General features: G+C 69.9%; 58 protein-coding genes (2 of these 58 cut by a window edge). 20 read left to right on the top strand and 38 right to left on the bottom strand.

Annotated features, from left to right (window positions below; genetic code table 11):
• Nucleotides 1–900, bottom strand: partial view of an enolase C-terminal domain-like protein gene (locus tag F784_RS0102780; protein WP_019585172.1) — the 5' portion only. It extends 189 nt beyond the left edge of the window; the window shows 900 of its 1,089 coding nt (coding positions 1–900); it begins with the start codon at nt 898–900; its stop codon lies beyond the left edge, outside the window.
• Nucleotides 897–1,661, bottom strand: coding sequence for a nucleoside/nucleotide kinase family protein (locus F784_RS0102775; protein WP_019585171.1), 765 nt, complete (start codon nt 1,659–1,661; stop codon nt 897–899). The genes F784_RS0102780 and F784_RS0102775 overlap by 4 nt, the downstream gene beginning before the upstream one ends.
• Before the next feature lie 122 nt (nt 1,662–1,783).
• Here F784_RS0102775 and F784_RS27480 point away from each other — a divergent pair, with 122 nt between their 5' ends.
• Both F784_RS27480 and F784_RS0102765 read left to right on the top strand, forming a co-directional pair.
• Complete coding sequence (locus tag F784_RS27480) at nt 1,784–1,918, top strand: hypothetical protein (protein ID WP_019585170.1); 135 nt, start codon at nt 1,784–1,786, stop codon at nt 1,916–1,918.
• 52 nt (nt 1,919–1,970) lie between these two features.
• Nucleotides 1,971–3,704, top strand: a complete 1,734-nt coding sequence (locus F784_RS0102765; RefSeq protein ID WP_019585169.1) for a PRC-barrel domain-containing protein — start codon at nt 1,971–1,973, stop codon at nt 3,702–3,704.
• A gap of 592 nt (nt 3,705–4,296) precedes the next feature.
• On the opposite strand, the gene F784_RS0102760 is transcribed toward F784_RS0102765, so the two are convergent.
• Genes F784_RS0102760 through F784_RS0102745 form a run of 4 tightly spaced genes read right to left on the bottom strand, consistent with a single transcriptional unit; the run spans nt 4,297 to nt 6,951 of the window.
• The gene (locus F784_RS0102760) at nt 4,297–5,559 is read right to left on the bottom strand and encodes an ABC transporter permease (protein ID WP_019585168.1); all 1,263 of its coding nucleotides are present in this window, start codon (nt 5,557–5,559) and stop codon (nt 4,297–4,299) included.
• Entirely contained in the window at nt 5,549–6,286 is a 738-nt protein-coding gene (locus tag F784_RS0102755; protein ID WP_019585167.1) for an ABC transporter ATP-binding protein, read from the bottom strand. The genes F784_RS0102760 and F784_RS0102755 overlap by 11 nt, the downstream gene beginning before the upstream one ends.
• A 1-nt stretch (nt 6,287) precedes the next feature.
• Nucleotides 6,288–6,491, bottom strand: a complete 204-nt coding sequence (locus F784_RS0102750; RefSeq protein ID WP_019585166.1) for a helix-turn-helix transcriptional regulator — start codon at nt 6,489–6,491, stop codon at nt 6,288–6,290.
• A 58-nt stretch (nt 6,492–6,549) separates the two neighbouring features.
• The gene (locus F784_RS0102745; protein WP_019585165.1) at nt 6,550–6,951 is read right to left on the bottom strand and encodes a hypothetical protein; all 402 of its coding nucleotides are present in this window, start codon (nt 6,949–6,951) and stop codon (nt 6,550–6,552) included.
• 454 nt (nt 6,952–7,405) lie between these two features.
• On the opposite strand from F784_RS0102745, the gene F784_RS0102740 reads away from it, so the two are divergent.
• Together F784_RS0102740 and F784_RS0102735 are read left to right on the top strand one after the other, a co-directional pair.
• The gene (locus tag F784_RS0102740) at nt 7,406–7,909 is read left to right on the top strand and encodes a transcription initiation factor IIE subunit alpha family protein (protein WP_019585164.1); all 504 of its coding nucleotides are present in this window, start codon (nt 7,406–7,408) and stop codon (nt 7,907–7,909) included.
• Nucleotides 7,910–8,011: 102 nt separating this feature from the next.
• Nucleotides 8,012–8,341, top strand: a complete 330-nt coding sequence (locus tag F784_RS0102735) for a cyclic-di-AMP receptor (RefSeq protein WP_026332222.1) — start codon at nt 8,012–8,014, stop codon at nt 8,339–8,341.
• A gap of 31 nt (nt 8,342–8,372) precedes the next feature.
• Here F784_RS0102735 and F784_RS25865 read toward each other — a convergent pair whose 3' ends face one another.
• On the bottom strand, nt 8,373–8,597 hold the full coding sequence (locus F784_RS25865; RefSeq protein ID WP_157464947.1) for a hypothetical protein: 225 nt from the start codon (nt 8,595–8,597) through the stop codon (nt 8,373–8,375).
• Between F784_RS25865 and F784_RS0102730 the strand changes: the two genes are divergently transcribed.
• Nucleotides 8,581–9,333 carry a WD40 repeat domain-containing protein gene (locus F784_RS0102730; RefSeq protein ID WP_157464946.1) on the top strand — a complete coding sequence of 251 codons (753 nt, stop codon included), beginning with the start codon at nt 8,581–8,583 and terminating at the stop codon, nt 9,331–9,333. The two genes, F784_RS25865 and F784_RS0102730, sit on opposite strands and share 17 nt — an antisense overlap.
• Before the next feature lie 56 nt (nt 9,334–9,389).
• Here F784_RS0102730 and F784_RS0102725 read toward each other — a convergent pair whose 3' ends face one another.
• The 3 genes from F784_RS0102725 to glmM form a co-directional block, all read right to left on the bottom strand.
• Nucleotides 9,390–9,995 (bottom strand): HAD family hydrolase, encoded by a 606-nt coding sequence (locus tag F784_RS0102725; RefSeq protein WP_019585162.1) that lies wholly within the window; start codon nt 9,993–9,995, stop codon nt 9,390–9,392.
• Nucleotides 9,996–10,113: 118 nt separating this feature from the next.
• Nucleotides 10,114–12,852: a DNA polymerase I gene (gene polA, locus F784_RS0102720; protein WP_019585161.1), complete on the bottom strand. Its 2,739-nt coding sequence runs from the start codon at nt 12,850–12,852 to the stop codon at nt 10,114–10,116.
• A 316-nt stretch (nt 12,853–13,168) separates the two neighbouring features.
• The gene (gene glmM, locus F784_RS0102715) at nt 13,169–14,500 is read right to left on the bottom strand and encodes a phosphoglucosamine mutase (protein WP_019585160.1); all 1,332 of its coding nucleotides are present in this window, start codon (nt 14,498–14,500) and stop codon (nt 13,169–13,171) included.
• Between the two features lie 90 nt (nt 14,501–14,590).
• Here glmM and F784_RS22195 point away from each other — a divergent pair, with 90 nt between their 5' ends.
• Both F784_RS22195 and F784_RS0102710 read left to right on the top strand, forming a co-directional pair.
• Entirely contained in the window at nt 14,591–14,869 is a 279-nt protein-coding gene (locus tag F784_RS22195) for a hypothetical protein (RefSeq protein ID WP_019585159.1), read from the top strand.
• Entirely contained in the window at nt 14,866–15,855 is a 990-nt protein-coding gene (locus F784_RS0102710) for a phosphotransferase family protein (protein WP_245557746.1), read from the top strand. Before F784_RS22195 ends, F784_RS0102710 begins: the two co-directional genes overlap by 4 nt.
• On the opposite strand, the gene F784_RS0102705 is transcribed toward F784_RS0102710, so the two are convergent.
• From F784_RS0102705 to F784_RS0102675, 7 genes are all read right to left on the bottom strand, one after another.
• Nucleotides 15,846–16,961 carry a DNA glycosylase AlkZ-like family protein gene (locus F784_RS0102705; protein WP_019585157.1) on the bottom strand — a complete coding sequence of 372 codons (1,116 nt, stop codon included), beginning with the start codon at nt 16,959–16,961 and terminating at the stop codon, nt 15,846–15,848. The two genes, F784_RS0102710 and F784_RS0102705, sit on opposite strands and share 10 nt — an antisense overlap.
• 49 nt (nt 16,962–17,010) lie before the next feature.
• Nucleotides 17,011–17,631, bottom strand: coding sequence for a DNA-3-methyladenine glycosylase (locus F784_RS0102700; protein WP_019585156.1), 621 nt, complete (start codon nt 17,629–17,631; stop codon nt 17,011–17,013).
• A 16-nt stretch (nt 17,632–17,647) separates the two neighbouring features.
• Entirely contained in the window at nt 17,648–17,974 is a 327-nt protein-coding gene (locus tag F784_RS0102695; RefSeq protein ID WP_157464945.1) for a hypothetical protein, read from the bottom strand.
• 130 nt (nt 17,975–18,104) lie between these two features.
• Nucleotides 18,105–19,061, bottom strand: a complete 957-nt coding sequence (locus F784_RS0102690) for an ABC transporter ATP-binding protein (protein WP_019585154.1) — start codon at nt 19,059–19,061, stop codon at nt 18,105–18,107.
• A 59-nt stretch (nt 19,062–19,120) separates the two neighbouring features.
• Nucleotides 19,121–20,011 (bottom strand): ABC transporter permease, encoded by an 891-nt coding sequence (locus F784_RS0102685; RefSeq protein WP_019585153.1) that lies wholly within the window; start codon nt 20,009–20,011, stop codon nt 19,121–19,123.
• Nucleotides 20,004–20,834 (bottom strand): ABC transporter permease, encoded by an 831-nt coding sequence (locus F784_RS0102680; protein WP_019585152.1) that lies wholly within the window; start codon nt 20,832–20,834, stop codon nt 20,004–20,006. Before F784_RS0102680 ends, F784_RS0102685 begins: the two co-directional genes overlap by 8 nt.
• A 208-nt stretch (nt 20,835–21,042) precedes the next feature.
• Nucleotides 21,043–21,393, bottom strand: a complete 351-nt coding sequence (locus F784_RS0102675) for a hypothetical protein (RefSeq protein WP_019585151.1) — start codon at nt 21,391–21,393, stop codon at nt 21,043–21,045.
• A gap of 215 nt (nt 21,394–21,608) precedes the next feature.
• On the opposite strand from F784_RS0102675, the gene F784_RS0102670 reads away from it, so the two are divergent.
• On the top strand, nt 21,609–22,382 hold the full coding sequence (locus F784_RS0102670; protein ID WP_019585150.1) for a DUF937 domain-containing protein: 774 nt from the start codon (nt 21,609–21,611) through the stop codon (nt 22,380–22,382).
• A gap of 162 nt (nt 22,383–22,544) precedes the next feature.
• On the opposite strand, the gene cysK is transcribed toward F784_RS0102670, so the two are convergent.
• Complete coding sequence (gene cysK, locus F784_RS0102665; RefSeq protein WP_019585149.1) at nt 22,545–23,519, bottom strand: cysteine synthase A; 975 nt, start codon at nt 23,517–23,519, stop codon at nt 22,545–22,547.
• A gap of 133 nt (nt 23,520–23,652) precedes the next feature.
• Here cysK and F784_RS0102660 point away from each other — a divergent pair, with 133 nt between their 5' ends.
• On the top strand, nt 23,653–24,501 hold the full coding sequence (locus tag F784_RS0102660) for a metallophosphoesterase family protein (RefSeq protein WP_019585148.1): 849 nt from the start codon (nt 23,653–23,655) through the stop codon (nt 24,499–24,501).
• Between the two features lie 45 nt (nt 24,502–24,546).
• Here F784_RS0102660 and F784_RS0102655 read toward each other — a convergent pair whose 3' ends face one another.
• Nucleotides 24,547–26,580: a fasciclin domain-containing protein gene (locus F784_RS0102655; protein WP_020700645.1), complete on the bottom strand. Its 2,034-nt coding sequence runs from the start codon at nt 26,578–26,580 to the stop codon at nt 24,547–24,549.
• Between the two features lie 211 nt (nt 26,581–26,791).
• Nucleotides 26,792–29,857 (bottom strand): FtsK/SpoIIIE family DNA translocase, encoded by a 3,066-nt coding sequence (locus F784_RS0102650; RefSeq protein WP_026332218.1) that lies wholly within the window; start codon nt 29,855–29,857, stop codon nt 26,792–26,794.
• Nucleotides 29,858–29,945: 88 nt separating this feature from the next.
• Between F784_RS0102650 and F784_RS0102645 the strand changes: the two genes are divergently transcribed.
• From F784_RS0102645 to F784_RS27470, 3 genes are read left to right on the top strand one after another with little or no spacing between them, the layout of a single operon-like run.
• Nucleotides 29,946–30,365 carry a M67 family metallopeptidase gene (locus F784_RS0102645; RefSeq protein WP_019585143.1) on the top strand — a complete coding sequence of 140 codons (420 nt, stop codon included), beginning with the start codon at nt 29,946–29,948 and terminating at the stop codon, nt 30,363–30,365.
• Entirely contained in the window at nt 30,358–30,540 is a 183-nt protein-coding gene (locus F784_RS27475; protein ID WP_083939123.1) for a P-loop nucleotide/nucleoside kinase family protein, read from the top strand. Before F784_RS0102645 ends, F784_RS27475 begins: the two co-directional genes overlap by 8 nt.
• Nucleotides 30,537–30,824 carry a P-loop nucleotide/nucleoside kinase family protein gene (locus F784_RS27470; protein ID WP_157464943.1) on the top strand — a complete coding sequence of 96 codons (288 nt, stop codon included), beginning with the start codon at nt 30,537–30,539 and terminating at the stop codon, nt 30,822–30,824. Before F784_RS27475 ends, F784_RS27470 begins: the two co-directional genes overlap by 4 nt.
• Nucleotides 30,825–31,226: 402 nt before the next feature.
• Here the strand turns inward: F784_RS27470 and F784_RS0102635 are convergent, their stop codons facing one another.
• Nucleotides 31,227–32,186 carry a nucleoside hydrolase gene (locus F784_RS0102635; protein ID WP_019585141.1) on the bottom strand — a complete coding sequence of 320 codons (960 nt, stop codon included), beginning with the start codon at nt 32,184–32,186 and terminating at the stop codon, nt 31,227–31,229.
• A 77-nt stretch (nt 32,187–32,263) separates the two neighbouring features.
• Between F784_RS0102635 and F784_RS0102630 the strand changes: the two genes are divergently transcribed.
• Nucleotides 32,264–32,461, top strand: a complete 198-nt coding sequence (locus F784_RS0102630) for a hypothetical protein (RefSeq protein WP_019585140.1) — start codon at nt 32,264–32,266, stop codon at nt 32,459–32,461.
• 56 nt (nt 32,462–32,517) lie between these two features.
• On the opposite strand, the gene F784_RS0102625 is transcribed toward F784_RS0102630, so the two are convergent.
• Nucleotides 32,518–32,850, bottom strand: a complete 333-nt coding sequence (locus F784_RS0102625) for an FKBP-type peptidyl-prolyl cis-trans isomerase (RefSeq protein ID WP_019585139.1) — start codon at nt 32,848–32,850, stop codon at nt 32,518–32,520.
• Between the two features lie 89 nt (nt 32,851–32,939).
• On the opposite strand from F784_RS0102625, the gene lepB reads away from it, so the two are divergent.
• Entirely contained in the window at nt 32,940–33,548 is a 609-nt protein-coding gene (gene lepB / locus F784_RS0102620; RefSeq protein ID WP_019585138.1) for a signal peptidase I, read from the top strand.
• A 29-nt stretch (nt 33,549–33,577) separates the two neighbouring features.
• Here lepB and F784_RS0102615 read toward each other — a convergent pair whose 3' ends face one another.
• The 5 genes from F784_RS0102615 to F784_RS0102595 form a co-directional block, all read right to left on the bottom strand.
• A complete protein-coding gene (locus tag F784_RS0102615; RefSeq protein WP_019585137.1) occupies nt 33,578–34,135 on the bottom strand; it encodes a DUF1684 domain-containing protein in 558 nt (185 codons plus the stop codon).
• Nucleotides 34,132–34,353 carry an RNA-binding S4 domain-containing protein gene (locus F784_RS0102610; protein WP_019585136.1) on the bottom strand — a complete coding sequence of 74 codons (222 nt, stop codon included), beginning with the start codon at nt 34,351–34,353 and terminating at the stop codon, nt 34,132–34,134. The genes F784_RS0102615 and F784_RS0102610 overlap by 4 nt, the downstream gene beginning before the upstream one ends.
• Before the next feature lie 100 nt (nt 34,354–34,453).
• Nucleotides 34,454–34,972 carry a hypothetical protein gene (locus F784_RS0102605; protein WP_019585135.1) on the bottom strand — a complete coding sequence of 173 codons (519 nt, stop codon included), beginning with the start codon at nt 34,970–34,972 and terminating at the stop codon, nt 34,454–34,456.
• The gene (locus tag F784_RS0102600; protein ID WP_019585134.1) at nt 34,969–35,838 is read right to left on the bottom strand and encodes a hypothetical protein; all 870 of its coding nucleotides are present in this window, start codon (nt 35,836–35,838) and stop codon (nt 34,969–34,971) included. Before F784_RS0102600 ends, F784_RS0102605 begins: the two co-directional genes overlap by 4 nt.
• Nucleotides 35,835–36,734, bottom strand: a complete 900-nt coding sequence (locus F784_RS0102595; RefSeq protein ID WP_083939121.1) for an Ig domain-containing protein — start codon at nt 36,732–36,734, stop codon at nt 35,835–35,837. Before F784_RS0102595 ends, F784_RS0102600 begins: the two co-directional genes overlap by 4 nt.
• A gap of 187 nt (nt 36,735–36,921) precedes the next feature.
• On the opposite strand from F784_RS0102595, the gene F784_RS0102590 reads away from it, so the two are divergent.
• Both F784_RS0102590 and F784_RS0102585 read left to right on the top strand, forming a co-directional pair.
• Nucleotides 36,922–39,837: an insulinase family protein gene (locus F784_RS0102590; protein ID WP_019585132.1), complete on the top strand. Its 2,916-nt coding sequence runs from the start codon at nt 36,922–36,924 to the stop codon at nt 39,835–39,837.
• Between the two features lie 121 nt (nt 39,838–39,958).
• The gene (locus F784_RS0102585; protein ID WP_040382244.1) at nt 39,959–40,372 is read left to right on the top strand and encodes a hypothetical protein; all 414 of its coding nucleotides are present in this window, start codon (nt 39,959–39,961) and stop codon (nt 40,370–40,372) included.
• 73 nt (nt 40,373–40,445) lie between these two features.
• Here F784_RS0102585 and F784_RS0102580 read toward each other — a convergent pair whose 3' ends face one another.
• Nucleotides 40,446–40,886: a 23S rRNA (pseudouridine(1915)-N(3))-methyltransferase RlmH gene (locus F784_RS0102580; protein ID WP_019585130.1), complete on the bottom strand. Its 441-nt coding sequence runs from the start codon at nt 40,884–40,886 to the stop codon at nt 40,446–40,448.
• Nucleotides 40,887–40,990: 104 nt separating this feature from the next.
• On the opposite strand from F784_RS0102580, the gene F784_RS0102575 reads away from it, so the two are divergent.
• The 4 genes from F784_RS0102575 (at nt 40,991) to pfkA (ending at nt 43,646) form a co-directional block, all read left to right on the top strand.
• Nucleotides 40,991–41,419 carry a hypothetical protein gene (locus F784_RS0102575; protein ID WP_019585129.1) on the top strand — a complete coding sequence of 143 codons (429 nt, stop codon included), beginning with the start codon at nt 40,991–40,993 and terminating at the stop codon, nt 41,417–41,419.
• An 87-nt stretch (nt 41,420–41,506) separates the two neighbouring features.
• Nucleotides 41,507–41,734 (top strand): hypothetical protein, encoded by a 228-nt coding sequence (locus tag F784_RS0102570; protein ID WP_019585128.1) that lies wholly within the window; start codon nt 41,507–41,509, stop codon nt 41,732–41,734.
• A gap of 34 nt (nt 41,735–41,768) precedes the next feature.
• A complete protein-coding gene (rsmI, locus tag F784_RS0102565; protein ID WP_019585127.1) occupies nt 41,769–42,611 on the top strand; it encodes a 16S rRNA (cytidine(1402)-2'-O)-methyltransferase in 843 nt (280 codons plus the stop codon).
• Between the two features lie 24 nt (nt 42,612–42,635).
• The gene (pfkA, locus tag F784_RS0102560; protein ID WP_019585126.1) at nt 42,636–43,646 is read left to right on the top strand and encodes a 6-phosphofructokinase; all 1,011 of its coding nucleotides are present in this window, start codon (nt 42,636–42,638) and stop codon (nt 43,644–43,646) included.
• Nucleotides 43,647–43,662: 16 nt separating this feature from the next.
• Here pfkA and F784_RS22185 read toward each other — a convergent pair whose 3' ends face one another.
• The 10 genes from F784_RS22185 to F784_RS0102510 form a co-directional block, all read right to left on the bottom strand.
• Nucleotides 43,663–44,895: a VanW family protein gene (locus F784_RS22185; protein WP_245557745.1), complete on the bottom strand. Its 1,233-nt coding sequence runs from the start codon at nt 44,893–44,895 to the stop codon at nt 43,663–43,665.
• An 86-nt stretch (nt 44,896–44,981) separates the two neighbouring features.
• On the bottom strand, nt 44,982–45,461 hold the full coding sequence (locus tag F784_RS0102550) for a fasciclin domain-containing protein (protein ID WP_040382242.1): 480 nt from the start codon (nt 45,459–45,461) through the stop codon (nt 44,982–44,984).
• Nucleotides 45,462–45,750: 289 nt separating this feature from the next.
• Nucleotides 45,751–46,842, bottom strand: a complete 1,092-nt coding sequence (gene ftsZ, locus F784_RS0102545; protein ID WP_026332216.1) for a cell division protein FtsZ — start codon at nt 46,840–46,842, stop codon at nt 45,751–45,753.
• A gap of 148 nt (nt 46,843–46,990) precedes the next feature.
• A complete protein-coding gene (ftsA, locus tag F784_RS0102540; protein ID WP_019585123.1) occupies nt 46,991–48,334 on the bottom strand; it encodes a cell division protein FtsA in 1,344 nt (447 codons plus the stop codon).
• A complete protein-coding gene (locus tag F784_RS0102535; protein ID WP_026332215.1) occupies nt 48,331–49,065 on the bottom strand; it encodes a cell division protein FtsQ/DivIB in 735 nt (244 codons plus the stop codon). Before F784_RS0102535 ends, ftsA begins: the two co-directional genes overlap by 4 nt.
• A 37-nt stretch (nt 49,066–49,102) precedes the next feature.
• The gene (locus F784_RS0102530; RefSeq protein WP_026332214.1) at nt 49,103–49,963 is read right to left on the bottom strand and encodes a UDP-N-acetylmuramate dehydrogenase; all 861 of its coding nucleotides are present in this window, start codon (nt 49,961–49,963) and stop codon (nt 49,103–49,105) included.
• Nucleotides 49,964–49,980: 17 nt separating this feature from the next.
• Complete coding sequence (gene murC / locus F784_RS0102525; RefSeq protein WP_019585120.1) at nt 49,981–51,396, bottom strand: UDP-N-acetylmuramate--L-alanine ligase; 1,416 nt, start codon at nt 51,394–51,396, stop codon at nt 49,981–49,983.
• 27 nt (nt 51,397–51,423) lie between these two features.
• A complete protein-coding gene (gene murG, locus F784_RS0102520; RefSeq protein ID WP_026332213.1) occupies nt 51,424–52,509 on the bottom strand; it encodes an undecaprenyldiphospho-muramoylpentapeptide beta-N-acetylglucosaminyltransferase in 1,086 nt (361 codons plus the stop codon).
• 81 nt (nt 52,510–52,590) lie between these two features.
• Nucleotides 52,591–53,349 (bottom strand): AIM24 family protein, encoded by a 759-nt coding sequence (locus F784_RS0102515; RefSeq protein ID WP_019585118.1) that lies wholly within the window; start codon nt 53,347–53,349, stop codon nt 52,591–52,593.
• Nucleotides 53,350–53,393: 44 nt separating this feature from the next.
• Nucleotides 53,394–54,081, bottom strand: the 3' portion of a protein-coding gene (locus F784_RS0102510) for a pyridoxal phosphate-dependent aminotransferase (protein WP_026332212.1). It continues 491 nt past the right edge of the window; only the last 688 of its 1,179 coding nucleotides appear in the window; the start codon falls outside the window, past its right edge; it ends in the stop codon at nt 53,394–53,396.

The raw sequence follows: 54,081 nt of genomic DNA, 5'->3' as shown, positions 1-54,081 counted from the left end.
CAGGCCCGTGCTCGCCTGCGAGCCGACCATGCCACACTTGCCGTGTGCGGCGGCGGCACGGAGCATCGCCAGACCGTCCGTGAAGCCGTTGCGGGCAGTCTTCACGTTCAGGATGTCGAAGGTGCCAAAACTCAGTTCCCGTGCCAGGTCGGCGGGCGTGAAGCAGGAGTCGTCCGCGACGATAGGCAGGAGGCCCCGGGCGTGCAGGGCGGCCCTCGACTTCAACTCCCGGACGGGAAGGGGTTCCTCCACGTAGGTCAGCCCGGCTTCCCGCATGGCGGCGAGGGCCGCGGGGGCCAGGTCAGGCGTGAGCGTCTCGTTGCTGTCGGCGTAGAGCTGAACCTCGTCCCCAAAGGTGTTCCGCAGGTCGCGGATCACCGCGAGGTCGCGGGTGTGGTCGCGCCCCACCTTCACCTTCAGGCAGCGGACGCCCGCCTCCACGACCCGCTCAGCCTCGGCGAGCATTGCGGCCGGGGTGTCGATTCCCAGGATGAAACTGACGCGCACGCGCGTGTTCGGCCCCAGCAACGTGTCCCAGAGGGTGAGCCCCTGCGCCCGCGCCCGCGCGTCCCACAGGGCCATGTCGAGCGCCCCCCGCGCGGTGTGGTTGTTCGCCACGCTGTTCCGCACCCGGTTCAGCCCCGCCTCGTCGGTGATGGGCAGGCCGACGAGCGCGGGTTCGAGCCAGCGCAGAATGGCAACCACACTGTCCGGCGTCTCGCCGTAGATCGTGGGCCGGGGGGTGGCCTCCGCGACCCCGACGGTGCCGTCGTCCAATGTCACCCGCACGAGGACGTGTTCGGCGGCGCTAAGCGTGCTGTGGGCGCCCCAGGCCAGGGTGCCCCGCAGCGGCAGGCGGAAGGGAAGCGCCTCCACCCGGGCGACAGTAGGCGTGCTCACGCCCACTCCCGGATGGCGACGGCCACCCGCTCGGGACCCAGCGCCACCGTGTCGAGCACCAGGGCGCGCCCGAACGGCAGCGTCCGCAGAAGGGCGCTCGCCGCATCCGGGTCGTAGTGCTGGCGTTCGGTGACCACGATGGCCGTCTTTGCCAGCACGTCGGCCGGTGAGTACCCCTCCACTTCCAGGGCCGCCAGGGCATCCAGTTCGGCCGGAGTGAACACCTCCCCCACGCCGGGGAGGCGGCCCAGCTCCGCCCGCAGGTCTGAGCTGTCTCCTCCCTCTATCTGGTCGAAGGCATCCGCCCGGCCCAGCAGGCGGCGCACGCGCACCCCGTCGGGGGCGTTCAGGGCCACGAAGCGCCAGGCGGGGAAGGTGGTCGCGGCGTACTCCACCTCCTCCAGGCCGCGCAGCCCGTCGAAGATCGGGTGCTCGCCCCAGTGGTCGAGGTCGGCCGTCAACGTCCCCACCGCGTGGGCCATCCCGCCGGGGTGAAGCTGGCGGTAGCGGGCCGTCAGCGCGAAACGCTCGGCGCGGTCGGCAACGGGCTTTCCAGCCAGCGGCAGGATCATCACGTCGTCCGTGATCTGGCGGCGGTCAGGCAGCACCCGGGCGGCGGGGTCGGCCCCTTGCAGGGCGGCCAGCGCCGTGCTCTTGCCCACGCCGGTCACGCCAACGAGGACGGTGAGCGGCACCTCGCCCAGGGGGGCTTCCCGGGGGCCGCGTGGAGGGCCGGAATGCAGGTGGCGGGAGCGGGTCACGCCCGGAGTGTAGGGCGCGGGGCAGCCTTAAGGTCGCCGCAAGGTTCAGTCAACCCGGGGTGAGGGGGAAAACCTCACACTTGCCCGAAGGGTTCCTAGACTCAGAAATGGAGGACTGACTGATGGCTCGACTGCAAGGTGGTGGCGGGGGCGGCGCGAGAACCGTCCTGTGGATCATCGTGATTCTGGTGGTGCTGTTTTTGCTCGCCTATTTCCTGTACCTCAAACCGCAGGGAATCTTGAATCTCGGCTTCTGAGCCTTCGCGGACACAGGGCGGTTCGAGAACCCTTTCCAGAACGGAGTACCCCATGATCAAAGCCAAGGAATTGCTGGGCCGCCCCATCATCGCCATCGACAGCGGGGAGAAGATAGAGACGACGCGCGACGTGGTATTCGACCACCAGGCCAACGAGGTGATGGGCCTGCTCGTGGACGAGGGGGGCTGGTTCCGCGCGGCCAAGGTCGTGCCCTTCGGGGCGATCCGGTCCATCGGTGAGGACGCCATCATGGTGGACAGCGCCGAGTCCGTAACCTCCACCCGTGAGGACGGGCGGCTGGCCGAGGTGCTGGAATCGAACGTCAGCCTGAGCGGGATGACCCTGCTCACGACCGACGGTCAGAACCTGGGCAAGATTGCCGACGTGTTCTTCGACGAGCACACTGGCCGCGTGGAGGGCTACGAGGCGACCGGCGGGATTTTCAGCGACCTCTCCAGCGGCCGGACCTTCGTGCCCGCGCCCGAGCACGTGCAGATCGGCCACGACGCGGCCATCGTGCCCATCTCGGTGGCGGCGGCGATGCAGGAGCAGGAGCCGGGCGGCCTGAAGGGGGCCCTGAGCAGCGCGGGCGAGAGCCTCAGCAGCGCGTACCAGACCGCCGCCGAGAACGTCAAGCAGACCTACGGCAACATCGCGGAGGCCAGCAAGGAGCGCCAGAAGGAATTCCTCGTCGGCAAGACGGCAGGGAGCGACCTGACCCTCGACGACGGCACCGTCCTTGTCCGCCAGGGCGAGACCATCACCGCCGAGCAGACCGAGCGGGCCGACCAGGCAGGCAAGCTCACGGCCCTGCTGACGAGCGTGACGGGTGGGGCGCTGTCCGAGACCTACGGCAACGTCAAGGACCGGGTGCAGAGCGGCGTGGACAGTATCCGCAGCGCGAGCGCCGAGCAACAGAAACAGTTCGTGGTGGGTAAGACCGCCTCGAACGACGTGACCGCCAACCTCGCGGACGGCGTGCAGGAGGTCATCGTCCACCGGGGAAGCGTGATCACCGAGTTCCAGGCCGAGCGCGCCCAGGAGGCCGGGGTGCTGCCCGCCCTGGTTACCGCGGCAGGTGGCGGAGCGATTCAGGAGGGAGTGCAGGGCCTGCGCGAGCGCCTTCAGCCCGCCCAGTCGACGCAACCCGCTCCCCTGACCGTGGAATCCACCATCGGCCGCCGGGTGCGGACGGATGTGCGTGCGCCCACGGGCGGTCTGGTCGCCGCCCAGGGCCAGATCGTCACCCCGGCCATCGCCGAGCGGGCGCGGCAACTGGGCCTGGAGGGGGCGCTGATCGCCGCCACCGTGGGCGGGGCTTCCCCCACGGCGGGCGCGGGTGCGGCCCTCTCCGGCGGCGTCGCCAGCGTCAGCGAAGGGGCGAGCAACCTGCTGGAGCGCGCCAAGGCCTGGCTGGGCGACAAGCGCGACGAGGCCGGGCAGGCCCTGGAGGAGCGCCAGGAGCAGATGGAGGAAAAGCGTATCCGTGACGCGCTGGGCCGCCCCGTCACCCGCGTGATCCTCGCGCCCGACGACACCATCATCCTGAACGTCGGCGAGATCATCACCCACAAGGCCGTCGATGCCGCCCGCGCGGGCGACGTGCTCGACATCCTGCTTGACAGCGTGAGCAAGGAGGAGGTCACCATCGATCCCCTCTCCGTCCGCCCGCACGAGACCGGGAGCGCGGCGCTGGAGGGGCAGGGGGACCTCAGCCCCGGGGCCGAGCAGGCGCCTTCCGGCCGAATCATCACCGATCCCAACAACCCCACCCGGCAGGGCTGAGGGCGGCACACGGCGGGGCGGGCCTTCCGAAGATGGAGGGCCCGCCTTGGCTGTTCAAGTGGGTGTTGCGGGGAAGACCGTTGGGGTGGGCTGGGGTTAAAGATGGCATGAGGGGCAGGGCATCTTGATACGGTTTGCCCCCAGCCCCCCTACCCCCGGTGGGGCGACGCCTCCGCCGCGCGGGGCAGCCCGCGCGTTGACGCCAGGCTTGCTCACGAGCCTCTCCTCTGGGTGGAGGGGGAGCCCTCCGCTGCGCTCGGCAAGGGGCTCGCCCGCTGCGCCTGTGGCCGTCTTCCTTTACGCGGAAGGTTTGATCTTGCTGTGTTCCAAGCCGCTAGCCCACCGGCTCGCTGCGCGAGCAAGGCGGGGTGAAGGCCGTGCGAACTCTGCTCACTCTGGGCAATCGGGCATCCACAGGAGACGGTTTTTAAAGCGCGAAAGCTTGAGCGCTGTTCCTCCTCCCCCCTTGCGGGGGAGGCTGGGAGGGGGTGACTGCCAGAGGCTGCCCTTTAAATCTGGTCCTGTCGCCGCACCAAAGAAGAGGGGACTTACCCCCTCTTCAAATCAAGACTCTTCCCAGCACGCCACGACGCTAATTCCTGAAAATCACCTCCTCCCGCCCGAAGGACCGCCGGGCAAGCAGGCCCACGAGCAGCGCCCCAAGCAGGTTGGCCCCGACGGCGGTCAGGGCGTGCCCGGCGGTCAGGTTCCCGCGCACCGTGTCGAGGATGGCGACCATGCTGCCGAAGAGGGGGATGGCGTAGATGCCTGTGCTCAGGGTCAGGAAGTCGCTGAATTGCAGCAGCACGGCGGGAAAGACGATCAGGAGGCTCAGCGGCGTGACATAGGTCTGCGCCTCCTTGTACGAGCGGGCGTAGATGCTCAGGGCGATCAGGACCGCGCTGATCAGGAGGGCGGCGCTGATCACCGTGGCGAGCAGTGCGAGGGCACCTCCCGGCGTCAGGGAGAGCTGTCCGCCGAACGCCTGGGCCACCTCGGCGGGTGTTTCGCCCTGAGCCACCGCTGCCCGCGCGACCAGCCCGCTCAGCAGGAAGCCCAGCACGCTGAAGCAGGCCGTCGTGAGGGCGGTCACCGTGGTGGCGAGGAGTTTCCCGGCCACGACCTCCGAGCGGCGCACGGGGGAGACCAGCAGGCTTTCCAGGGTGCCGCGTTCCTTCTCACCCGCGGTGGCGTCGAGGGCGGTCGCCATCGCGCCCGTGAGGATGAAGTTCAGCATCAGGAGAGGAATCAGGAAGGCGAGTTGCCCGCTGCGCCGTTCCTGCTCGGGGCTGGCGTCGATGGGGGAGAGGGTGACCGGCGTCAGGGTCTGGGCGTTCAGGCCCAGGGTGCCCAGGCGCTCCACCGCGAGTTGCCGGTTGTACGCCTCGACCGTGGACTCAATCTTGGCGAAGGCGCCCGTCTGGGCCCGCAGGTTGCCCAGCTTGGCGTACACCTCCAGCCTGCCCGTGCCATCGCCTGCCCGGCCGGGAAGTGGTGTGGGGGCACGCAGGGCGGCCTCCACCTCCCCGGACTGCACGGCGGCGCGGGGGTCGGTCACGGGCACGAGGTCCACCCCGGCCCGCGTGACCGCCCCCCCCGGTGCCTTCTCGTCCCGGGTGAGCGCCGCGCGCAGCGACTCCGGCAGGGTGCCCACCACGCCCACCTTCTGCCGTTCCTGCGCCTGCCCGCCGATAAAGCGCCCCAGCAGCAGCGGCAGCCCTAACGTAAACAGCGGGATCAGCAGCAGCGGGATCAGGATGGTGCTGGTGATCGTGCGGCGGTCGCGCAGGGTGGAGAGCAGGTCACGCGAGGCCACCCGCCAGACGTAGCCCCAGCGGAGCCCCTCAGACCGCACGCCGGGCCTCCTCGCCGCGCACGAGGGCGAAAAAGGCCCGCTCCAGATTCCGCTCCCCCGTCCGCACCAGGATGTCGGGGATGGTGCCCACTGTCACCAGCGCCCCCTCGTGCAAGATCGCCACCCGGTCGCAGACCTCCTCGGCCTCGCTCATGACGTGGGTGGAGTAGAGAGTGAGCCTCCCCGGGCGCCGCGCCGCCGCCACGAAGTCGAGCAGGGTACGCCGCGCGAAGATGTCCAGCCCGCTCGCCGCCTCGTCCAGGATGAGGACCTTGGGGTCGTGGATGACGGCGCGGGCGATCACCACCTTCTGCTTCATGCCGGTGGAGTATTCGCCCGCGCGGGTGTCCAGCGTGCGCCCCAGGTCGAGCGCGGCGTCGAGTTCCGCGATGCGCGTGTCCGCCTGCTCCCGCGTCAGCCCGTAGAAGCCCGCGAAGGACCGCAGCACCTCCCGCCCGGTCAGCCGCGCCGGGAGACCCATGCCGCCGTTCACCACGCCGATGATCCGCCGCACCGCCTCGGGCTCGCGCGTGACATCGTGGCCCGCCACGGCCGCCGTGCCCGCCGTGGGCTGAAGCAGCGTGGCGAGAATCCGCAGCAGGGTGGTCTTCCCCGCGCCGTTGGGTCCCAGCAGGCCGAACACCTCGCCTCCCTGGGCACTCAGGGTCACGTCCCGCAGCGCGGCGTGTTTGCCGTAGGTCTTACTCAGGTTTCGAATATCGAGCACGTTATCCTTTCCCTTCCCCGTCGTCGAAAATCTCCTCAATGGTCTGCCCGAACAGCCGAGCGATGCGGAACGCCAGGGGCAGGCTGGGGTCGTACTTGCCGGTTTCCAGGGCGTTCACCGTCTGGCGGCTCACGTCGAGCTGAGCGGCGAGGTCGGCCTGCGTCCAGCCGCGCTCTGCCCGCAGCGCCCGGATGCGGTTGTTCATCCCGCCCGTCCCGACAAGGCGAGTACGCGGTCAGAAGGGAAAACGTCCCCCCCGCCTCTCATGCCCCCCGCCTGGCGATCACCGCCGCGCTCAGACCCCAGATCAGCATTCCCACCACGTACAGCGCCCAGGCGGGGACGTGAAGGCCCAGGGCGGCCTCCAGGGCGATCAGGCTCCCGGCGAGGATCATGACGACCAGAAAGGCGACGCTCGCCGCGCGCTGATGCAGTTGCCGTCCATACTCGTCCATGCCCCGCACCACTTTGATCGCCACGACCCCGAAAAAGAGGGGCAGGGTGACCAGCACCCCCGTACCCACGCCCCGCCAGAAATCGGAGCCGAACCGCTGCCCGAGTGCCAGGGTCATGGCACCCGCCAGGCTCAGCAGGCTGCCCCCCACCCCCAGACGCAGCGCGATTCGCGCGACCCGCTCATCCCGTGTGCCGCCCGCGGGCCTCACGCGACTCCTCTCCGGGTGGGGCAGGACCGACAACTCTCCCAAAAGCTTCCCGAGCCTCTCATGTCAAGCCTCCTTGACAAGGAGTGTAGAAGTGCCGCCGCGTGGTGTCAAGGGAGCTTGACTGCTGCCCCCCGTTCCCCAAGGTTTCAGTTAGGGTGGCTCATCCCACCGGCGAAATGCACATCGACCGTTTGGCAAGCGTTCTAAAGGCAGTTTGGTTTACGGTCCCCTTCTGCCGCACCGCTTACCATAGGCCACCTTTTGGGCATGGGGCTGCCCTTTGCCTGCCTCCCGCCCGCCGGTTCGCCCGCGTTCGACCTGTTGTCCCCCTGCTCATGCAAAGCGCATGGGAACCTGTCACAATAGGAAAGTTGCGCTCTCACGCGCACTTGAACCGAGTTCACGTTCACACCGGGGCGGCCCAGACCCGCTCTGGTTTTCCGGAGGATAGCGCATGTTCAACCCCCCCACCCTCGAAGACCTCCAAGAAACGCGCCGCGCCAACGAGAAGCTCGTCCTCAAGGCGCTCGAAAGCAAGCCCGAATGGGTCGAAACCGAACTCGCCAAGACGACTGGTCTGGCCCTCTCGCACCTGCGCGCCGCGCTCGCCAGCCTGCTCGACCAGGGCCGGGTGCGCCGCCTGCCCGGCACCGGCACCCGCGCCGTGTATGGCCTCGCCGACCCCGGTCTGGCCGATGTGCCTGCCACGCCCCTCACCGAGGACGCCAAGCGGGTGCGCGACTACCTGGAGGGCCGTGCCGACAGCGCTCTCTACATGAGCGAGCAGCTCCGCATGACCCGCGAGGACGTGATGAAGGCCCTGTCGCTGCTGAACGCGCACGGCATGATCACCTGCACCTTTGTCGGCAGCCTGGTGATCTTCCGCCTCAAGGAAACGCAGGCGCTCGGCCAGGAGCAGGTACCCGTCACGAGCGGCAAGAAGAAGCAGGTCGCGTAACCTCTCCCGCCTTCACCCGGGCCTCCCACCGCGGAGGCCTTTTTCCATGCCTGGCTCGGCCGTCAATTCGCCCCTGACTCCCCCTCTGTTATGCTGCGCTTCATGAAGCTGGTTCTCGCCGTGATTCAGGATGCCGACGCCGCCGCCCTGGTGCGCGTGCTGTCGGAAAACGCCTTCGAGGTCACCAAGCTGGCGAGCACGGGCGGCTTTCTGCGCGAGGGCAACACCACTCTGATGATCGGCGTGCCCGACGAGCGCCTGGGTGACCTCAAGCGCCACGTCCAGCAGACCTGCCGCACCCGCACCCGCCTGGTGACCCCCAGCGTCCCGATGGGCGAGCAGGGCGAGGGCATGGCGAACGACCCGGTGGAGGTCGCGGTGGGGGGCGCGGTGATGTTCGTGCTGGGCGTGCAGGAATTTGTAAAGGTCTGAGCCCCGGGGCTGAACGTCACGTCAGGCGGTCTCACGCCTGGTCTAGGGCATGCCCCGCATCCTCCCGCTCGCCGCGCTGCTGGTCCTGGGTCTCGCCACAGGTTCCAGAGCTGTCCCCGTTCAACCCGCGTAGACGTTGAAGGACGTGGTCTTCCGGGGCTTCAGCGACCGGGGCGAGGTTGTCACCCAGCCCCTCTCCCGCCCGACGGGTGGCGCCCGAACTCCAACGCCGCAATTCCGTGACGGGGGCGATCATCTCCCTCGTTCCGGGGAGTGGAGACGACTCGGGCTCGCTGACTCCCGCACCCGACCTCCAGACCCTCGCGTGGCTTAACCGGGCGGGCGACGCCTTCACCGTTCGCACTCCGGAGCGGCGGTGGACGGCCAGGCTGTCAGGTCTGCGCGGCACCCAGTCCCTCACCTTCAGCCCCGACGGCCGCACCCGGGCCGCCATGAACGTCTATGGCTACGTGCAACTGTGGGACGTGGCGATGGGTCGGCGGCGGGCCACTCTGGGGTGGCGTTCGCAACCCCGCAGCCTGACGTTCCACCCCACTCGGCCGGTCCTCGCCGTGAACGAGACCGGGGCGCCGGAGGGCAGCGTGACCCTCTGGGACACCAAGGCGGGCGAGAAAGTCCGGACGAGCCAGGGACTCAAATCGGCGCTCCGCCCCCTTCTCTTCGCGCCCGACGGCACCCTGCTGGTGCCCATGCCCCGGTATACGGTCGGCTGGGTGGACCCGCAGAGCGGGCAGGTGGTGCGGAGGCTCGCCACCTTCACCGAGCCCCGCGAGCCCGGCGTTCCTTTCAGGACCTGCGCGCGGGACGTCGACGCGGCCAGCTTCCGGGCGGACGGGGAGCAATTGCTCACCCACTCCAGCAAGCGGCGTGGCGACACGACGGGCCTCTACGATGTGCCGGGCGGCGGGCTCCTGAAGACCTTCGACACCCGGGAGTCCGCCCCATCCTTGCGCCCGATGGAAGGACATTGATTTTGAACAACTCCACCCATCTGGATGAACTTCAGGGCGTTCCCCTCTCCTGACCCCTACTCCACTCCCAGCGCTGCCAGTTCCTCCCGGAGGCGCGCGGCGTTCCCGTGGTGGTAATGCACGGCGTGCATCCCCACCGAGCGGGCGGCCTCGACGTTCTGCGCGCGGTCGTCCACCATCAGGGCCTCTTCGGGCTGGACGTGGGCGAGGCTCAGGCCCAGACGGTACATCGCCGGGTTGGGCTTCATCACACCCAGGTAGCAGGAGGTGAAAAAGCCCAGCAGGAAGGTGCCCAGCCCGTAGGTGCGGACGCGGTACTCGTTCAGGTCGCGGCTCTCGTTGTTCAGGGCGTACATCCGGTGGCGCCCACCCAACTCGCGTGCGAGGGCCAGCGTCCCCGCGTGCGGCTGGCTCTCGGCCTCCATCGCCGCGCGGAAGTCGCCCGGCGTGAAGTCCCGAGGGGCGTGGAAGATCGTCTGCTCCAGGTACTCGGAGAGGCTCATGCGGCCCCGTTCGAGTTCGGGCACGGCCAGCTTGTGCCGCTCGCCGAAGTCCTGCGCGTCCAGCCCGAAGCGCGCTACCACGTCCGCCCGCTGCTCGCGGTCCCAGCCGTTCGTGAGGAGCACGCCGCCGATATCCCAGAACACCGCCCGAATCGACATGCCCGAGGGTACTGCGGTGGGATGGAGTGTTCCCCGGGAGGAAGACGGGTCCCCTTGAGCAACGCGAAGGGTACCCCTCCCCGGAACCCTTCGCGCTACTCAGCCTGACGACGTTTTGCTACTTCGTGTCGTACCAGTTCGGCCCGACCCCGACCTCGACCGCCAGGGGCACGCTGAGCTGCGCCGCGCCTTCCATCACCTCTCGGGTGAAGCTGGCGATGTCCTCCGCCCGGTCCTCCGGCGCCTCGATGAGCAGTTCGTCGTGGACTTGCAGGAGCAGGCGAGCGCCCCGCGCCTCCAGTTCCCGGTCCAGCCGCACCATCGCCACCTTGATGATGTCGGCGGCGGTGCCCTGAATCGGCATGTTGTACGCCAGCCGCTCGCCCGCCTCGCGCAGGGTGCGGTTTTGCGCCTTCAGCTCGGGCACGTAGCGGCGGCGGCCATACAGCGTCTCGACGTAGCCATGCTCGCGCCCGAAGTCCAGGGTGCGCTCGATATAGCGCCGGATGCCGGGATAGGTGCTGAAGTAGGTGTCGATAAAGCCCGCCGCCTCGACGTACGAGATGCTCAGGTCGTTGCTGAGGCGGTGGGTGCTCATCCCGTACAGCACGCCGAAGTTGACCGTCTTGGCCGCGCGGCGCTGGTTGGGGGTGATCGTCGCCTCATTCAACCCGAGGACCTGCGCGGCGGTGCGGCGGTGAATGTCCACGCCCTCTTGGAAGGCCTGCCGCATCAGGGGGTCGTCGGCAATATGCGCCAGCAGCCGCAGCTCGATCTGCGAGTAGTCGGCGCTGATCAGGCAGTAGCCCTCGTCGGCGATGAAGCCCTTGCGAATCTCGCGGCCCGTTTCCGAGCGGATGGGGATGTTCTGGAGGTTGGGGTTGAGGCTGCTCAGGCGCCCCGTGGCGGCCGTCGTCTGGTTGAAGGTGGTGTGCAGCCGCCCGGTGCGCGGATTGACGAGGTTGGGCAGGGGGTCGAGGTACGTGCCCCGCAGCTTCTCCAGCTCACGGTATTCCAGGATCGCGGGGATGATGGGATGCTCGTCGCGCAGCGGTTCGAGGGCCGAGACGGCGGTGCTGCGCTTGCCTGTCAGCTTCGTCTTCTTGCCAGTCGCCAGGCCGAGTTCGTCATACAGCACGGTCTCAAGCTGGTCGCGGCTGCGGATGGGGAACTCGCGGCCCGCCAGGCGGTGAATCTCGGTCTCCAGAGTGGCGATGCGGCCCGCCATCGCCTCCGAGAGACCGCGGATGTAGTCGCTGTCGAGCCGCACGCCACGCACCTCCATGCGTGCCAGCACCGCCGAGAGCGGTATTTCCACGTCCTCGTACAGCTTGCGGCGCGGCTCGTCGAGCTGGGGTGGGAGGTCGCGCAGCAGCCGGTATGTGATCGCAGCGCGGGTGGCGGCGTCGTCCGGCCAGGTGAGGTTCAGATACCGCTGAGCGGTCGTCGGCATGTTCGTGTTCGCCGGGTCCAGCAGGTAGGCGATGAGGAGCGGATCGTCCCCCGGCTCGACCACCGTGCCCCGCACGCTGAGGTGGGCGGCCAGCGCCTTGGCGCCCGCCGCCGTCAGCGTCCGCTGCCCGATGAACTCCGCCTCGTTGACCACGGGGGGGAACTTCGCGGCGCGGCGCTCGGCCTCCTTCTGTTGCGCCTTCGCGGCCTTTTCGGCGGCTTTCTGCTCGGCCTTGGTGAGCTTTTTCGGGGGCTCGTCCGTCAGGTCTGTGAACAGCGGGCTGTCGGGGGCGGCGGCGATCAGGACTCCTTCCGCCTCCGCCTCAATCCCCGCTCGCTGCTCGACCGGCGCCACCCGGGCCACCTGCCCGTCAAAGGTCGCCGCCGCGATCAGGTCGGCGGTCAGGTCGTCCTCGCGCGACAGGACGTAGCCCCAGGTGACCCCCTCGCCCGGCATGCGCCACTCCGCGATGGGCGGCGCCTGGAAGGATGCGGAGGAGGACGTGGGCGTGCCCTCCTCGGCGGGCGTGGGTGCCCCTTTCCCCAGCCCCAGCACCTCCTTCTTGAGCGAGGCGAGTTCGAGTTCATCAAGCAGGGCCTCCAGCCGGGCCGGGTCACCCGCGCCACGTTGAGCGCCCAGTTCCACCTTCAGCGGCAGGTCGGTCACCATGCGCGAGAGGTCGCGGCTGAACAGCACGTCCGCCTCTGAGGCGAGGAGCTTCTCGCGGGTGCCCTTGGGTTCCAGCGTGCCCGACCGCGCCGCCTCCAGCACGGTGTCCAGCGTCCCGTACTGCTGGAGCAGCTTGGCCGCCGTCTTCGGCCCGATGCCCTTGGCGCCGGGGATGTTGTCGCTGGCGTCGCCCGTCAGCGCGCGGTAATCCACCCACTGCCGCACGGTCACGCCGTACTTCTCCTGCACCTCGTCGGGGCCGATCAGGGAGAAGTCATTGCTGATGACCCGCACGTGGTCGTCGAGAAGCTGGTAGGAATCGCGGTCGCTCGTCACGATGCGGACCTGAAAGCCCTTGCCCTCGGCCATCTTGGTGACGGTGCCGATCACGTCGTCGGCCTCGTAGCCGGGCTCCTCCAGCCGGGGCCAACCCAACACGTCCACGATGTCGCGGATGCGGTTGATCTGCGCGGGGAGATCACTGGGCGTCTGCGCCCGGCCCGACTTGTAGCCGTCGTACTGCTCGTGCCGAAAGGTCCCCCCCGGCGGGTCGAACACCACGATGACCTGGTTCGACGCCTGCCGCGCCAGCCGCAGCGTGTGGCGCAGGAAACCCAGGATTGCATGCGTGGGTTCCCCCTTGCTGTTGCTGAGCGGCGGCAGCGCGAAATACGAGCGGAACGCCAGCGCGTGCCCGTCGATCAGCACCAGCGTGTCGGGAGAGGGGGCAGTCATGGGAGGCATTCTACTGTGGACGTAATGGGGCGCCGTTCGCCGCATCTTGGGCTTTGTGTGGTTCGGGCAGCTATGCGACGAGCCTGGAGAAGCGGCGGCGTTTTTCTCCCTCCCCCTTCGCGGGAGAGGGCCGGGGTGAGGGGGCGTGTGACCACCTCAAGCTGCCGCAAGATGCTTGGCCTCATCTCCTGGCCGCGCCGCAGGTCGTGCCCGCTCACCCCCTCCCGGCCTCCCCCCTTTGCAAGCAGCCCTGCGAGTCAAGGGGGAGGGGTTTTGTTGTTCGGGACGCTCTATTAAATTGAGCCCTCGTACCTCCTCAGCCCGCCCGCCCCCGCTCCTCCACCACTCCGGCCAGCGTCCGCGCGACCTCGTGGATTTCGGCCTCGTCGGGGCCCTCGACCATGACGCGGATCAGGTTCTCGGTGCCGCTGGGACGGAGGTTCACGCGGCCACGACCGTTCAGCCGCGCCTCGGCCTGCTGCACGGCGGCCTGTACCACGTCGTCGCGGGAGATGGCCTTCTTGTCGGCCACGCGGACGTTCACCAGTGTCTGCGGGAACATCACGAGTTCGTCGTGCAGGGCGTCCAGCGTGGTGCCCACCTTCCTCATCGCGGCGAGGGTCAGCAGGGCGGTCAGCACGCCGTCCCCGGTGGGGCTTTGGTCGAGGAAGAGGATATGGCCGCTCTGCTCGCCGCCCAGCGTGAGGCCCTGCTCGTGCAGCCGCTCGTGGACGTAGCGGTCGCCGACGGCAGTGCGCTCCAGCCCTATCCCTGCCTCGCGCAGCTTCACCTCCAGCGCCATGTTCGCCATGATGGTCGTCACCACCGCGCGCTCCCCCCGGGCGCGGGCGCCCAGCAGCAGCATGTGGTCGCCCTGCACCACGTTCCCGCGCGAGTCCACGAAGAGGGCGCGGTCAGCGTCGCCGTCGAAGGCCACGCCCAGGTCGTAGTCCCCCTCGCGCACGATGCGCTGGAGGTGGTCGAGATGGGTGGAGCCGCAGCCCCGGTTGATGTTGTGGCCGTCGGGCGTGGTGTAGACGGCGAACACGTCCGCCCCCGCCGCCTGGAAGACCCGCGGGCCGACCCGGTAGGCGGCGCCGTTCGCGCAGTCCATCGCCACCCGCAGCCCGGTCAGGTCGGGCGCGTGCGAGCGCAGGAAGCCCACGTACAGCCGCTCGGCCTCGGTGTAGTTCGTGACGGACCCCAAGTCCACGCCCGTGACGGGGGCGAAGTTCGGCACCTCGTCGATAGCGGTCTCGATCTCGTGTTCCGTCTCGTCGCTGAGCTTCTGGCCGTCGCGGCCGAAGAACTTGATGCCGTTGTCCTGATAGGGGTTGTGCGAGGCGGAGATCACCACGCCCGCGTCGGCGCCCAGGTGCCGGGTGAGGTAGCTGACGCCTGGGGTGGGCAGCACGCCCACGTGAATGACCGTGACGCCCCGGCTCGTCAGGCCCGCGGCGAGGGCGGCCTCCAGCATGTCGCCGCTGTGGCGGGTGTCCTTGCCGATCACCACGCTGGGACGCGCACTCTCCCGTTTCAGGACCTCGCCCGCCGCCGCGCCCAGGCCCATCACCCACGCGGCGGTGAGGGGGAACTCGCCCGCGACCGCCCGGACGCCGTCCGTCCCGAAATACTTCCGTTCGCTCATAACTGGGTCATCATACCCGGGCTCGTGTGATGGCCGCGGCGGAAACGGGACGCCGGGAACTCCGGCCAGCCGCCCCGCGTACCCGGAAGCATGAGCGGATTTTCTGGTGGTTCCTTCTCGTTCAGTCACAGCCACGGTCGGCGCGGATTCGGTTACCGCGGCCACAGCCACAGCAGCGGGCACCGGGGCGGGCTCCTCGGCGGCGTGCTGGGAGGCAGCCACAGCAGCGGCCACCGGGGGCACTACGGGCGGGGTGGGCATTACCGCCAGGTCGCCCGTCGGCGCGGGTTGGGTTGCCTGGGGGTGTTCCTGGTCGGCGCGGCGCTCGCGGGCGGCTCAGTCGCCGGGCTCCTCTCGCTCATCGCTTGACCTTGAGCCTGCTGGCGGACGTGCGGGACGCACTCGCCGGGCGTGGTCCCGCCGTTTTGTCCCGCCGCTGGCCGCGTGAATTGCAGGCCGCCTTTCCCGGCCCCCACCGCCGCGTTGAGGCGTGGATGGGGGAGGGGGCCGCCTTCGCGCGGTACGCGACCCCGCACGGTCCCCTCTTCCTGAAGTACCTCCCGGCGGGGTGGCGGGACGAGCGGGCGTTCGCGCGGATAGGGCGGGAGGGAGCCTACCTGCGCGACCTCGCGCCGCTTTCCCCCGTGCCGCACGCGCCGCTCCTGCATCTGGCCCTCGACCCCGCCCGTCTCCGTGCCCATCTGCTCACCCGTGACCTGACGGACGGGACGACCGGCTGGGGCGCGTTCAGGACGGACGCCGAGCGGGAGGCGGCCCTGTGCGAAATCGTGCGCCTGCTCGCCCGTCACCACGCCTTCTGGTTGAACCGGCCCGAGCTGAAGGGCGAGTGGGCCTGGGACCCGGAACGGACCGTCCGCCGTGCCGCGCGCGTCGCCGCCGCGCCTGCCCCCGACTGGACGCCCGATGAGGTGAGGGTGGTGGGGGAGGCGGCACAAGCTCTTCCCGCATTGCTGAAGTCCACTTGCGGCGTGACTCTCACCCACGGCGACATTCATGCCGGGCAGGTGCTGTGGCCGGTCGGCGGCGGCCCGCCCATCCTGATCGACTACGGGCAGGCGCACGGGGCACCGCTCGGGGAGGACCTGGCCCATCTGCTCCACATACGTCTGGAGGCGGCCGACCGTGCCCGTCTCGGCCCTGGCTTGCGGGAGGCGTACAGAGCCGAACTTATCGCCCACGGCCACCCGCTCACCTCTGCCCAACTCACTGCTGAGGAATGTGCCGGGCTGGCGCTCAATGTGCTGACCACCGCGCGGCAGGCCCGGCGGGAGGGGAGCAGTGGCGTGCGGGACGCGCTGCGGCGGGTGACGGAGGCGTGGCTCGCTCAGCCCTGACGGCCCTCACTCTCCAATCCCAGAAACGCCCGATACCGCTCCAGCTCGGCCTCCACTCCTTTCCGGAGGGCCGCCGTCTCGCGCACGCCCGGAATAAACCCCACCTCGCTGCGGAGTTCGCCCCCCTCCACCTTCAGGTTCGCCCAGCCCACCGCGCGCTCGGCCTGAAAGAGGGGCAGCGCGTAGTAGCCGAATTGCCGCTTGGCCGGGGGCGTGTACGCCTCGAAGCGGTACGTCCACCCGTGCAGGTGCTCGAACCGGCGGCGGTCCCACACCAGAGGGTCGAAGGGGCCGACGATCCGCACGCCGCGCGGCGCCCTCACCTCATCCACGTTCCACTCGGCGGGCCAGACGTAGCGCAGGCCGTCCACCCCCGCGCCCGTCAGTTCCTCGCGGACGGCCGTTCGGAAGGCGGCGCGCATCTCGCCCCGCAGGTGGGGCAGGCCGTAGTGCGAGAGCGAGACGAGGTAGCCCAGGCTGGCCTCCGGCAGCGGGCCGTAGAGGGCGGCGAGCAGGTGAACGGCCCTGCGCACCCGCTCGGCCTCGGGGAGGGGCGCCTCCCGCAGGGCCGCCAGATGTGGGGCCGGGCCGTAGAGCCGCACGCCCCCCACCCGCCGCGTGACCCGCACCTCGCCCCGGCGGTGCATCGCGTCCAGAATCCGGGTGGTCGCCGCCGACTGCCCGCCCCAGGCGTTCACCACCCGGCCCCGGCCCACCGCCCCGGCCACGTCGCGGGGGTGCACCTCGCCCCGCTCCTCCACGACGGCCCGCACCTCGGCGAGCAGCCCCTGGTGTTCCCGCTCGGCGCGCGACTCGCCGGGCTCGCGCGGGTGGAGGAGGGCCTGCACCGGCCGCGTCACGAAGCCGTAATTGGGCAGCATGTCCTCCTCGGCATCGAGCCCGGGGTAGAGGCGCTCCAGATCGCCCGCCCGGTAACCCCGCACGCGCTGGAAGAGGGTGAGGTCCTGGGCGCGTGCGGGGGCGCGGATGGGGTCGGCCTGCACGAAGCCCTGGGCGTTCAGGGCGGCCTGGAGGGAGGGCTGCCGCTCCAGCGTGCGGAAGGCGAAGGCCCGCAGGGCGGCGGGGGTGAGGGGCGTGTCGGGCATGGGGGGAGGGTAGCGTTCTGGTTGGAAGGTGGTGGCCCGGCCTCCGTCTTTAGCTCCTGGAATCCAGCAATTCCATGCTCGGCACACCCGGCGACACCCAGGCGTTCCCCTTCATCAGGAAGCGCCACGGCAGATTCCGCCCCGCCTGGATGCCGATTCGCGCCGTCACCGTCACCATGTCATCGGGCAGAGGGGCGGCGGGCGGCAGGAGATGGAGACCCGGGCTATCCACCCGCGCCCCGGCAATCTCGGCTGGATTCAGCCCCAGGGCGTAGACCAGTTTGGCCGGGCCGTTCGTCAGGTCGCGCTCACGGGTGACGGGGCGGTAGGTGAGCATGGTGCCGATGCCGGTCAGGGGCTCCAGCGCGCGGATGAGCATGCTGGCGGCCACGCCCTCCTCGCGGCAGGAGACTTGCAGGAGGGGGTGGCTGTGGGCGGTCCAGAAGAGCCAGTGCCCGGGTAAGATCGCCATGTCCATCGTGCGGGCGGCGTGAAAGCGTCCCGCCGCGCAGGCCGGATCTCGCCGACAGTCGTATGCCTCAACCTCCACCACCCGGCCCGACAGCACCTCGCCGTCAGGCAGGACGCGGACGAGGGTGGCGCCGAGAACTTCCCGGGCGACGCGCACCGGGTCCCGGTTGAAAAAAGCGGGAGGGAGGGGAGCGGTCACGGGACGAGGCTAACGCTTAAGGGGAACGGGAACTCTTCCCCCTCCGGGGTCCGTGTACCAGCCGGAACACGAGCAGGCCGATCAGCCCGGCGGCCAGCAGGACGAGGAAGGCCAGGTCGAGGGCATTCAGGGGACGGCCCTCGCTCAGTTTGAGGATCAGTTGGGTGAGGCCCTGCGAGACGGGCACCCCCACAATGGCCACGTACAGCCCGGGTGGAATAACCGCCCCCTGTCCGCGCGCCCTGATCGCTGCCCAGAAGCCGTACAGGAGCGGCGCGAAAGTCAGGGCGAGGAGGGCGATCTTCAGGGCAGCCCGGCCTGGTGCCAGGAGCAGGGCAGCCATGCTGAACAGGGTCGAGGCCGTCAGGAAAACCAGGAAGAGGACCGGCGCACTGATATTGGGTGGTGGAGGTCGCCAAGTCTCTTCCTCCTGGGTGGGCTCCTGGCCCGGACCGTGGTCTTCCCGCATGGCCTCAGCTTACGTTGCCCGCCAGCAGGTTTCCCTCGTAAATCCGCCGGATCGTCGCCTCAATGTCTGGTTCCCGCACCGTCACGTCGCGCACGGGGGCATGGGCGGTCGCCAGGGCGATGGGGCGGGCCGCCGCGCCCGTGAAGGCGTAGGTGGCGCGGGGACCCTCGGCGCGCAGCAGGTGCAGGCCGGGCACCCGGGGGTCGGCGGGCGGGGCCTCGAAGTCCACCACGAGTTCGCGGGCGCTCCCGAAGCGGGATTGCAACTCGGCTAGGTTCCCGTCGTACAGCAGCGAGCCGTGGTCGATGATCATGACCCGCCGCGCCAGCCGCTCGACATCGGTCAGGTCGTGGGTGGTCAGCAGCACTGTCACGCCCCGCTCGGCATTCACGTGGGCGACAAATTCGCGGATGCGTTCCTTCGCCACCACGTCCAGGCCCACGGTCGGCTCGTCCAGAAAGAGGAGGTCCGGGCCATGCAGTAGCGCCGCCGCCAGGTCCGCCCGCATCCGCTGGCCCAGCGAGAGGGAGCGGGCGGGTGTGCCCAGAAAAGGCCCCAGGTCGAGCAGTTCGCTGAAGGCCCGCAAGTTCTCGCGGAAACGCCCGGGTGGAACGCGGTACACGTCACGCAGCAGGTCGAGCGAGTCGCGCACCGGCAGGTCCCACCACAGGGTCGTCCGCTGCCCGAACACGGCGCCCAGCCGGGCCACATGCCGCCGCCGGTCCCGCCACGGCACCAGCCCGCCCACCTCCACCCGTCCCGAGGTGGGAACCAGCAGGCCGGTCAGCACCTTGATCGTCGTGCTTTTCCCCGCGCCGTTCGGCCCCAGGTAGCCCACCACCTCGCCCGGCGCGATGCGGAAACTCACGTTCTGCACGGCCTCCACCGTTTGCCGCTTGCCCCGCAGCAGGCCACCGGAACGGGTCTGGAAGGATTTGCAGAGGGACTCGACTTCGATCATGGGGAGGCTCCTTGCGGGGGGTTGTGGAGGGTGGAAAAAGAAGGGGACGCTTCCGCGACCTATGACCCCGTCCCGTGATACCGCCGCACGCCCACCCGCCAGAACGCGAAGGCGGCGGCGAGGATGAGGGGACCGACGATGGGGGAGAGGAGGGCGGCCCAGCCCGGCAGGCCGTCGGGCAGGGGACGGCCCAGCACTTGCAGCACCGGGAAGTAGCTCAGGAAGGCGGCGGGGATCAGGTACGTGAAGGTGCGGCGCAGCCACGTCTGATAGATGTTCAGCGGGTAGGAGATCAGGGAGCGGCCCCCGTAGGTCAGCACGTTCATCGCCTCCACGCTCTCCACCGTCCAGAAGGTGAGGGTGCCGCCCACCACGAAGAGGCCGCCGAAAAAGGCGATCATGCCCAGGACGCTGCCCGCGAGCAGCAGCACGTCCCCCACATCCCAGGCGACGTTCACCCGCGAGACGCCGTACGCCACGATCCCCGCCGCGAGGACCACCCGCGTCAGCCGCCGCAGCGCGAAGTCCGAGCCGAAGACCTGCACGGGCAGCGGCGCCGGGCGCAGCAGGAAGGTGCTGAAGCTGCCCGTGCGGACATGCGCGCTGAGGTTGGGCGCGTCAAACCCCCCGAAGACGAGGTCCATCAACACGAAGGCGAGTTCCGCCAGGCCGTAGAGCAGCGCGACCTCGCCCAGCGTCCACCCGCCCAGCGACTCGAAGCGCGGCAACACCAGGGCGAAGGCCGCGAACTCCGCCCCGGTAATGAGCGCTGCTGCCAGGGCGTCGAGCGCGAAGGCCATGCGGTACACGAGTTGCGAGCGAACCTGTGCGCCCAGCAACCGGAGATACAGGCCGAGCAGCCACAGGGCGGAGGCCTTTTTCTCCCTCTCCCCTGGTGGGAGAGGGTTGGGGTGAGGGGGCGACGTGAGGCCGTCATCCTGCCTACCCACCCGCCACCTCCAGCCTCCTGAGTCCCCGGGCGAGCACGAGCTGGGCCAGTCCCAGCAGCGCCGCCGTCCACATGGCCTGCACGACCAGCACCCCCAGGGCCTCCCAGCCCCTGGCGTGTCCCAGCCAGACTTCCACGGTGCTGTTCATCATGCTGGGAAAGGGCGTCCAGGCGAGGAGCGTCCTGAACCATCCCGGGAAAAAGGCGAGCGGCATCAGGAACCCGCAGGCGAGGCCCATCAGTGCCCAGGCGAAGCGGCCGATGCCCACCGCGTCCGGCGACCAGAAGGCCGCGCAGTTCACCAGGAAGCGGAAGGCGAAGCCGCAGGCCCAGGCGAGAACCGCGCTCAGCAGCGTCAACGTCCAGCCTTCCACGCCCACCGGAAGTTTCAGGCCGAAGAACACGGCGTACAGCGCCAGAATCGTCACGCCGCGCAGCAAGAATTGCGCCGCCGCCCGCCCCGCGTCCTGCGCCAGCCAGAAGCCCAGGAAGCTGTGCGGGCGCAGCAGTTCGGTGGCGACCTCGCCCCGGTGGACGGTCCGCATCAGCTCGTACCAGCCGAAGAGGCTGAACGCACTCAGGAAAGCCTGGGTCAACCCGGTGTACGTGATCGCGTCGGCGGGGGTGTATCCGGCCACCTGCGGCCGGGTGCCAAAGAGGGCGAGCAGCACGGCCACCCGCAGCGCCCCGAAAAACAGGTTGGTCGAGAGGCCCCAGAAAGTCGCCGCCGGGTAGGCGAACTGCCGCCGAAAACTCAGCCGGGCCGCCGACAGGTAGGGCCGCAGACTCGGGCCGCCCGCACGTCTCAGAAGTGCCGCATTCAAGGTGCCTCCCTTTCAGCCGGGCCGCCGACAGGTAGGGCCGCAGACTCGGGCCGCCCGCACGTCTCAGAAGTGCCGCATTCAAGGTGCCTCCCTTTCCCCAGGCCAAACCGTGCCGAACCGGAAGTTCACAGGGTAAGGGCCAGGGGGCGGGAGGACATGCGCCGGATGGCGGAGGGGAGGCGAGGCGACCCGCAGCCCGCGCGCCGGATCAGCTACACGAGACAGTGATCTGGGCCTCCGTGCCCGTGTTGGTAATGCTGTCCTCGCTGCACACCGCGCCATCCTGATAGAGCCTGACGATCAGGGTTCCGGCGCTGGTGATCGTCCCGGTGGCGCTGACGGCGGTGCCCGCCGGGGCCCCGAACTTGAAGCTCTGCGGGAGTGTGCCCGACACCGGCTGGGTATCGGCCGTTCCAGACGGCGGCGTGACAGTGTAGCTGCCCGAAACCCTGATCCCGGCCGTTCCGCCGTACTCGATGACCCAGGCCTCGGAAGAGGGTGAGGAGGAGCCGCAGGCAGTCAGGAGCATCACAAGGCCCAGCGCCGCGAGTTGTCTCATAGTCACCACTGTACGCCCGGGTCCGACCTCAGGGGGAAGACTGGACATCTGGCTGGGCGCTGAACGCTCGCAGGCTCCGGCGCCCGCACCGCCACGTCTGGCGCACCACTGGAGGTCAGGAAACCCTCAACGCTCCTCAGTTTTCCGGGTACGGGGACGGGACTAGGCTGTCCGAGGTTCACCACAGCATCTCGACCCCAGGGAGGAACCTCACCATGATGGACATCTTCAACATGCTCGGCGGGATGGGCCAGGCGCAGCAGACCATCGGGCAGCGGCTCGGCACCTCGCCCGGGCAGACCGAGGCGGCGCTGGAGGCCGCCGTGCCTCTCCTGCTGGGCGCGATGACGCGCAACGCGCAGGACCCCCAGGGGGCACAGTCCCTCGCCGGGGCGCTCGATCAGCACGACGGCGGCGCCCTGGACCTGTTCGGGCAGGGACAGGCGCCCGATCCCTACCAGGGCCAGCAGATTCTCGGGCACGTCTTCGGGGGCCAGCAGCAGGCCGCCGCGAATGCGGTGAGTCGCCGCGCAGGCATCGACCCGCAGCTCGCCATGCAGCTTCTCTCGATGGCCGCGCCGCTCGTCCTGGCCTATCTCAGCCGACGGCGTCAGGGCCAGGCGGGCGGCTACGGTGGGCAGGCCGGAGGGATGGGTGGCATCGACATCGGCAGCATCCTAGGGGGCCTGCTGGGGGGCGGCATGGGCGGCAGCCTCGGCGGAATGCTGGGCGGTGGTCAGGGGCAGTTTCAGCAGCCCGAGTACGGGCAGCCCGCTCAGGGCGGCGTGCTGGGCGGTGGCCCTGTCATTCCCGGCTACAGCCAGGACCCGCTCGGCCAGCCGGGCCACGCCGGAACAGGGCAGATGGGCAGCGGTCAGACCGGGAACCTGGGCGGCATGATCGGCACCCTGAACAATGCCCTCGACCGCGACGGGGACGGCAATGCTCTTGACGACCTGATCGGAATGTTCGGGGGACGGCGGCGCTAGCGGCAGCCCCAGGACAGCCAGGGAGGCGGGCCACCTGACATGAGGTGGCCCGCCTTGCTGTAAAAAAGTCGTCCCTGGGGGCAGTTTCACCCTCTCCCGCAGGGGGAGAAGGGAGACACAGGCGATGACCGTTTCCTCACCCACAACTCCTCACCGTGGCCCTCAGCCCGCGCTCGGCTCGACCTCCAGCTTCTCCCGCGAGTAGGGCTTGTAGCCGGGCGGTGTCCCCGTCTTCGCGTCGTTGAAGAGGCTGGTCGTCAGGTAACGTGCGCCCGTGTCGCAGGCGATGGTTGCCACGCGCTTTCCCGGACCTAGACGCCGCGCGACCTCCAGGGCGGCCCACACCATCGCGCCGCTGCTCATACCCACGAAGACGCCTTCCTCGCGCGCGAGCCTCCGGGCGAGGGGGTAGGCGTCCTCCTCCCAGGCGGTGATCACCTCGTCGATCACGCTCCGGTCGAGGTTCTCGGGGATAAAGCCCGGCCCCATCCCCTGGAAGCCGTGTTCGCCGCGCTCGCCGCCGCTGAGCACATTGCTGCGGGCGGGTTCCACCGCCACGACGCGCACCGCCGGGTCCTGCCGTTTCAGGAAGCGGCCCACCCCGCTGATCGTGCCGCCCGTGCCCGTGCCGTACACGAAGGCGTCGATGCGCCCCTCCATCTGCCCCCACAGTTCCGGCCCGGTCGTGCGCTCGTGGGTGGCAGGGTTGGCCGGGTTGGTGAACTGACCCAGGAGCACGGCGCCCTGCTCGCGCTCGATGCGCTCGGCCTCCTCGATGGCGGCGAGCATCCGGCGCTCGGGGTCGGTGAGGACGAGTTCGGCGCCGTAGGCGGTCAGGGTGCGCTTGCGTTCCTCACTCATCTGGGCGGGCATGCACAGGATGAGTTTGTACCCGCGGGCCGCGGCGACCTGCGCCAGCCCGATCCCGGTGTTCCCGCTGGTGGGCTCCACGATGGTGCCGCCCGGCTTGAGCACCCCCCGCCGCTCGGCGTCCTCGACCAGGCCCAGCGCGGTGCGGTCCTTGATGCTGCCGCCCGGGTTCAGGCCCTCCAGTTTCACGAACACGTCCGCCATCCCGGGCTCGACCACCCGCCCGAGCTGCACAAGGGGCGTGTTTCCTACCAGCGCGTCGATCATGGGGGAAGCATAGAGTGATCAGCTTTCAGCCGTCAGCCCGGGCCTTACCTTCGGCGCCTGACAGATGAAGGCGTGGAAAGGTGAGAGGGCGCTTCCTGATTGCTGACCGCTGAAGGCGGACCACTCCCCTAGAATGCCCCGCGTGCGCGTCGCCCTGATCGCCGACATCCACGGAAACGCCGATGCCCTGCGGGCGGTACTGGCCGACATCGACCGGCAGGGTGTGGACCGCATCGTCGTGAACGGCGACGTGGTGAACCGGGGGCCGGATTCGGTGGAGGCGTTGTCGCTCCTGCTCGACCGGGAGGACGTGACCTTCACCCTGGGCAACCACGACGACCTGCTGCACCTGTGGCACACCCGCTCGGACACCTTGCCCGGCGACTGGTTCACCGACCCCTTCTGGGGCGCGACCGACTGGAGCGCGGCGCAACTCGACCGGGCGGGGCTGCTGCACGTGCCCCAGAACTGGCCGATAACCCTCAGGTTGGGGGAGGCGGGGCTGCCCGGGGTCCTCGTCGCCCACGGCACCCCGGCGCATTACCGCGAGAGCCTGAGCGAGCGGACCGACCCGGAGCGGGTGGCGGAGCTGGCAGGGAGTGCGGGCGTGCTGGTCGGCTCGCACATTCACCGACCCGCACAGGCCGAACTTGGGGGTGTGCTCGTGCTGAATACCGGCGCGGTCGGCGCCCCGGCCAACGGTGACCCCCGCGCCCAGTACCTGCTGCTCACGGCCACGCCGTCCGGCTGGGTGCCTGAATTCCGGGCCGTGCCCTACGACCGCTCGGGCGTCCTGCGCCGCTTCGAGACGAGCGGTCTGCTGCGAACCGGCCTGAGTGCCGAGATCTTCCGCGACGAGGTCGAGATGGCCCGCAGCCTCTACACCCCTTACTGGATGTGGACGGAGGCGAACGGGTATCCCCGCGATGAACGGACCTGGGCCGCCTTCCAGCGCGACCACCTCCTCCCCCGGACCCCATAGCAAAACCGCCCGCAAGGGGCGGGCGGTAGCTGTGGCCGGAAAGGCTCAGGGGTTGGGCGGCGTCAGGACGGTGTCGATCACGTAGACCGTGCCGTTGCTGGCGGTGTCAAGCCGCTCGCTCACGTTGGCCCCGCCGACCACCTGGGTGGTGCCGTTCAGGTTCAGCGCAATGGTGCCGCCCTGTGCGGAGGTGAGCTGGGTCGCCGCCGCAAGCTGCTCGGCGGTCTGACGGCCCTGCACCACGTGGTACAGCAGCAGCGCGCGCAGGCGGGCCGGGTCGGCGGTGATCGCGGTGAGGTCAGCTGCCGGAATCTTGGCGAAGGCGTCGTTCGTCGGTGCGAAGACGGTGTACTCGCCGCCCGCCAGCGTTTCGGCCAGCCCGGCCTGCTGGATCAGCCCGACGAGCGTGCTGAAGCGCGGGTCAGCGGAGAGCAGCGCGACGAGGGTGGTGCCCGATGCGGGGGCCGTGGTCGCCGCCGTGGTGGTCGTGGCCGCGGCCGTACCGCTCGCGGCGGACGTGTCGGTGGTGGTCGTGCCGGTGGCCGCCGAGGTGTCGGTGGTGGTGCCCGTGGCCGCGGACGTATCCGTCGTCGTGGTCGTTTCCGTGGTCGTCGTGGCCGCCGTGGTGTCGGTGGTCGTGCCCGTACCCGTGGGCAGCGTCACGCCGGGGGGCAGGAGCACCTGGTTGATCACATAGATGGTGCCGTTGCTGGCGGTGCTGACGGTCTCACTGATGGTGGCCGTGCCGACCATCTGGCTGGCACCACTGCCGCTGGGCGTCAGTGGGCTGCCTTCGGCCGTGTTGAGGACCGCGCCGCCCGCAAGTTGCTCGGCGCTGATCCGGCCCTGGACCACGTGATAGGACAGCACGCGCTTGAGCAGGTCGGCGTCCGCCGACAGCGCGGCGAGCTGGTCCGCGGGGATGGCATCAAAGGCTTCGTTGGTGGGCGCGAAAACGGTGTACTCGCCGCTTGTTAGCGTCCCGGTGAGACCCGCGTCGCTGAGCAGGTCACGCAGGGTGCTGAAGCGGTCGTCGGCCGCGATCACGTCGTACAGCGTGTTCGTCGCGGGGGCAGCGGCGTCGGTCGCGCTCGTGTCCGTGGTGGCCGCCGAGGTGTCGGTGGTGCCCGTGGCCGCGGACGTATCCGTCGTCGTGCTCGTCTCCGTGGTCGTCGTGGTGTCGGTGGTGGTGGCCGTGGTGTCGGTCGTGGTGGCCGCCGCGCTCGTGTCGGTCGCCGCCGTATCCGTGGTGGTGCCCGCGGCAGCCGTGTCGGTCGTCGTGGTGGTCGTGGTCGCCCCCGTGGCACTGACCGTCGCGCCGGTGAGCGGAAGGGCGGGAATGCTGGTGATGGCGATGGCCGCCGGGGCGGTCGTGGTGGCGGTCGCCGCCGTCTCCGTGGTCGTGGTCGCTGAAGTGTCCGTCGCGGTGGTGTCCGTCGCCGTGGTGGCGGACGTGTCGGTCGTGGTCGTCTCCGTGGTGGTCGTGCTCGTGTCGGTGGTGGTCGCCGTCTCCGTGGTCGTGGCGGCCGGAGCCGTCTCTGCCGGGGTCGTCGCGGCGGGCGCAGGTGCGGCGGCCATCGGGGGCACCAGGACCGTGTCGATCACGTGGATCACGCCGTTGCAGGCGGCCACGTCGGCGCGCACCACATTGGCGTTGTTGATCATGACCCGGCTGCCCATAGTGCTGACGGTCAGGTTCGCGCCCTGCGCGGTCTTGACGCTCCGGAGGCTCGCCACCTGCTTGGAGGTCACCTTGCCGGACACCACGTGGTAGAGCAGCACGCCGCGCAGCATCTCGGGGTCGTTCAGGACCGCCGCGAGCTGGTCGCTGGGCAGCTTGGCGAAGGCGGCATTCGTCGGCGCGAAGACCGTGTACTGTCCGCTCGACAGCGTCTGGGTCAGGCCCGCGGCCTGGACGGCGGTGAGCAGGGTGCTGAACTGCGGGTCCGTGGAGACGATCTGGGCGATGCTGCGGCAGGCGCCGGAGGCTCCCCCGGTAACGGGTGCCCCCGCCCCCCCCGCGAGCGCGGGGGTAGCGAGCATCAGGCTGAGCGTGACGAGGCTGGTCTGCTTCTTCATGAAATCACCTCTGGATTGAACTGTCCGCCTTCCAATCTTCACCACACCCTCCTAAAAAGCAACTTTGGTAGCGATTCAGACAGGACATGTAAACGAATAATCCGGTCAGTTTGGTCCACTCCTCACCGGACACTCATGTTGCGGAGGCGACGTTGGGGGACGAAAAGGGCGGCCGGGCTCATCGCCGGACCGCCCCCGTGGCCCGCCGGGCCTACTTTCCGAAATACTCCGGCAGATCGGCCTCGGTGATCAGAACCTCGCGCGGCTTGCTCCCCTGGTGCTTGGAGACAATGCCCATAGCTTCGAGCATGTCCATCAGCTTGCCCGCGCGGGCGTGTCCCACCGAGAGGCGGCGTTGCAGGCGCGACACGCTGCCCTGTCCCTCCTCGATGGCGATGAGCGCGGCCTGGCGCAGCAGGGGATCGGAGAAATCCATGTTGCTCTTGTCGGTCGTCGGGCCGCTCGCCTCGACGATGCCGTCGAAGTCTGCCCCATACGCCTCGACGAAGGCGTCGTCGAACACCTGGCGCCGCAATTCGTCGGTGACGCGGGCCGACTCGACCTCCGAGATGTAGGGGCCCTGGAGGCGCACGGGCTTGATCAGGCCGGGCTGGTAGAACAGCATGTCGCCCATGCCGGTCAGCCGCTCGGCGCCCACCGAGTCGAGGATCGTGCGCGAGTCGTGGCTGGAGGAGACCGCGAAGGCGATGCGGGCGGGGACGTTCACCTTGATCAGGGAGGTGAGGATGTCCACCGAGGGGCGCTGGGTGGCGAGGACGAGATGCATCCCCGTCGCGCGGGCCATCTGCGCCAGGCGCATGATCGCCGACTCGACCTCCTTGGGCGAGGTGATCATCAGGTCCGCCAGCTCGTCGATGATGATGACGAGGTGGGGCAGCTCGGCCTCGTTCACCATCCGCATCTTGGCGTTGAACTGCTCCAGGTTCTTGGCCCCAACCTGGCTCATCATCTTGTAGCGCCGCTCCATGTGGGCGACCGCGCCCAGCAGCACGCCCGCCGCGTCCATCGGGTTGGTCACGACCGGGCGCACGAGGTGGGGAATCCCGTCGTACGGCGTCAGCTCCACCATCTTGGGGTCCACCATCAGGAAGCGCAGTTCGGTGGGCAGGTAGCGGTACAGGAGCGACGTGATCAGCGTGTTCACGCACACCGACTTGCCCGAGCCCGTCGAGCCCGCGATCAGCAGGTGCGGCATCTTGGCGAGGTCGCCGACCATGAGTTCGCCGTCGATGCTCTTGCCCAGGATGATGGGCAGCTTGGCACGCGTGGCACGGAAGGTGGGCGCCAGGGCCGCCTGGTGGAACGTGACCGGCTCGCGCTCGACGTTGGGCACCTCCAGGCCGATCACGCTCTTGCCGGGCACCGGGGCCTCCACGCGCACGCCGCCCACTGCGAGCGCGCGGGCGAGGTCGTTCGACAGCGAGGCGATGCGGCTGATCTTCTCGCCGGGCGCGGGCTCGATCTCGTAGCGGGTGACAGTGGGGCCACGCGCGAAATCGACCACCTTCGCCTGCAGGTTGAAGTGCCGCAGCGTCTGGTCGATCACCGCCGCCCGCTGCCGCGCCGCCACGTCGAGGGCCGCCGTGTTCATCGCCGCCGCCGGAACTGGGTCGAGCAGCTCGTACCCCGGCAGGGCGAGGTCTATAGCTCCCTGGGTGGGGCGGCGCCGCTCCGGCTGGGCGCTCTCCCAGGGGGCAGCGGGCTCATCCTCCATTGTCGCCTGGGCCGCCGGGCGGGCCGGGGCGCTCGCCTGCACGCCCCGCTCGCTGGGGAGAGGTTCCGGCTGGGGCGGCACGGCGGCGAGCACGACGACGGAATCGGCGGGGGGGAGGTCCACCGGGGTGGCGGGCTCGGCCCCCTCCTCCTTGGACAGTGCGGTGAAGTCAAAGTCCAGGGCGGGCACGGGGTCCTCGTCCGTCAGCCCCCCGTAGACGGTGCTGGCGGTCTGGGCCTTGACGGCCATCGCCTGCGCCCGCTCCAACGCCTCCTGCTGCGCGCGGTCGAGGCGGCCTCGCCACTCGTCCTGAGCGGCGAGGGTGGCGTCGGGGTCGGCGGCCAGCGCCTCGGCGAGGGCGGCGGCCAGCTCGGTGGGGGCGCGGTCGAAGGCGGCGGCGAGGTCGGGCCAGCCGGGGTAGTGGCGCTCGCGTGCCCGCCAGGCCGTGAAGTCCTCGGCGAGTTCGCGCCAGGCCTTCTCGCGCTCGCGCTGCGCCGGAAGTTCGCGGGCCAGCACGGCGGCGTCCGGCTTGGCGAGGGCCTTCTCGGCGGCCTGGCGCTCGCGCTCCAGCCGCCCCGCCCGCCCGGCGAGGCGTTGCAGGTCGGTCACCAGCCCCCGGCGGAGCCGCTCCACGGCCCCGCTCGCCAGGGTGCTGGGCAGCTCCACGCTGAGTTCGTGGCGCCCCTGGCGCACCGCGTTCGCCAGCGCCTCGGCGTCGGCACCCGCCTCTGGGGCCTCGGTCGCCACCCCCTCGCGCAGGTCGCGCGCCGCGTGGCCCACGAAAGTGGTCGTCACCTCGTGCCACCCGGCCAGGTCGCGCTCCACGTTCTTCAGGTTCGCCTCGTCGAGGGTGCGGACCTCGCGGGCAGCGGCGCGGACCTCCTCGTGCTGGGCCCTGAGCTGGCGGGCCTCCGGGTAGAGCTTGCGAAGCGTCTCCAGGTCGCGGGTGTGGTTGGCGAGCGCCTGCCGCACCCCAACCCGGACCCGGGCCGACTCGCGCCCGTCCTGCCGGGCCTCGATGGCGCCCTGCACCCGGGTGGTGGCCCCGCCCAGCAGCACGCTCAGCCCGCGGAAAAAGCTCTTGAGCAGCGTCAGGACCGGGAGGCGCAGCATGATCTCCAGCCCCACGGTCAGCGTGACGAGCGGGAGGAGCGCCGCCACCGACTTCAGGGGGAGGACCAGGGGCCCCATCACACGCTCGGCTCCCTCGCCTGCCGCCCCCGGCACGAAGACCTCGTGCAGCGCAAGCAGCGACGCCACCACGATCACCCCGCCCAGGGTGCGCCGGGTGAGCCCGCCCAGGTCGCGGCCCAGGAAGACCAGCACGCCGTACGCGACCGGGATCAGGGGCAGCAGGTAGGCGCCCCAGCCCAGCCAGCCCAGCAGCGCCATATGGGCCTGCGTCATGAATCCGCCTTCCGCCATCTGGGGCAGGGCCAGGGTGACCGCCAGGAAGATTCCCAGCGCGAACAGCACCAGACCCAGCGCCTCCCCATCGAAGCGGTTCACGGGTGGAGCCGCCTTCGCACGAGCCTTCGCCATAGGCCGCAGTGTACCCCAGCCCGGCCGTGGCTGTTGACGGAGGCCGCGCCCAGCGCAGGTTTTTGTGAGAGCCCCGCCTGCCCCGATAATGCCCCCCGTGACCCTGATCCTCCCGCCCGTCCTGGTGGACGCCCTTTGGACCCACGCCGAGCGCGAGGCCCCCCGGGAATGCGTCGGCGCCCTGGGCGGCCACATGACGGACGGCGGCGCCGAGGCGGTCGCCCTCTATCCCCTCGCCAACGTGTCGCCCGACCCCGAGCGCACGTACCTGGCGGACCCGGGGCACCTGCTGCGTGCTCTGCGGGCGATGGAGGCGGTGGGGCTCACCCTCGTCGGCCTGTACCACAGCCACCCGCACGGTCCGGAGGGACCCAGCGTCACCGACACCCGCCTCGCCGCGTACCCGGTGCCGTACGTGATCGCCGACCTGAGGACGCGCAGGCTGCGGGCCTACCGGCTGCCGGAGGGCTCGCCGGTTGGGCTGAGGTTCGGGGAGCCCCGTGAGTGAAGCGGGACCCGGCATTGACGCCCTGCACGGCTTTATCGGTAGTGGCAAGACCACCTTGGCGTGGCGGCTGGAGGGGACGCTTCCGGGAATGCGCTTCTCCAGCGACGAGTGGAGGGTGGCTCTTTACGGCGCGGATCGCCCGCCGACCTCTTCCCGGTGTACTTCGGCCGCGTGACGGCGGTGATGGAGGCGCAGTGGACGCGCGCCCTGGAACTCGGCGTGCCTGTGATTCTCGACTACGGGTTCTGGACGCGGTCAAGTCGGAATGCTCTGCGGGCAAAGGCGGCGCTGAAAGTGCCCCTCACCCTGTACGCGCTGGGTCTGCCCGACGAAGAGGCGCTGTGGCGTGTTCGGCAGCGGAATAAGGAACCGGAAGACAAGACCTTTCGCCTGTTCCGTGCCCGCTTCGAGCCGTTGGAGCCGGACGAGGGGGCGGTCGTGGTTGCACTGAAGGGTTGAGGCTTCGGGATGGGGGGAGGGGGTGCAGGGGGGCTGGGCATCTTGATGCGGTTTGCCCCCACCCCCCTACCCCCAATGGGGTAGGGGGAGCTTTCCGCTGCGCTAGGCAAAGGGCTCGCCTATCGCGCCCGTGGCCGCTTTTCTCAACGCGCAAGGTTTGATCTTGCTGTATTCCCAATCGCTCGCCCACCGTCTCGCTGCGCGAGCAAGGCGTGGTGAAGGCGGTGCGAGAGCAGGCCGAGGGAGGAATAGGCCGTCCACAAGAGACGGTTTTAAAGAGTCGAAGCTTTGGCGCTCTTACTCCTCCCTCCTCTGCGGAGGAGATTGGGTGGGGGGTGATAGGCGCTGGCCTGCCCTCACATCCTGACCACACCCAACTCGATGTGCAGTGCGGGCCCGTTCTTAAGGCAGCCGCGCCAGCCGTTCGAGCAACAACCCAAAGAAGGCCTCGTCGTCCACGGTGACGGCGACCTCCGCATTGGCCGGTTGACCCGTCACTCCGTACAGATCGCACACCGTCCGCCCGACGTTCAGGCCCTCCTGTGTCTCGGCCTGCACGTTCATGGGCCGCATCTCGCACAGCCCAGGCCGGATTACGGCGGCGACGGCGAGGGGATCGTGGAGCGCTCCGCCCGTCATCCCGTAGCGCTCGCGGTAGATGCCCGCGTAAAAGGTCAGCAGCTCGGCGCTCACCCTCCCGGCGTGGTTTCCCAGCCCGCGCAGCCGCTCCACCCGTTCGGGCGTGGCGACCGCCTGCATGGTCACGTTCAGCCCGTACATTCGCACCCGCGCGCCCGACTCCAGCACGATGCGCGCCGCGTGCGGATCGGCTAGGGCGTTGAACTCCGCCGCCGGAGTGCGGTTGCCCTGTCCGGTGCTGCCGCCCATCCACACGACCTCGCGCAGCAGCCCCGGCAGGTCGGGGGCCAGGCGAAAGGCCAGAGCCACGTTCGTCAGCGGGCCGGTCGCCACCAGCGTCACCTCGGCCGGCTGCCCGCGCACTGTGCGGATGATGAAGTCCACCGCGTGTTCCGCCTCCGCCGTGCGACTGGGTTCGGGCAGGCCGGAAGCGGGGAGGCCGCTGTCCCCATGGACTGCCGCCGCCGTCATCTCCGGGCGGACGAGGGGGCGGTCGGCCCCGGCGTACACGGGCACGCCAGCCCCCGCCTCGCCCGCGAGCGCCAGCGTGACCAGGGCGTTGCGGGTGGTCAGGTCCAGCCCCACGTTGCCATGCACGGCGGTGAGGCCCAGCACCCGTACCTCCCCCGGGCTGGCGAGCGCGAGCAGCCAGGCGATGGCGTCGTCGAGGCCGGGGTCGCCGTCGAGAATCACGGGGAGGGGAGAGGCGGTCACGGCCCGCATTCTAGGCTAGGGACGCCGTGAATCCCGCTTCACGTCCCGCACATGCGTCCCCGCCCGCACCCCCCTACGCTGCCCGCATGACCGGACGCCGAGACGACGAACAGACCGACCTCCCGCTCCCGCAGCGCAGCACCGATTCGGAGAGCGCCACGAAGTACCCCACGCCGCAGTCGGGTGTCGTGCAGGACAGTCCCGGCAACCCCGACCTGACGCTGGAGGGCGACAGCCGGGTGGACGAGCAGGGCAACATGACGACCACCGACCGGCAGGATTGAAGCGTCAGGGGCCGCGCCCCCTCCATACGGTGGGGGGCGCGGCCCTGGAGACAGCCTCAGCGCACGTCCACGAGTTCCACGTCGAAGATCAGGGTGGCGTTCGGTGGAATCACGCCCGGGACGCCCGCCGCCCCGTAGGCGAGCTGGCCTGGAATGGTCAGCCGGGCCTTGTCGCCCACGCGGAGCTGCGCGATGCCCTGGTCCCACCCGGGGATGACGTAGCCTACCCCTAGCGGGAACTCGATGGGTTCGCCCCGGTCACGGCTGGAGTCGAACTTCTGCCCGTTTTCCAGCGTGCCGGTGTAATGCACGCGGACCATCTTGCCGGGCTGAGCGGGGACGCCGTTCCCCTCGTGGTACCTGTCGACGATGAGTTCCTGGACGGTCATGCGGCCCAGCGTACCCCCGCCTTTCGCCCACCCGCTGGAGTCTGAAGCGCGGGTAAAGGCACCCTTGCCCCGCGAGCCCGGCTGCTAGCATGCCCCGCGTGACTCCGGCCTCCACCCGCCAGCCGCAGGGCGCCAGCGGCCTGCGGACCTTCTGGCGCGTCTGGGTACTGGGCGCTCTCCTGCCCGTCTGGGTATTCACGACCTTCGTGGCAACGCTCGCCCGGGTGGACGGCAATAGCATGAACCCCACGCTGCACCACGGCGATCTGCTGCTGCTCCTCAAGTACCCGCGCTGGCTGCGCGCCTGGGGCCTGCCCACGGCCTATCCCCAGCGCGGCGACCTGATCATCTTCAAGGCTCCGGCCGACAGCCCCTACAGCTACGAGACGCTGTGGGGTGTGCGCCACCGTCCCTACAACGTCAAACGGGTGCTGGCCCTCCCCGGCGACACGGTTGCCATCGAGGACGGCCGCGTAGTCGTGAACGGGCAACCCGTCGCGGAGAGTTACGTCAATGACGGCGTGCTGACCGACCAGCCCCCCCTGCGCGTTCCCCCCGGCAAGGTGTGGGTGTTGGGCGACAACCGCCTCGTCGGGGAAAGCCTCGACTCGCGTGCCTACGGCCCGGTGGACCTGAGGGACGCCGCTGGCCCCGCCGACCTGCGGCTGTGGCCGAATCCGGGGAACGTGGGCCGCTGAGCCAGTTTCGGCTCAAGCCCCCGGCTTTCTTAGGGCTTCCCACCTTCCGGCAACCGTTCGCCCACCCTCACTGCCTCCCTGAACCAGTTCTTGCGCGGCGGAAGGGGGCAGGTCCACCCCTCGCTGTAGGCGCAGTACGGGTGGTAGGCGAGGTTGAAGTCGAGCGCAACCTCCAGTCCGTCCTCGATCTGCCGCAGCGGCGCGTCGAGGTAACGCCCCACGCCATACGTCTCCGTCCCACTCGTCGCGTCGCGGAAGGGCACGAAAACCCGCTCGGGCGCCTCGTCGCCGGGAGGGGCGTAGAGGATGAGGGTCTGCGCTCCGCCCGGGAAGTCCACCGTGACGGTGCCGAAGCGGGCCATGACGCGCGGCTCACCCGTGTTCGTCCCCAGGGTAACCTTCTCGCCGTCCGCCCGCTCGACGGGGGGGGTGAAGGCCCAGGCCGGGTCCGGCGGGTAGTAGCTCAGGCCCCGGAACCCCTGCAAATCCTCACCCGTGATCGGCCCGCGTCCAGAGGCGAAATACTCGTCCTTGCGGCGCCGGAAGTCGGCGATGGCCTCGGCGTAACCCGAACCCGCCCCGCTCACCAGTCCACCCGCACGCGCTCGCCCGCGTACTCCACCACGTCGCCCCGCCGCAGCTTCTTACGCCGCCGGGTCTCGATCTCCCCGTTCACCCGCACCTCGCCCCCCTGCACCCGGAACTTCGCCTCGCCGCCCGTCTCCACCATCCCGCGCAGTTTGAGAAAGTCCTGAAGGTCGATGGTGTCGCGCTCCTCGCGGGGGGGCCGTGCGCCTTGAGTCATGGGGGCAGGGTAACACCCAGGGATGAACGCCGGAGGGCCGGGCCAGCGAGAGGAAGCCTTCCTCCCGGCACCCCGGCCCTCCTGGCCTGGGAAGTTCTGCTTACGGCTTGTACTGCGCCCCGAACAGCTTCAGGTCGGCGTCGTCCACCTTGCGGTCCTGGTTGAGGTCGCCGACCGTCGCGCCCGTCTTGCCGTAGTTGTTCATCAACAGGGCGAGGTCGGTCAGGTCGATCACGCCGTCGCCGTTCAGGTCGGCCCCGCTCAGGCGGGCGCGGGCGGCCTCGGCGGTCCAGGCCTTCAGGCCGAGTTCGCGGGCGAGTTCAGTCCGCACGGCCTCGGCAAGCGGGAGCGGTCCCTGGGGGTTGAACTCGATGCGCCGCTCGCCGCCCAGGGTCAGGGTGCGGGCCGCCACGTCGGGGCTGAAGGCCGCGCCACCACCCAGCGTCAGGATCGGCCCGCCGCCGGAGTCGAGCGTGATCGGCGTCTCCTTGGTGCTGATCGCGGCGAGGGCGTCCTGCACGGCCCTGGTCATCTCGGGACCCTGGGGCCTGAGCTTGACGCTGGCCGCCTCAGCAGCGCCTGCCAGCAGGGCGAGGGCCAGGAGGAGGGTGCGCTTCATCGTGCCCCCCGCGCCGCCCGCAGGGCATCCCGGAACTTGGCGGGGTCCGTCTCGATGGGGTCCGGGTCAGTTGGTGCGGGCGTGCTGGCCGTGCCTGGAGGGGTGGTGGCGGGAGGAGTGACCCCGGGCGTGGTGGTTCCGGAAGCGGAAGTGGCGGCAGCTGGGGGGGTGGTCGCTGTTGAGGGCGTAGTGGACCCGGAGCCCGGGGTAGACGTGCCCGCGGCGGGAGGAGTGGGCGTGGGTGTGGTTGTCGTGGTGCTGCCCGCCGTGCTGGTGCCGGAGGTCCCGGAAGTGGTCGGGCTGGAAGTCCCGGGGGTCGACGTACCAGAAGCGGATGTGGCTGTACTGGGGGCCGCTGTTCCGGTGGTCGTCGTGCCCGTCGCCGCCGTTCCTGTCGTCCCGGCCGCCGTCTGGGTGCGCTGTGCGTTGGCAACCTGAGGGGTGGCGGGGGCGAGGCTGCTCGTCGGCTTGGTGACCTTCCCGTTCTCGATGGGGTAGACGCCCTGCCAGAAGCCCACGACGGGGCTGTCCAGGCGGCGGCTGTAGAGCAGCAGGAAAGAGTCCTGCCCGCCCTGCAACTCCGGCAGCCCCTCCAGGCCGGAAAGCAGGTACAGCGCGGGCTTGCCCCCAACCTGCGGCAGGCTGGCCGGGTCCCCGGCGACCGTCTCGGAGACCGTGAGGGGGTAGGCCAGCCAGGTCAGGTCGCCCTCCTTCACGGTCGTGGGGGTGCCCAGGGTGGCGCGCACGATCACGTCCGCCTTGCGCGCCTGCTGCGTGAGGGTCAGGGTGGGCACGGTCGTCGCCCCGGCCGAGAGCGGCGCGGCCCCCAGCGCGAGGGCGGCGAGCAGGGTCAGGGCGCGCCTCACGAATCACCCCCCTCGCTGGGCGGCTGGGGGCTGGGCGGCGTGACGGGGATGTCAGGCGTGCCCGGGGTCGTGGTGTCGCTGCCCGGGGTCGTCGGCGTGGTGGTCGGCGTTGCTGGGGTGGTGGCGGGAGCCGTGCTCGGGGTGGTCGGCGCCGTGGCGGGCTTGGGTGCGTCGGGCATCTTCACCTCGGCGAGCAGCTTGCCTTCGCCGTCGCGGGCCTGGAAGGCGAAGCGGTTGGTGTCAAGCGTGGTGACCTTGGAGGGCTTGACGCTCAGCAGCGCCACCCGCGCGCCGTTACGGGGAATGGTCTTGAAGCCCACGTCCACCGTCACGGTGCGGCCCGCCTGCTTCCAGAACAGCACGCCGCCCGATTCGGCCGGTTGCACGCGCGTGACGCGCACGCCCTCGGGCAGGTCCCAGACCATCCGCGCGGCGCGGGCCGACCGGGGAGCCGTGATATTCAGGGGAATGCGCGTCTCGCCGCGAATCTCGGCGGCGGGAAGCTGGGGCTTGAGGGCCAGCGGCGGCAGTTCGTTGACGTTCAGGGTGTAGGACTGCACCTTGGAGCTGAGGTTGGCGTCCGACGCCTCCAGCGTGAAGGTGTAGGTGCCGAGTTTGGTGGGCGTGCCCGCGAGGCGCTGATTCCGCAGCGTCACGCCGGGGGGCAGGGTGCCCGAGGCCACCCGCACCCCGTAGGGTCCCGAGCCGCCCGCCACCGCGATGGGGGTGTCGTAGCTCTCCGCGACGTAGCCCACGGGCAGGCTGGTCGTCGTGAAGTACAGCGGGTCACTCGTGCTCGTGCTGGTCGTGCCGGTGGTGCTGTTCGTGCTGCTGCCGCAGGAGACGAGCAGCACCCCACACGCCAGCAGTGCCCAGGCGGGGTTGGCTTGTCGCATGGCGCCAGTGTAGCCGCCCCGAATGAGCGGTAAGCCAAGAGGCATGAGCGCCAGGCAGGCAAAGGGGAGGGAAAAAGGGGGTGTGAAGGGGATCAGGCCCTTCTCATGGGACGAGGACCCGCTCCAACCCGCCCGTTCATAGCCCTTCGCTCAAAACTCCCCGTCCCCCGGCGCTAGACTTTCCGCCATGACCACACAGACCCGGACGGCCCTGCCCGCCGTCCACGACCGGCTGGGGCGTTACACCGTCGAGCGCGTGGAAGACCTGCCCGAGATGCAGGGCACGCTGATCCTCCTGCGCCACGATCTCGGCGCCCGGCACGCGCACGTCTCACGCGAGGACGACAACCTCGCCTTTGGGGTGACCTTTCCCACCGTGCCCCGGGATTCGACCGGCGTGGCGCACATCCTCGAACACGTCGTCCTGATGGGCAGCCAGAAGTACCCGGTGCCCGACCCCTTCTTCGCCATGATCCCGCGCTCGCTGAATACCTTCATGAACGCGATGACCGCGAGCGACTGGACGACCTACCCCTTTTCCACGCGCAACGAGAAGGACTTCTACAACCTGCTCGGCGTGTACCTCGACGCCACCTTCTTCCCGTTGCTGCGCTACGAGAGCTTCCTGCAAGACGGCCACCGCTTCGAGTTCGAGACGCCCGACGACCTCAGCACGCCCCTGAAGCTCCAGGGCGTCGTCTACAACGAGATGAAGGGCGCGATGGCCTCACCCGGCGCGGTGATGTGGCGCGCATTCGGCAAGGCGCTGTACCCCGACCTGACCTACGCGAACAACTCCGGCGGCTCGCCCGAGGACATCCCCAACCTGACGTACGAGGGGCTGCGGGCCTTCCACGCCGCGCACTACCACCCCAGCAACGCTTTTTTCTACACCTACGGCAAGCTCGACCTGCCCCGCGTGCTGGACGAGATTGAGACGCAGGTGATGAGCAAGTTCTCCCCCCAGACGCTCGACGTGAGCATCCCTGACCAGCCCGACTTCACGGAGCCGCGCCGGATCGACGTGACGTACCCCGGCACGGATGTGGAGCGTGGCGGTCAGGTCAGCGTGGCCTGGAAGCTGGGTCACACCACCGACCCCGACGCCAACCTGCGCTGGAGTGTGTTGAGCGATGTGCTGCTGGGCAACCCCGCCGCGCCGCTTACCCGGCCGCTGATCGAGTCGGGGATCGGGAGTGCGCTGGCCGACCTGTCCGGCTACCGCGACAACTTCCGGGAGGGGGCCTTTGCGGCGGGCCTCAAGGGCCTGAGTGCGGGCAAGGCCGCCGAGGTGCAGGCCCTGGTCCTCGACACGCTGGCCGCCATCGTGCGGGACGGCATCGACCCTGAACTCATCGAGAGCAGCCTGCACCAGTTCGAGATCAGCCAGCGCGAGGTGTCCAACAGTGGGTATCCCTACGGCCTGCAAGTGATGTTCCGCCTGCTGGGACCGTGGCTCTACGGCGGCGACCCGGTCACGGGCCTGCGGCTGGAGGCCGAGCTGGAGAGCCTGCGGACCGACCTCGCCCACGGTCACGTGTTCGAGCCGATGATCCAGCGGGGCCTCCTCGACAACCCCCACCGGGTCACCCTCGTCCTCGCGCCCGACCCCGACCTCGCCGCGCGGACCGAGCAGGCGGAGCGCGAACTCGTGGAGCGGCTGAGTGGGGGTTTCACTGACGAGGACCGCGCCCGCATCGTGCGCGAGAGCCTGCAACTCCAGTCGCTTCAGGAGCAGGAGAGCGACGTGAACGTGCTGCCGACCCTCACGCTCGAGGACGTGCCCCCAACCGTGCTGCGCGTGCCGTACTCCACCGAGGAGGCGGGCCGCGCGCTGATCGGCCGGGTGCCCCAACCCACCGGGGGCCTGACCTACCTCGACGTGCAGGTGCGGCTCCCGGAGGTCCAAGGCGACCTGCTGGACACCCTGCCGCTGTACGCCTACGTGGTCACCCGCAGCGGCGCCGCCGGGCAGGACTACCTCGCCCTCGCCCGCCGTATCGAGGCCGTCACGGGCGGCGTGAGTGCCAGTGTCGGGGTGGGCGGCAGGCCCGACGACCTGGACGCCCTGCGCCTGACCGCCACCTTCAGCGGCAAGGCGCTCGCCCGCAACGGGGAGAAGTTGGTCGGGGTGTTGCGCGACCTGATCGCCGCTCCCGAGTTCACCCGCGAGCGGTTGGAGCAACTGCTCAAGCAGCGTCTGGCGGGCCTCAAGGCGAGCGTGGTGAACGCTGGCAACGCCTACGCCGAACGGCTCGCCGCCGCGCAGGTCAGCCCCGCAGGCTTCATCGAGGAACACTTCAGCGGCCTGACCGCTTTGGAAAACCTGAAGGCCATTGTTGAGGGCGAAGGGCTGGACGCCCTGCTGGAGCGCCTGAACCGGGTCCGCGATCTGATCCTGGAGGGTCAGCCCCGGCTGTGCCTGACCGCGACTGGGGCGGACCTGGACCTCGACCTCTCGCCCATCACCGGGGAATTCACGGGGGAAGCTCCCGTCGGGACCCCCGAGCCCCACACCCTCTCGGGCGGCCCCCAGGCCCGCGTCACCGATTCGCCGGTCGCCTTCAACGCCGCCGCCTTCCGCACCGTGCCCTACACGCATCCCGACAGCCCGGCCCTGCTCGTCCTCTCACGCCTGCTGCGCTCGGAGTACTTGCTCAAGGAAATCCGCGAGAAGGGCGGCGCGTACGGCGGCGGCGCGGCCTTCGACGCTCGGGGCGGGGTGTTCTCCTTCTCCTCCTACCGCGACCCGCACATCACCCGCACGTACGAGGTGTTCCGGGGCGCCCGTCAGTTCCTCGACACCGAACTCGGAGTGCGCGAGGTCACCGAGGCGATCCTCTCAGCGAGCAAGACGCTCGACCCCCTCACCAGCCCGGACACGGCGGGCCGGTTGCGCTTCTACGGCGACCAGGCGGGTTTCACCCCTGAGGTGCAGGAGGCTTACAAGGCCCGGCTGCTGGGGGTGACCCTGCACGACCTCAAGCGCGTCACCGACACCTGGCTCACTCCCTACCGTGCCGGATACGCCCTCGTGGCGGGCCGCGACCCGAACGCCGAGACGGAGGCGCTGGGCCTGCATTTCGAGGTGGAGACGGTCTGAGGTTGAAGTGGAGGAGGTGGGAGACGAAGGCGATGTCTCCCACCTTCCTCTTTTCCCCGCCGCGTCCCCTCATGAGCGCCGTTCACATCTTCCTCGCATGACGCTCCCAGACACTCGGGGCATGGGGACATTCAAGACGGTAATGGCGCTGGCGGCGCTGACGGCAGGTGGGGCGAGCGCGGAGACCTTCGGGGTGCAGTTCGGGGTGGCTTCGGGTGGCGGACTGGGGCTCCATGTGGGGGCCTACACCCGGGTCGCGGGTTTCGGCCCGATCCAGACCGAGGGGCGCGGCACACTCGACCTGCGCCAGGGCGCCACCGAAGTCGGCGCGGACGCCCTGCTGAGCGTGAACCTGCTCCTGGCCCGTCCCTACGCCGGGGTCGGGGTGGGCCTGCCCCTGGGGGGTGGCGGCAACTTCGGCTTCCACACGACGCTGGGCGCCCGCTTCGGCCTGCCCGGTCCCTTCTCGGGCTTCGCGGAGGGCAACTTCGGGTCGCGGAACGTGTACCGGGCGGGCTTGCTCTTCCGGTTCTAAAAGAAGTCAGCCGGGAGGGGTCGGTGGGTCGTGGGGGTCGTCCTTCCCCTCACCCCTGACCCCTTCCCGCTGTTCACCCCCGGTGATACGGCTCCCCCGCGCTGATCGTCGCTGCCCGGTACAGGGCTTCGAGCAGCACGATCATGGCGAGGTCGTGCGGCAGGGTGAGTTGGCCCAGGCTCCACAGCCGGGAGGCCCCGGCCCGCAAGGTGTCCGTATGTCCTTCCGGGCCCCCGATGGCGAAGGCGAGTTCTCCCGTGCCGCCAACCGCCTGAGCGTCGAGGAAGGCGCCCAGGCCCTCGCTCGTGAACTGGGTGCCGCGCGGGTCGAGCAGGATCAGGGGGGCGCGGCCCGCCGCCCGGTGGATGGCCTCGGACTCCTGGACCTGGGTTTTTCCGGCCACCCGCGTCACCTGCACCTTGTGATACCGCCGCAGCCGCTTCTCGTACTCGTCCCAGCCCGCGCGGGCGTAGGCTAGCCGGGGTTCGCCGACGGTGATCAGGTGCAGCCGCATGGGGCAGAGGATAGGGGAGAGGTCCCCGGCGCTCCACTGTTTCCCCACTGCCTGCCCCCACCCGCTAGACTGCCTGCCATGCTCGCCCCCCTGCGGAGGTTTCCGTGAACTACGCGGCGACGCTGGCGGTGCTGGTGGTGCTGGCCTTCTGCTTTCCGCTCACCGTGCGGCTGGGCGCCCAGCTCGGCGTGCCGGAGGTCTACACGGCCTCGGCGCTGGGGGCGATCCTTACGTTCGCACTGGCCGCCTACCTGGTGCGCTGGCAGGTGGGCCGCCACCGGGATACGCTGGAGCGCCTGGAGACGGCCCGGTCCCAGGTTGCCGCCGACCCGGAAAATCCCCGGGCGTACTTCGTGGGGGGCGAACACTTGGGCACGATCCTGCTGCGGCTGGACCGTCGGCGCGAGGCGGCGGAGGTCATCGACCGCTACGCGCGGCTGGGCGGCGCCCGCGAGAGCGAGATCATTGCCCTGCGGGAGGCCCTTTCGGGCGCCGAGCGGCGGCAACACCGCGCCCAGGGCAAGGAAGTATGAGTTTTGGAAGGTGTGAGCCCAGCTTCAGGGCGTGGTCAGGTCCCGCTGGCCCCTTTTCGGGAGCGCAAGGAATAGAGTGATCGGTATATGAGGGCGTACAAGGGCATCGTGGAAAGCGGCGTGGTCGTCTTGATCGGCGCGCGGCTCCCGGAAGGCACGGTCGTGACCGTCACGGTCGGCGAGGCGGAACTGCTGCGCGCACGCATCACCAGCGTCCTCAAGCGTCCCCGCAAGGTGCGCGTGCGCCTCAAACCGGTTCCGGGACTGGTGGCGCAGGCCGTGCCCGCGGGGGGAGTGGGCGACGCCGGGGAATGAGGAGGCGCCGTTCGCTGGGTACCGGAGGCCACCCATGACCCCCGAGCCTCCCTCCCCCCGCGTCTGGCTCGTGCCGACCCCCGTGGGCAACCTCGGTGACATCACCCTGCGGGCCGTGGAGGTGCTGCGCGCGGTGGACGCCGTGGCCTGCGAGGACACGCGGCGCACAGGCGCCTTACTCGCACACCTGGGGATCGGCAAGCCCCTGGTGCGGCTGGACGCCCATACCATGCACCGCGCCGCGCAGGTGCTGGAGACCTACCCCCGCCTCGCCTACGTCAGCGACGCGGGCACGCCGGGCATCAGCGACCCCGGGGCGGAACTCGTGCGGGCGGCAGTCGAGGCGGACATCCCGGTCGAGGTGCTGCCGGGGCCGACTGCCTTCGTCCCGGCGCTCGTGCTGTCGGGCTTGCCGAACGCGCGCTTCACCTTCGAGGGGTTCCTGCCCCGCTCGGGCCGGGAGCGCCGGGAGCGCCTGGAGGCCGTCGCCGCCCGCCCCGAGACGACTGTGCTGTACGAGAGCCCCCACCGCCTCGCCGCCACCCTGGCCGACCTGGCCCAGGCGTGCGGCGAGAGGCGCGCAGCCAGCGTCACCCGCGAACTCTCCAAGCGCTTCGAGGAGACGGCGCGCGGAACTCTGGCGGAGTTGAGCACCCGCTTCGCGGAGGGAACGCGCGGCGAGATCGTGGTCGTCGTGGCGGGCCGACCGGCGGGGGAGGCCGTGCCCGGCGAGGAGGCCCCCGACCACGCCGCCCTCGCCCGGACCTGGGCGGGGGAGGGCAGGGGCGCCCGCGAGATCCGGGAATTGCTGATGGGCCAGGGTTTGCGTAAGAATGACGCTTATGCGCTGGCCCTCGCGGTCACGCAGGAGACCTGACCCCACCTGCCCGAGGAGTTGCCCGTGACCGATATCGACCCCGTAACTGTCCACCCCAACCCCGCCGGGATCAAGCGCCTGGCCGTCCTCACCAGCGGGGGCGACGCGCCCGGCATGAACGCGGCAATCCGTGCGGTCGTCCGCACCGCCACCCATCAGGGCATCGAGGTCGTGGCGGTGCGCCGGGGCTTTTCCGGTCTGCACCGCGGCAACATGGCGATCATCGGTGCCCGCGACGTGGCGAACACAATTCAGCGCGGCGGCACCATCCTCCTGACCGCCCGCTCACACACCTGGCGCACGCCCGAGGGCCGCGCGAAGGGGGCCGAGTACCTGCGCGAGTGGGGCGTGGACGGACTGATCGTGATCGGCGGCGACGGTTCCTTCCACGGCGGGTACTACCTCCAGCAGGAGCACGGCATCCCGGTGATCGGTGTTCCCGGCACCATCGACAACGACCTGTACGGCACCGACCACACCATCGGCTACTTCACGGCCGTCGAGACCGCGCTGGACGCCGTGGACAAGCTGCGTGACACGGGCGCCTCGCACGAGCGCATCTTCGTGATCGAGGTGATGGGCCGCCACGCCGGGCATATCGCCTTGGAGGTCGCGGTCGCGGGCGGTGCCGAGGAGGTCTTCATCCCCGAGGACCCCAAGCCGGTGGACGGCGTGGTCGCCACCGTGCAGGAGAGCCTGGCGAAGGGCAAGGCGAGTTCCATCATCATCGTCGCCGAGGGCTTTCCGGGGGGCGCCCAGGGCGTGGCCGACGCCATCGAGGCCGGGACGGGGCTGGAGACGCGGGTCAGCATCCTGGGCCACATCCAGCGCGGCGGCACGCCCGTCAGTAGTGACCGGGTCCTCGCCAGCCGCCTGGGTGAGGCCGCCGTCTACGCCCTGATGGACGGCGTCCAGGGCGTGATGGTGGGCCGGATGAACGGCGAGATCGGCTACACCCCCCTGGAAGAAACCTGGGAGAAGCGCAAGGACGTGAGCCGCGACCTGTACCGCTGCGCGAAGACGCTGAGCGTGTAGCAGCGAAGGGGAGGGCTCACCGCACCCGCCCATCCTGGGGACTGACCGCGAAAAGCCCGCCCCAGGGCCGGTACACGCTGCGCGTCTCGTCGCGGACCACCCGCCCGTCCGCATACCGCACCTGCCGCGTGACGGTGACCCGCGAGCCGGGGGCGGGCATGTCGAGCCGCCGCGCCTCCCCGGGACGCTGGCCCGCGTCGGCCACGAACGCCGGGGGTGGGGGAGGGCGCACGTCCGCCTGGCGCGGGGCCGCCACCCACACCTTCCGGCTATCGGGACGCCCGAACAGGTCGACGCGGAGTTCCTGACGCTTCAGGTCCCAGCTCGCCTGCACGAGCAGCGGCCCCGCCGTGTCGTTGCGCCAGCGCAGGTTCTTGTTCGGCGCGTATACGGCCGCGTCCAGACCGGGGGCGCCGTAGTACGCCACCTGATAGGAGTGCGCGTGCCGTTCGGTGATCGGCAGCCCCGCCGCGTGCGCCGCGCGAAATATGGTGGTGCTGACCTGACAGAGCCCGCCGCCGTCCTCCAGGCTGAGGGTCCGGCCGGTGATCACGTACCCCCGCACGAAGCCGCCCGCCGCGTTGATGCGCCCCACCCGCGCGTTGAAGTTGAACTCCGCCCCGGGCGCGACCCAGGTCCCGTGCAGTTTGCCCGCGCCCACCCGGATGTTCTGCACCCGGAAGCCGGGGCTCCCCGTGAAGGTGGAGGACCCCGAGGCGAGGTGCGTCAGGCCCTGCTCCTGCGCCCAGCGGACGCTGCGGGCCGGGGCCTGGAGACGCAGGACGAGGGCGCTGCCGGATTCCCCCCGCCCCAGCGCCTCCCGCAGCCGCGCCTCCGTCCGCTCGCGGTCGACCTTCCAGCCTGTCTGGGCGCGGGCGATCCAACGGCCCCCCTCGCGGAAGAACCGCACGTCCCTCGCCCCCCGGGCCTCCACCTGCGCGTAGACCCGTGCCAGGGCAACCCGCAGGGGGGAGAGGTCTCCTGACGTTCTCAGCCGCGCCACCTCCTGAGCCGGAATCTGCACCGTGAAGCGGCGTTCGGTGAGGGGCCGTTCCACCCGTCCGCCCACCAGCACGGGCTCCGGGGCGCTCAGGCGAAGCTGGAGGCGGAGGGGCGCCTGTTCCGGCGCGGGCGTGACCCGGGGGACCGGCGTGGAACGGGGGACGGTTCCGGGCGCCGCCGCATTGACCTGCCAGCCCAGCAGCAGCGCGGGCAGGAGCGGGAACAGGCGGAAGAGGGGCGAGGCCATGGGTGGGGAGCCTCCTGTGGCGTGTGGGTGTGGGCCAGGGGGAGGACACAGCTACCCGCGTGTCTCCTCCCCCTGGCCCGGCCCGCTCAGGGCTGCAACACGGTGTCGATGACGTGGATGATGCCGTTGCTCGCGGGGATGTCGGCGCGGATGACGGTCGCGTCGTTGATCCTGACCGTATTGCCACTGGTGGTGATGTTCAGGGTCCCGCCGCTCGCGGTCGTCGCGCTGCTCAGGCCGCTGACCTGGGCCGACGTGACCCGGCCGGGCACCACGTGGTACAGCAGCAGGGCGCGGAGCTGCTCGCGGTTGTTCAGCAGGGCGGTGAGCTGATCCTGCGGCACCTTGGCGAAGGCCGCGTTGGTGGGTGCGAAGACCGTGTACGGCCCGGGGCTGCTCAGCGTTTCTACCAGCCCGGCCGCCTGCACCGCTGACAGCAGGGTGCTGAAGTTCGGGTCGTTCGCCACGATGGCCGCGATGGTGTTACCCGTCGGGACGGAACTGCCGCCTCCCGCCAGAGCCACCGAGGAAACCAACAGGGCCGCCGACACTACTACCTTACGCATCTTCAATCCTCCTGATCAGGAACATCAAAAGATGGCCTTGACTTGAAGCGTGCCCCAGTGGACATGCTTTAAGCCCCGCTCGTCTTGAGTCAATCCGGGAAGATTACGGGCTGTTCCCAGCTCGACAAGAGGATCGTAAAAGTCAGGGGAAAGACATTGCGTACGCCGCCGTACAATGAGGCCGAGTTAAAGTGTTCAGTGCTACAAAAGCATACGGTCCTGTTTCCTTCTAGCAAGCTAAAAACCACCCTTACATGGAGGGTGGTTGAAAGAGCGCGTGACGTGAAGCTCAGTCCCGCCCGACATTCCGCAGGAACGCGGGGATGTCGTAGTCCTTGGGATCGTAGGAGCTGCCGCCCTGACCCCGCACGGGGCGCACGATGGTATCGATGCTGGTGCCGCGGCTGCCCGACTTGCCCATGCCCAGGCTCAGGCCGCTGGGGAAGGTGCCCTCTCCGAAGCCGGTGGCGATCACCGTGACGCGCACCTCGTCGCCCGCCGCCTCGTCCGGCGTGATGCCGAAGAGGATGTCGGGGTCCTCGAAGCCGGTCGCGTCGCGGATCTTCTCGACGATCTCGTTCGCGTCCGTCATGGAGAGGTCGTAGCCGCCCGTCACGTTGATCAGAATGCGGCGCGCCCCCTCGATGCCGCGCTCCAGCAGCGGTGAGTGGATGGCGCTCATGGCAGCCTCGTCGGCGACCTTCTCGCCCCGGCCCGCGCCGATGCCCATCAGGACCGTGCCCGAGTTGGAGAGCATGTTCCGCACGTCCGCGAAGTCGAGGTTGATCATGCCCTCGACATTGATCACGTCGCTGATGCCCTTGACCCCGTAATACAGCACCCGGTCGGCGATCAGGAACGCCTCGCGGAAGCTAACCTTCTTGTCCACGGCGGTGAGCAGCTTCTCGTTGTTCACCACGATCATGCCGTCCACGCGCTCGGTGAGCTTGTTGATGCCGTCCTCCGCCACGCGCTGCCGCTTGGGCCCCTCGAACTTGAAGGGCCGGGTCACGATGGCGACCGTGAGAATCCCCATCTCGCGGGCGATCTCAGCCACAACCGGGGCACTGCCCGTGCCGGTGCCGCCGCCCATCCCGGCCGTGATAAAGAGCATGTCGGTGCCGTCGAGGTACTCCTTGATCCGCTCGCGGTCCTCCAGGGCAGCCTTCTCGCCCACCTCGGGGTCGGCCCCGGCGCCCAGGCCGCGGGTCAGGCGGTCGCCGAGCTGAATGCGAACCTCGGCGTGGCTCTTGGCGAGCACCTGCGCGTCGGTGTTGCCCGCGACGAACTCGACACCCTCCAGTCCCGATTCGATCATGCGGTTCACCGCATTGTTTCCCGCCCCGCCCAAGCCAATCACGCGAATTCTGGCCGCTTGCATCATGTCTCCTTCACGCGGCGCACCCTTGACGGTGCCCACGAATCATGCGGTGTAGTTTAACCCAGGATACCCGCCGCGTCCTCTCACGGTGACGGGTCGGCGGTTCCTGCATGCCGAGCGGGAGGCCCCGGCCTCACCGCCAGCTCTTTTACAGCCAATCCTTGAAAATGCCCCGCACCCGGTCCATGAAGGTGCCGCTGCTCTTGTCCTTCTCCTTCTTGGGCGGGGCGGCGGGCACCGGGTTGGGCGCGACCACCGTGACCTCGGGCTGGGAACTGCCCTTGCTCGTGGGAACGGGGGCAGGCGTCGGCTCGGGCTCCTCGCGGAAGACCGAGACGGGCACCTTGCCGTCCTGGCCGATGCCGTACAGCACCAGGCCGACGCCGCTGGAGTGCGCCGGGCCACTCACGATGTCGGTCAGGCCCCCGATGCCGCGCGGGCGTCCCAGCCGGACGGGCAGCCGGAAGCGATCGCGGGCGAGGTCCGTCGTGCCGCGCAGCAGGCTGGCCCCACCCGTCAGCACCACACCCTGCGCGACGAGTTCCACCGGGCCGAGCGCCTGGTCGATCTCGTCGCGGACCATGCCGAAGATTTCCGACAGGCGCGGCTTGATGATGCGCGACAGTTCGAAGGCGCTGATCGCGTGGGTTGAGCCGTTCGACGAGGTGATTTCCAGCGTGAGGTCCGGGTCGGCGAGTTCGGGGATGGCGGCCCCGTACTTGCGCTTGACGTTCTCGGCCTCCTCGTGCGGGATCTTGAGGATCTGCGCGAGGTCGGCGGTCACGTGCTCCCCGCCCAGCGGAATGCACGCCGAGTGCGCGAGGTTGCCGCGCTTGAACACGCCCACGTCGGTCGTGCCGCCGCCCATGTCGATCACGATGACCGTCTGGCTCTGCTCGGCGGCCTCCAGCGTGGCGAGGCCCGAGGCGAGCGCCTGCAGGACGAAGCCCTCGACCTTCAGCCCCGCCTCCTGCACGCAACGGCGCAGGTTCAGCAGCGGCCCGGCAGTCCCGGCCACGATATGCACGTCGACCTCCAGCCGGACACCGTGCATCCCGACCGGGTTCTTGATGCCCTCCTGGCCGTCCACGACGTACTCCTGCGGCAGCGTGTGGATGATCTCCAGGTGCGGGTCGAGCGGCACCGCGCGGGCGTTCTCGATGGCGCGGTCCACGTCGGGCTGGGTAATTTCCTGATTGCGGCGGATGGCGGCCAGCCCGTGGCTGGTGATCGCCTTGGCATGGTTGCCCGCCACCGAGACGAAGACGCTGCCCACCCGCACGCCGCTGACCCGCTCGGCGTTCTGCACCGACTGACGGATGGCGTGGGTGGCCCGCTCCAGATTGACGACGGCGCCGCGCTTCATGCCCTCGCTGGGCACGGTGCCCTCGCCGATGATGTCGACAGTGCCATTCGGCGCGACCTCGCCGATGACGGTGGTGATTTTGGTGGTGCCGATATCCAGCCCCACGATAATTGGGTTGTCCTTCATTCCTGGACGCTCACCCCCCAGGGGTAGATGTGGATTTGTTTGTTCGGGAATTGCACTAGGGCTCCAGCATACTTCAGCAGGGTCCTCAGGTCGCCGCTCCACACCGATCCGCTCGCGGTCCTGGCCGTGATGCCGGAGGGTGTGTACTCGACCGACTGAACATTGTACCCCCGTAGCGCGCGGGCGACGAACAGGGCGTCCCCCACCCGGCCCGGACCCCACCCGGTGAGCAGCGGCAGGGCGTCCACCTCACGCGCTCCCGGCAGCACCATCCCGTCCTCGGCAAGCACGACCACCCGCCCCCCGGGCTGCTGGAGCCGGGCGAAGGGGACTCGCTCGGTCACCCGCACCTCGACCGTGTCTGGAAAGCGGCGGGTCACGACGGCTGAGCTGATCCACGGGCTGCGCCGCAGACCCTGAGCCCGCCACGTCCCGTAGTACGGCCATGCGAAACCCGATGTCAGCCCCGCGAGTTTCCGCACCTGGGCCTCCGAGAGCCGAGTGTTGCCCGTCACCGTCACCGCGCGGATGGGGAGGGCAAACCAGCTTGCGGCAAGCGCCCCGGCTAGGGCCACGGCCCCCAGGGTCCACCAGAGGCGGCCCCATCGCCTCCTCAGCCGGGTGGGCGGGACTTCGGGGACGGGGGCATCGGGAGTGGTGGGCACAGGCTCCAGGGCGGGGGGAGCCGCCGTGATCCGGTGATTCCTGGGGCGCGGCTCAGGGTCGGTCATGGGCACATCCTGTCATCATTCGGCGTTCTTCCCCGCCCTATTCCGGCCACAGCTCGTATTCCAGTTCCAGCGGCACACCCACCCGCTCACGGATAAGCCCCAGCAGGGCGTGGACATCGGCGCTGCTCGCCCCTCCCAGGTTCACGATGAAGTTGGCGTGCTCCGGGGCGATCATCGCGTTCCCCACCCGGGTGCCCTTCAGGCCCGCCTCGTCAATGAGTTTGCCCGCCGACACGCCTCCCGGATTCTTGAAGGCGCAGCCCGGCGTCTTCATCTTGGGCTGGCCCTTGCGGGCCTGGTCGGCGAAGTCCATCCGCGCCAGTACCTCCTCCGGGGTGGAGCGGCGCAGCCCCAGGCGCACGCGGGAGACGACGTGGTTGCGGGGGATGCCGCTCCGGCGGTACCCCCAGTCCAGGTCGCCCGGGGTAACCTGCCGCGTTCCCCCCGGCGTCACAATTTCCAGCGTGTGCAGCCCGTCGAACATCTCGCTGTAGCGGGTGCCCGCGTTCATCCACACGGCGCCGCCGACCTGCGCGGGGATTCCGACAGTACCTTCCAGGTTGGAGAGGCCGAGCTTCTGCAACTTGCGGATCAGCCCGGGGAGGGGCACGCCGCCGCCCACCCAGCCGGTGACCACCGTCTCGCCGTCGGTGAGGTCGGGGTCAGGCGTGAGGTCGCTCTCCGCGAGGGGGCCAGTCAGGCGAATGACCCGCTCGGGCACGCCCCCGTCTGCGACGACGAGGTTGCTGCCGCCCCCCAGGACGCGGTATGGGGCCTCCATCGCTTCGGCAAGTTGTTCCAGACTGGAGACGAACCACATCTCGGCCTCGCCGCCCACTCCCAACGTGGTAAACCGGGCAAGGGGCAATCGCTCCACTCTCGCCCCGCTGCGGCTCACACTGACAGGCAGCACGGTCACGCCTTCACCCCCGCCAGTTCCCGCGAGAGTTTCCACACGTCGCCCGCACCCATCGTGACGATCAGGTCGCCCGGCGTGGCCGTCTCACGCAGGTAACGCACGACTTCCGCGCGGTCAGGGGCGTAGCGCACCCCCGAATGTCCCTTCTTCACCATCCGCCCACTGACGAGCGTGGCATGAATGCCGGGGATGGGCGGCTCGGAGGCGGCGGCGATGTCGAGGACCAGCACCTCGTCCGCGTCCATGAGCGCGTCGGCGAGGCGGGGCCAGGACTGCTGGGTGCGGAGGTAACGGTGGGGCTGGAAGATCACCCGGACGCGGCGCCCGGTCTGCCGCGCGGCCTGCACGGCGGCGGCGACCTTGGTGGCGTTGTGGGCGTAATCATCGATCACGAGCGCCCCGTTCAGCTCCCCAATCCGTTGCCAGCGGCGCCCAGGACCCCGGAAAGCGGACAGGGCATCCGCGGCGGCGCGGAAATCCCCGCCGTACAGGTCGGTGGCGGCCAGGGCCGCCAGCGCGTTCAGCACGTTGTGGGTGCCCGGCAGGCCGACCCGCGCCTCGCCCAGAGGCTCCCCCCGGCGTTCCACCGTGAAGGTCGTGCCCTCCGCGTCGGGCTGGAGGTTCAAGGCGCGGTAGTCCGTTCCCTCCGACAGGCCATAGCTCAGCCGCTCGCTCGCCCCGGCGCACAGCTTCTCTAATCCAGCCCAGTCCGCACAGTACAGCACCCTCCCCGCCTGCCCCGCGAAGCGGGCGAAGGCGGCGTGCTGCTCTTCCACTGTCTCCCAGTAGGTCGCCTGGTTGCCGCCCACATGGTCGTCCTCGGCGTTGGTGAAGACGGCGGTCTCGCACACGAGGTCCCCGAAGCCCCGGTCGGACTCGTCCACCTCGGCGACGAAGGGACCCTGTCCCACCCGCGCGTTGGAGCCGAACTCGGGCACGATGCCGCCCACGAAGGCCGCCGGGTCCAGCCCCGCCCCCTGCATGGCGACGGCGATCATGGAGGTCGTGGTCGTCTTGCCGTGAGTGCCGATCACGCCGACCGAGGGGCCAGCGCGCAGCAGCTCGTCCAGCAGGGCCATGCGCGGGCGGACCTCCACCCCGGCCGCGCGGGCAGCGGCGAGTTCGGGGTGACTTTTGGGCACCGCCTCCGACGCGATGAGGACATCCACATCCGCCACATGTGAGGCGTCGTGCCCCGCGCAGACCGTGATCCCCTCCCGCCCCAGTTGCTCGGTGAGTTCGGAGAGCTGGGCGTCGCACCCGCTGACCCGCACGCCGCGCGCCGCGAGCAGCCGTGCAAAGGCGCTCACGCCGATGCCGCCGATGCCCATCAGGTGATAGTGGGGCGGGTGGGACGGGGGCGAGGGCTGGGCGGCGGGCGCGGTGGAGGGGGGAGGGGAGGTGTCAGTCATGGTGGGAAAGGTTCGGGGCGCACGCAGCTAGCGCAGGTGCCGCTCCACCAGATCGGCGAAGCGGCCCGCCGCGCCCGCCGGGGAGCGCCCCAGGGCCGCCTCCCGCATCAAGGCGCGCATGCCCGCCGCCGCACACTCTAGCACCGCCTCCCCCAACTGCCCGGCCAGCGCCGTCTGCTCAACCACCCGCCCCGCTCCCGCCTCCTGCACACTGAGCGCGTTGTGGAGCTGGTGGTTCTCCGCCGACTCGGGCAGCGGCACCATGACGAGCGGGACACCGTGAAAGGCGGCTTCAGCCAGCGTGCCCGTCCCCGCCCGGGTGATCGCCAGGTCCGAGGCCGACCACGCCGCGACTGCGTCCGTGTAGCCGACGGCGTGATACCAGGGGAGGTCTGCCACACGGGGAGCAACTTCCTCCAACCAGCGGGGGCCGGTGGAATGGAGGACCTGGACGGAACCTTCGGGAGAGGTTCCTGCTTCCCCCAACACTTCCCGCAACACATCCGGCACCCCGTTGTTCAGCGCCAGCGACCCCTGCGAGCCGCCCATGACCAGCAGGGTGAGGGGCCCGTCGCGCAACCCCAGCCGCGCCAGCGCCTCCGCCCGAGGCAGCCGCTCCTCCCGCACCGGCATCCCGACCATCGTCGCCTTGTCTTCCGGCAGCCCGATGACCTTTGGGTACGCGGTTCCGACCGCCCGCGCACGCCCCGCCGCCAGCCGCTGCGTCAGGCCCAGCCGCGCGTTCTGTTCGTGCAGGACGGTGGGCAGGCCCAAGCTCTGCGCGGCCAGAACTCCGGGCAAGCTGGCAAAGCCCCCGAAGCCCACGACCGCTCCGGGCCGGGTCTGGCTCAGGAAGGTGCGAGCCTCCGCCACGCCCCGCACCGCCCGCAGCAGCTCACGCGGGTCCGGTCGGCCCTGCCCGCTACGCGCGAGCTTCCCGGCCTCCACGCCCTGAAACGGCAGGCCCTGCTCGGCCGCGACCCGCTCCTCCATCCCGCCCCGCTGCCCCAGCAGCAGCGCCTCGTGCCCGCGCGCCATCAGCTCGCGCGCTGTTGCGACCGCCGGGTAGATGTGCCCCCCCGTGCCTCCCGTTGCCATGACGACCAGACTCATCCGGGGGAGTGTAGAGCGTGGGGCGGGACGAGGAGCCGGGAAAAGCCGCCAGCACCTCTCTGACGGCTGAAGGCTGACTTCTCAGTCGAACAGGTCCCCGATGCTGCGCCCGATGCCGCCGCCGTGGCTGTCACTGTCCCCACCCAGGCCCTGCTCGAACTCCTCGTAGGGTTGCACGACCACGAAGCCGTCACCCTGGAAGACCATCTGGTACGTCTCGCCGCCGCCGCGCCCGAAGATGCTCCTCAGGCTGGCGTCCATGCGGAGTTGCGGCTGGAGGTTTCCGCTCCAGGCGACCGTCGCATTCGGGTCGGTGAAGATCGGCTCGTTGTGGGTGACCCGCAGCGTCAGCGGCTTGCCGTGGCTGAGGATGGCAACCAGCCCGTTGCCCTGAAGCCGCACGCTGAAGAGCCCGCCTGCCGCCATTCCCGCCACCCGGCGGTGCATGGTGATGTCGTAGTTCACACTGTCCTCGAAGGCGAGCAGATCGTTGCCGTTCACGTTCAGGCTGTCGCCCGAGAGGCGCAGAATCTGCACCTCCTTGCCCTGGTCGGCCAGGTACGCCACGCCCCGGCCCTCGATCTTGGCGAGCGGGCTCATCTCCTGGCTCACGGCGCGCTTGAGGGCCTTCATCAGGCCGCCCTCCAGCGTTCCCTCGCGCCGGAAGGAGAGGTTGCCCTTGTACGCCACCATCGCGCCCAGCTTGCTCCAGATGCGGCCATTGACCTTGACCTCCAGCATCTTGGAGCTCTCCAGCTCGAACACCTCGCCGGGCTGGTCGCGCTCGGCGGTCTGGGCCAGGAAGTCGCGGAGACTGTAACTGCCGTCAGGATTCGTCATGCTCCCCAATACGGGGGGAGGATGAAATAGGTTTCCAGGTACCCTCAGCTCATCACGGCCCCGATCCGGCGCAGCATTTCCTCGACCTGCTCCAGGCTGGTCGCGTAGCTCAGGCGCACCTGGCCGGGCGCGGCGAAGTCGGTGCCGGGCACCACGGCGACCCGCGCCTCGTCGAGCAGGAGGCGGGCGGCTTCCAGCTCGTCGGGATGGAGGCGGGCGGTGTCTGTCATCACGTAAAAGGCGCCCTGTGGAGTGGGCGTGGGCAGGCCGAGTCCGTTCAATCCGGCCACGATTCGGTCGCGCCGCTCGCGGTAAGCGCGCCGGGCCATTTCGATAAACCGCGCCGTCTCCTCGTACTCGTTCAGGGCGGCCAGCGCGGCGTACTGACTCACGCTGCTCGCGTTGCTCGTGCTCTGCGACTGGAAGGCGTTCATCGCGGCGATCACCGCCTTCGGGCCCCCCGCGTACCCGATGCGCCAGCCCGTCATCGCGTAGGCCTTGCTCGCCCCGTTCACCGTGAGCGTATGCTCCGGTGCGTACCGCCCGATGCTGACCTGCTCGGCGTCGTACACCAGATGCTCGTACATCTCGTCCGTTACGATCACGAGATTGTGGCGCTGGGCGACCCCCGCCACGGCCTCCAGCACCTCGGTGGGGAACACGGCGCCCGTCGGGTTGCCGGGGCTGTTGAGCACGATCATGCGAGTCCGCGGCGTGACCCGGACCTCCAAC

It is taken from the genome of Deinococcus apachensis DSM 19763 (assembly GCF_000381345.1).
GTDB lineage: Bacteria > Deinococcota > Deinococci > Deinococcales > Deinococcaceae > Deinococcus > Deinococcus apachensis.
The sequence above is the reverse complement of the archived record's forward strand: the minus strand, read 5'-3'. Positions and strand labels throughout refer to the sequence as shown.

What these genes read in the sequence shown, in the direction of transcription:
- F784_RS0102655 (WP_020700645.1), bottom strand. Translation starts at nt 26,580, where the DNA reads ATGAAGAAGCAGACCAGCCTCGTCACGCTCAGCCTGATGCTCGCTACC.
- F784_RS0102535 (WP_026332215.1), bottom strand. Translation starts at nt 49,065, where the DNA reads ATGACCGACCCTGAGCCGCGCCCCAGGAATCACCGGATCACGGCGGCT.
- F784_RS0102630 (WP_019585140.1), top strand. Translation starts at nt 32,264, where the DNA reads ATGACCGGACGCCGAGACGACGAACAGACCGACCTCCCGCTCCCGCAG.
- F784_RS0102590 (WP_019585132.1), top strand. Translation starts at nt 36,922, where the DNA reads ATGACCACACAGACCCGGACGGCCCTGCCCGCCGTCCACGACCGGCTG.
- F784_RS27480 (WP_019585170.1), top strand. Translation starts at nt 1,784, where the DNA reads ATGGCTCGACTGCAAGGTGGTGGCGGGGGCGGCGCGAGAACCGTCCTG.
- F784_RS0102735 (WP_026332222.1), top strand. Translation starts at nt 8,012, where the DNA reads ATGAAGCTGGTTCTCGCCGTGATTCAGGATGCCGACGCCGCCGCCCTG.
- polA (WP_019585161.1), bottom strand. Translation starts at nt 12,852, where the DNA reads ATGACTGCCCCCTCTCCCGACACGCTGGTGCTGATCGACGGGCACGCG.
- ftsZ (WP_026332216.1), bottom strand. Translation starts at nt 46,842, where the DNA reads ATGCAAGCGGCCAGAATTCGCGTGATTGGCTTGGGCGGGGCGGGAAAC.
- ftsA (WP_019585123.1), bottom strand. Translation starts at nt 48,334, where the DNA reads ATGAAGGACAACCCAATTATCGTGGGGCTGGATATCGGCACCACCAAA.
- F784_RS0102695 (WP_157464945.1), bottom strand. Translation starts at nt 17,974, where the DNA reads ATGGCTGCCCTGCTCCTGGCACCAGGCCGGGCTGCCCTGAAGATCGCC.
- murG (WP_026332213.1), bottom strand. Translation starts at nt 52,509, where the DNA reads ATGAGTCTGGTCGTCATGGCAACGGGAGGCACGGGGGGGCACATCTAC.
- F784_RS0102605 (WP_019585135.1), bottom strand. Translation starts at nt 34,972, where the DNA reads ATGAAGCGCACCCTCCTCCTGGCCCTCGCCCTGCTGGCAGGCGCTGCT.
- F784_RS0102660 (WP_019585148.1), top strand. Translation starts at nt 23,653, where the DNA reads ATGCCCCGCGTGCGCGTCGCCCTGATCGCCGACATCCACGGAAACGCC.
- rsmI (WP_019585127.1), top strand. Translation starts at nt 41,769, where the DNA reads ATGACCCCCGAGCCTCCCTCCCCCCGCGTCTGGCTCGTGCCGACCCCC.
- F784_RS0102610 (WP_019585136.1), bottom strand. Translation starts at nt 34,353, where the DNA reads ATGACTCAAGGCGCACGGCCCCCCCGCGAGGAGCGCGACACCATCGAC.
- F784_RS0102750 (WP_019585166.1), bottom strand. Translation starts at nt 6,491, where the DNA reads ATGAACAACCGCATCCGGGCGCTGCGGGCAGAGCGCGGCTGGACGCAG.
- F784_RS0102645 (WP_019585143.1), top strand. Translation starts at nt 29,946, where the DNA reads ATGCCCCCCGTGACCCTGATCCTCCCGCCCGTCCTGGTGGACGCCCTT.
- F784_RS0102690 (WP_019585154.1), bottom strand. Translation starts at nt 19,061, where the DNA reads ATGATCGAAGTCGAGTCCCTCTGCAAATCCTTCCAGACCCGTTCCGGT.
- F784_RS0102585 (WP_040382244.1), top strand. Translation starts at nt 39,959, where the DNA reads ATGGGGACATTCAAGACGGTAATGGCGCTGGCGGCGCTGACGGCAGGT.
- lepB (WP_019585138.1), top strand. Translation starts at nt 32,940, where the DNA reads ATGCCCCGCGTGACTCCGGCCTCCACCCGCCAGCCGCAGGGCGCCAGC.
- F784_RS0102515 (WP_019585118.1), bottom strand. Translation starts at nt 53,349, where the DNA reads ATGACGAATCCTGACGGCAGTTACAGTCTCCGCGACTTCCTGGCCCAG.
- F784_RS0102635 (WP_019585141.1), bottom strand. Translation starts at nt 32,186, where the DNA reads ATGCGGGCCGTGACCGCCTCTCCCCTCCCCGTGATTCTCGACGGCGAC.
- F784_RS0102670 (WP_019585150.1), top strand. Translation starts at nt 21,609, where the DNA reads ATGATGGACATCTTCAACATGCTCGGCGGGATGGGCCAGGCGCAGCAG.
- F784_RS0102725 (WP_019585162.1), bottom strand. Translation starts at nt 9,995, where the DNA reads ATGTCGATTCGGGCGGTGTTCTGGGATATCGGCGGCGTGCTCCTCACG.
- F784_RS22185 (WP_245557745.1), bottom strand. Translation starts at nt 44,895, where the DNA reads ATGGCCTCGCCCCTCTTCCGCCTGTTCCCGCTCCTGCCCGCGCTGCTG.
- F784_RS0102625 (WP_019585139.1), bottom strand. Translation starts at nt 32,850, where the DNA reads ATGACCGTCCAGGAACTCATCGTCGACAGGTACCACGAGGGGAACGGC.
- glmM (WP_019585160.1), bottom strand. Translation starts at nt 14,500, where the DNA reads ATGAGCGAACGGAAGTATTTCGGGACGGACGGCGTCCGGGCGGTCGCG.
- F784_RS0102740 (WP_019585164.1), top strand. Translation starts at nt 7,406, where the DNA reads ATGTTCAACCCCCCCACCCTCGAAGACCTCCAAGAAACGCGCCGCGCC.
- F784_RS25865 (WP_157464947.1), bottom strand. Translation starts at nt 8,597, where the DNA reads ATGATCGCCCCCGTCACGGAATTGCGGCGTTGGAGTTCGGGCGCCACC.
- F784_RS0102675 (WP_019585151.1), bottom strand. Translation starts at nt 21,393, where the DNA reads ATGAGACAACTCGCGGCGCTGGGCCTTGTGATGCTCCTGACTGCCTGC.
- cysK (WP_019585149.1), bottom strand. Translation starts at nt 23,519, where the DNA reads ATGATCGACGCGCTGGTAGGAAACACGCCCCTTGTGCAGCTCGGGCGG.
- F784_RS0102580 (WP_019585130.1), bottom strand. Translation starts at nt 40,886, where the DNA reads ATGCGGCTGCACCTGATCACCGTCGGCGAACCCCGGCTAGCCTACGCC.
- murC (WP_019585120.1), bottom strand. Translation starts at nt 51,396, where the DNA reads ATGACTGACACCTCCCCTCCCCCCTCCACCGCGCCCGCCGCCCAGCCC.
- F784_RS0102550 (WP_040382242.1), bottom strand. Translation starts at nt 45,461, where the DNA reads ATGCGTAAGGTAGTAGTGTCGGCGGCCCTGTTGGTTTCCTCGGTGGCT.
- F784_RS0102595 (WP_083939121.1), bottom strand. Translation starts at nt 36,734, where the DNA reads ATGCGACAAGCCAACCCCGCCTGGGCACTGCTGGCGTGTGGGGTGCTG.
- F784_RS0102765 (WP_019585169.1), top strand. Translation starts at nt 1,971, where the DNA reads ATGATCAAAGCCAAGGAATTGCTGGGCCGCCCCATCATCGCCATCGAC.
- F784_RS0102705 (WP_019585157.1), bottom strand. Translation starts at nt 16,961, where the DNA reads ATGCCCGACACGCCCCTCACCCCCGCCGCCCTGCGGGCCTTCGCCTTC.
- F784_RS0102570 (WP_019585128.1), top strand. Translation starts at nt 41,507, where the DNA reads ATGAGGGCGTACAAGGGCATCGTGGAAAGCGGCGTGGTCGTCTTGATC.
- F784_RS22195 (WP_019585159.1), top strand. Translation starts at nt 14,591, where the DNA reads ATGAGCGGATTTTCTGGTGGTTCCTTCTCGTTCAGTCACAGCCACGGT.
- F784_RS0102650 (WP_026332218.1), bottom strand. Translation starts at nt 29,857, where the DNA reads ATGGCGAAGGCTCGTGCGAAGGCGGCTCCACCCGTGAACCGCTTCGAT.